The organism is Salmonella bongori NCTC 12419 (assembly GCF_000252995.1).
GTDB classification, from domain to species: Bacteria; Pseudomonadota; Gammaproteobacteria; order Enterobacterales; family Enterobacteriaceae; genus Salmonella; species Salmonella bongori.
Genome location: NC_015761.1, coordinates 1,672,474 through 1,730,144 on the forward strand (window position 1 = coordinate 1,672,474; position 57,671 = coordinate 1,730,144).

The following is a 57,671-nucleotide window of genomic DNA, read 5'->3' on the forward strand; positions in this document are numbered from 1 at the left end:
GGCGTCGTTGGTTCCGGCGGTCACACAGCGTAATGGCTCCGTTTGCGTTATTGTGTCAGCGCGATCCAGGGATAAACAGAGCAAAATTCATCAACAACTGGCGGATGCTGGTGCGCGGTTTATCCCGGTCGACATCGCAGACAGTTCGGTTGAAACGTTAAAAGATCAATTCCACGGTTTTGATACCATCATCAATTGTATGGGGTTTGTCGCCGGTGCAGGAACCCAGATAAAAATCACCCGCGCGGTACTGGAGGCGGGCGTTAAGCGCTATTTCCCCTGGCAGTTTGGCGTGAATTACGATGTGGTCGGCAAAGGCAGTGGCCAGCCGGTGTGGGACGAACAGTATGACGTCAGGACGCTTTTGCGCGAGCAAAACGTCACAGAGTGGGTGATTGTTTCAACCGGTATATTTACCTCTTTTCTCTTCGAACCGGCCTTTGATGTGGTCAACTTAGCCCAAAAAACCATCAATGCCCTCGGCGGATGGGAAATGCAGGTCACTGTCACGTCGCCTGCGGATATTGGTCGCCTGACCACTGAAATTTATCTGCATCAGCCGCGTATCACTAACGAAGTCGTCTTTGTCGCGGGGGAAACGACCTCTTATGCAAAACTGGCGGAAACGGTCGAACGCGTGACGCAGCAAACTTTTACCCGAGGCGTATTGACGCTACCAGACTTACAGGAGCAGCTCCGTTTACATCCGCATGACCCAATGCTGCGCTATCGCGTCGCCTTCGCGCGTGGTGACGGTATGTGGTGGCCGATGAGTGACACCTGGAATGCACAACATCATCTGCCGACGCAGGATATTGCCGCCTGGCTGAAAACACACCGATGAGAACGGCGGCATCAGGCGCTCGCTTAATCCCCATGCCTTCTGCCAGCATCATGCGGCGGACGAGTATCAGCCGCAACTGCTTTTGAAACTGACCGTTAAGAAAGAGAAACTGGCGCTGCAAGCAGCGCCAGTTCTGAGTTTGGCAGTGGTTACCTTGCGTTAACAAAAAATCAGTACGCATCAGTGCTTCAGAATATACATCGTCCGGCTATAGGCTACATCTTCCGGGTTAGTAATGGGGTATCCTTTCACCCAGGGTTTAATTAACCGTCCATTGGTATACTGATAAATAGGAGCAACAGGCGCCTGTTCCGTCAGGATCTTTTCCGCGGTATTATAATCTGCATTACGTGCTTCAACGGTATTCTCCATTGTCGCCTGCATCAGGATTTTGTCATAAGCAGGATTAGTAAAACGTGAAATATTGCCCGTATGTGTGGATGTTAATAAAGACAGGAACGTCGACGGTTCGTTGTAGTCGCCAACCCATGAGGCGCGAATCACGTCAAAATTACCAGTATTGCGGCTGTCGATATACGTTTTCCATTCCTGGTTTTGCAATTTAACATCCACCCCCAGATTTTTCTTCCACATTGACGCCACCGCAATAGCAATCTTCTGATGGTTTTCTGACGTATTATAAAGCAGTGTTAATTTAAGCGGCTTTTGCGGCCCGTAGCCCGCAGCACGAAGTAAGGTTTTGGCCTGGGCATTAAGTTCTTCCTGACTCATTTGTTCAAACGGCGATGGATCGGGCGTAAATCCAGCCGTCACATCCGGCGTAAAATGCCAGGCCGGTTTTTCGCCAGTGCCTAAGACTTTTTCCGCCATGATACGCCGATCAATCGTCATGCTTAGCGCCAGGCGAACGCGAGAATCCGCCGTCGGCCCTTTTTGCGTATTAAAGGCATAATAGTAAGTTCCTAATTGCGGCGGCGTATAAACTTGTCCAGGAATATCTTTTAGCAACTTCTGGTACATATTTTTGGGGAAAGACTCAGTGATATCAATATCACCGGCAAGATAGCGTTTGGTCGCGGCAGATTCTTGGTTGATCGGTAAAAAAGTCACTTTTTGCAGCACCGTCTTCGCATTATCCCAATAATGCGTATTGGGCACGACCACCAGTTTTTCATTTACTATGCGCTCTTTAAGCACATAGGCGCCATTGCCGATCAGTTTCCCCGGCATCGTCCAGTTTTTACCGCTTTCGACATTCGCCTTCTGGACCGGGTAAAAAGCAAAATTGGCGGTCAAACTGGCAAACCAGGGCAATGGTTTATCAAGCTGAACACGCAGAGTGTGCGCATCCACGGCGCTAACGCCAAGTTGATCCGGCGTGGTTTTACCGTCGATAATGGCCTGCGCATTGGTAATGCCAGCCAGTGCAGCAAACCAGGCAAAGGGTGACAGCGTTTTAGGATCGACCAGACGTTGCCAGCTGTAGACAAAATCCTCAGCGGTCACGGGTGTTCCATCAGCCCATTGCGCATTATCCCGCAACGTAAACGTCCAGATACGATTATCGTTGCTCTTCCATTGGGTGGCGACGCCAGGGATGATCTCCCCCTTTTCATTCTGGTTAACCAACCCTTCAAACAGATCGCGTATCACCTGAATTTCAGGCAGCCCAACGGCTTTCGCTGGATCTAACGAGGCTGGCTCATCTTTGATATGACGCACCAGTTCTTGTTTATCTGCCAGTACCGTCCCGCCGGGAACATCCGCAGCATATGCCAGGGAAAAACTGCTAACCAACAGCGCACAACAGGTAACTGAAACAGAATGCCTCATAGAATTTCCTCAAAGATGAGTGTAGTAACAGCGTAATTATTTGTTTCAGCTACAAGAAATGCAATTATCTTCCGGCAGAAAATTGATATAGCGCCATAAGAATTTGTTGAGGGAAACCATTTGATCATCGTCGGCTTTTACACAACACTACGATAATTAGCCTCTCTGGTCTCAGCTTCGGGAAACGCGTATGACTGTCACTCGCCCCCGTGCCGAACGCGGCGCATTTCCGCCTGGCACTGAACATTACGGACGTTCGCTACTTGGCGCGCCGCTTCTCTGGTTTCCGGCGCCTGCCGCCAGCCGCGAAAGTGGCCTGATACTGGCGGGTACTCACGGTGATGAGACATCATCTGTAGTCACGCTTTCCTGTGCGTTACGGACGTTAAATCCGTCTCTTCGCCGCCATCATGTCGTCCTTGCTGTTAACCCCGACGGCTGCCAGCTTGGGTTAAGGGCCAATGCGAATGGCATTGATTTAAACCGTAACTTCCCTGCAGCAAACTGGCAAGCCGGTGAGACAGTTTACCGCTGGAATAGCAGCGCGGAAGAACGCGATGTCGTGCTGTTAACCGGCGAACGCCCTGGCTCAGAACCCGAAACCCAGGCCCTTTGCCAGTTAATACATCAACTTCATCCCGCCTGGGTCGTCTCTTTTCACGACCCCCTGGCCTGTATTGAAGATCCTCGTCGTAGTGAACTCGGCGAATGGCTGGCCCATGCGTTTAATCTGCCGCTGGTGACCAGCGTAGGTTATGAAACGCCAGGTTCATTTGGCAGTTGGTGCGCCGATCTCAACCTGCACTGTATTACCGCCGAGTTCCCCCCTGTTTCCGCCGATGAAGCCAGCGAGAAATACCTGCCGGCCATGTCAGATCTCCTGCGCTGGCATCCTAAAGATGGAGTTGACCAGCTGTAAAACGTAGCACGGGCTCAACATCAACCGCCAGCCATGTGGGGCCATCAAGATCGGCGAACCTAACCTGCGGCATAAGCGGCAGCGCGGCGTTAATCGCCCTTGAGGTGCAGAGCATACAGCCCAGCATCAGGCCGAAGCCTTGTTCTCGCGCTTCCGTTGCCAGCGCCAGCGCCTCAGTCAGGCCACCAGTTTTATCCAGTTTGATATTGATCATATCATAGCGCCCCGCCAGGGCTTTCAGACTACTACGGGTATGGCAGCTTTCATCCGCGCAAATAGGAAGTGGATGAATAAAATTCTCCAGGGCGGCATCGTCCTGAGCGGGTAGCGGTTGTTCCAGCATCGCCACGTTCAGATCCGCCAGTAACTGACAACGCGCCGCCAGTCCCTCCAAACGCCATGACTCATTGGCGTCCACAATAAGCGTCGCCTCTGGTACCGCAGAACGGATCGCCACCATACGCTCGCTAATCAGACGAGCGTCCAGTTTGATTTTTAGCAGCGTCGCCCCTTTTTCCCATAAGGCCGCGGCGCTGGCCGCCATCTGTTCCGGCGTGCCAATCACTACCGTTTGCGCGGTAGTGAAAACAGACTCCAGCGTCACGCCGAGTAAATCGGCAAGACTTTGCTGTTGCTGGCGGGCCTGTAAATCCCATAATGCGCTATCTACCGCGTTGCGCGCCGCGCCTGCCGGCAATAATTTCTGCAAAGCTTCACGGGTGAGCCCATTTTCCAGTTGCGGCACAATACTCATGATTTGCGCCATGACCGAGGCATCACTTTCGCCATAGCGTGGATACGGGGTACATTCTCCTACGCCTTTTACGCCCTTGTCTTCCAGTTCGACAACAACAACGTGCGCTTCGCTTCGGCTGCCACGCGCAATAACAAAAGGCGTATGTAACGGCCAGGTTTCCTCGTATACCTTCACAGATCTCATCTCTTCCCCTCAGATAGCACCAGATGTGGCTCACTGCAAATAGTATTTGCCGTGTTAATGAATAATGTTTTAAACTAGTTTCCGGCGTTAACTATAAGTAAATAGGAACATAATTATGTCACAAATTGTCTATTTCCAGGGTAATCCAGTAACAGTTGCCAACGTTATTCCTCAGACTGGTAACAAAGCCCAGGCTTTTACTCTTGTTGCAAAAGATCTTTCTGACGTTGCACTCAGCCAGTATGCAGGCAAACGCAAAGTGCTGAATATTTTCCCAAGCATTGATACTGGCGTATGCGCAGCATCAGTTCGTAAGTTTAACCAACTGGCCACAGAAGTGGAGAACACGGTTGTGTTGTGCGTTTCTGCTGACCTGCCCTTTGCGCAGTCGCGTTTTTGCGGCGCGGAAGGCCTGAGCAACGTTGTTACGCTTTCCACTCTGCGTAATGCCGATTTTCTGAAAAACTACGGCGTCGAAATTACTGATGGCCCGCTGAAAGGCCTGGCGGCGCGCGCAGTCATCGTGCTTGACGAAAACGACAACGTTATTTTTAGCCAACTGGTAGATGAAATTACTCATGAGCCAGACTACGACGCCGCGCTTAATGTCCTGAAGGCCTAAGCCATAGCCTGGTGGCGCTACGTTTGTCAGCGCTACAGGCGGTGCTCTTTTGTCACAAGAAGGCCTCTATCCGGAGGCCTTCCTTTTCCTACTCTTCGCCTTTCTTCTGGCTCAGGCCATATTCACGCAGTTTATTGGCAATTGCTGTGTGTGATACTCCCAACCGCTTCGCCAGCTTACGCGTACTCGGATAGCTACGATAAAGCTGGGTCAGAACAGAACGTTCAAAACGGCTGGTAATGTCATCCAGCGAACCCTCCATCGCCTCCTCGCCGACGGCCACCGTCGCAGCGTCGTAATCAGGCAGCAAAATATCCTGCGGACGCAGCTCATAACCTTCCAGTTGCGTCAGCGCCCGGTAGATCGCGTTTTTAAGCTGACGTACGTTGCCTGGCCAGCCGTAACGGGTGAGTACAGTACTCAGGTCAGCGGACAGTTTCGGGCGCGGAACGCCCTGTTCATCGGCAAAACGCGCCACGAACAGCTCGGTCAACGGCATAATATCCTGCGGACAATCGCGCAGCGGCGGTAGATTAAGCGTCAATACGTTAAGCCGGTAATAGAGATCTTCGCGGAATAGTCCTTTTTGCACCAGCTCCACCAGATTCTTCTGTGTGGCGCAGATAACGCGCACATCAACATGAATTTCGTGATCTTCACCGACACGACGGAACGTACCGTCGTTAAGAAAACGCAACAGCTTCGCCTGCATCCGCGGCGACATTTCGCCAATTTCGTCCAACAAGACTGAACCGCCATTCGCCTGTTCAAAAAAGCCTTTTTTGCCTTCCGGCGCATGGCCGAACAGCTCACTTTCTACCGCGTCTTCCGGGATAGAGGCGCAGTTCAGCGCCAGGTACGGTTTCGCTGAACGTGGACTTGCCTGATGACACGCATGGGCGAAAAGATCTTTTCCCGTTCCCGTATCGCCGGTAATGAGCAGCGGCGCGCTGAGCATCGCCAGTTTGTGCGCCTGTTCAACAACGTGTTTCATCCTGGGGCTCACGGCAATAATCTGGTTAAATGCGCTCAGATCCTGCGCGGATAAATTCTGCAACTGCCGCCCCATACGAATCGTGGAGCGCAGCATGACTACCGCGCCAGTCAGCACGTATTCGTCATTTTCGTTTTGCAAATGTACCGGCGTAATCTCCATCAGGAAATTTTGTCCGTTGATGACTACATGCTCGTTATGGGAGTTTTGCGGGTTGCCTTCCAGCCAGCGCTGAAAATTAAAGCCATTAATTAATTGCGCAGCGGTATGGTGGCGCATCCGCTCCTGGCTCTGGGCAAAGAGTTGACAACTCGCCGGGTTCGCCATCTCCACTTTGCTTTTCATATCCAGGGAGAGAACCGGTTCTGGCAGCGCCTCGAGCAGTGCACTCAGAGCCAGATGCTCACGTTCGGACGGCATCCAGGGAACAGTACGGACATCCGTTACGCCAGAAATGCGGCGAATCTCGGCCATCAGGCTGCTAAAGTTGGTAAATTCCAGCTCAGCAAAATTAAGGTAAATTCGCCCGATGGGATCAATCTCGATACCGCGTAAATCAATGCTGCGCAACACCAGTAAATCGAGTAATTCGCGGGTAAGACCAAGTCGGTCTTCACAAAAGACTTCCAGACGCATGGGAACCTTCACCTGATTAATGGACCATTAACTAGATGATAAGACACTATTCGGCTGGCAGGAAGGATTCTGTCAAGAAATATTGACAGTATGACGGAAAAATGGGCGCTGCGGTGTAAAGTCAGGCAATCAGCGCCCTTTGAACGGTTATTTCTCAGGCGACGTCTTATTTCTCTGCAACGTCTCTTTAAGCTGACCGATAAGCTGACGCCGGAAATCGCCGAGGCGGGGTTTATCATCGTCAACCCACGGCAATGGGCGGCATAATTCCATCGCTTTTATCCCTAACCGCGCCGTAAGTAGCCCTGCGCCAATCCCCTGCGCCGCGCGCGTAGACAGACGTGCTGCCAGATCCTGCGACATCCAGTCCATACCAACTTCGCGTACCAGCTCACTGGCACCTGCAAATGCAATATTCAGTAATACCAGACGAAACAAACGGAGACGGCTGTAATACCCAAGCTCAATACCATACAACATGGCAATACGGTTAATCAGACGCAAATTACGCCAGGCGATAAACGCCATATCCACTAATGCCAGCGGACTTACGGCAATCATCAGAGTAGATTCCGCCGCAAAACGGCTAATTTCACGCCGCGCCTGGGTATCGAGCACAGGCTGTACCAGATGCGCATACAAACTGACAATTTCCCTGTCGTTTTGCGTTTCGTGAATAGCAGCATACCAGCGTTGTAATGCCGGATGAGATTGATCAATACCCGCCTGCTGCGCCAGTTTTTCGCAAAATGCGCGACCTTTCCCAACGCTATGGCTATGTAACAGTTCACGTGCCTCATCCCGCTCATGCGCCCGCTGGCGCAACCGCCATAATCGTCGCCACTCCGTGACCACCGATCCGACGCCAGCGCCAATGATCAGCGCGCCTGCGGCACAGCCGCCTAAGGCGACCCAGTCCTGGGTTTGCCAGGCATTCATTGTCCACTGTACACCCTGCCCTACCACGCTCGCACCAAACAGCGCCAGCCCTCCCATCACCATTTTACGCCACAGGCTGCGTTTGGGGCGCAGCGCGGCATTGACCGCCGCTTCTGCCACGCCTTCATCTTCCGGGCGCTCATCAATAGCCGCAGGCGCAAATGTGCGCGACTCCGCTTCGCTGAAAGTTTGCTGCGCTTTGAAGGCCGACGTAGGTTCCTCCTTCAGCGGTTCGGCAAAATCAATACGCGGTTTTAACGGTTCGCTCATCGCAGCTTATCTCCTATTAAAAACTCCAGCGCCGCGTCCAGACGAATGTGCGGTAGCGGTTTATCAACATCCATCACCTGCGGACGAAAGGCTTCGAACTGAAAACCCTGGCTATCCCAGAACGCTTGTCCCGGCAAGCGAGAAGGCACCTCACCGGGGTAAACCGTTAGCGGCGCGCCGTCGCTCAAACGATTTCCGCGCAAGGCTGGAATTTTTTCACCATTGACCTCAATTACGCCGCTGGTAGTTGCCTGTACCGAAGCCAGTCCCAGGCAATCCATACTAATGCCTTCAAACGCGGCATTTTGCCAGGCGTCCTGAATGAGCTGCTGGAGCAAGGCCACCATATTGGCATGTTGGTCGAGGGTGACATGGTCGGCTTTCGTCGCGGCGAACAGCAATTTATCAATCACCGGTGAGAATAATCGGCGAAACAGCGTCCGCTGGCCATAGTGAAAACTTTGCATCAACTGCGTCAAGGCGAGACGCATATCATTAAACGCCTGCGGCCCGCTATTGAGCGGTTGCAGACAATCCACCAGCACAATCTGGCGATCAAAGCGTAGAAAATGATTTTTGTAGAACCCTTTAACCACTTTTTCGCAATAGTAGTTAAATCGTTCACGCAGCATTCCGGCATTCGTTTGTTTATCCGCCTGCGCCAGTTTTGACTCGCCGAAGGCGTCCACATCCGGCCACGGGAAAAACTGCAATGCCGGCGCGCCCGCCATATCGCCCGGCAAAACAAATCGACCAGGTTGAATAAAATGTAATCCCTGCGCTTTACACTGATGCAAATATTCCGTCCAGGCGGCAGCTATTTCCGCCAGCCGGTTTTCATCGGCGGGCGCCAGCGGATCGAGCCCCTCGCAAAGCTGTCGCCATTTCGCCGACCACTCCGCCCTTTGCCCTTGCAGTAGGCCATTCATCTGGCGGGACCAGCTTAAATAATCCTGCGCCAGCATGGGCAGATCAAGTAGCCATTCCCCGGGATAATCAACGATCTCCAGATACAATGTCGACGTATCTTTAAAATGACGCAGTAAAGCGTCGTTTGAACGATAGCGCAATGCCAGCCGAATCTCACTGACGCCGCGTGTCGGGGTGGGCCAGGCAGGAGGATTGCCGTAGAGCTGGAGTACCCCTTCATCGTAGGTGAAACGGGGAGTCCCAAAATCACGTTGCGGTACACGCTTTACGCCAAGCAGACGTTCTTCGCGTACTGCGCTGAGCAATGGCAAACGCGCACCCGCGTGAACATTAAGCAACTGGTTAACCATCGCGGTGATAAACGCCGTTTTACCGCTACGGCTCAACCCGGTTACAGCAAGGCGCAAGTGCCTGTCTACCCCACGATTGACCAGGGCGTTGAGTTCAGTTTTAAGTCGCTTCATTGCCATCCTGTTGAGCCTGAAGAGAAGAAAATTATAATGTACGCTTATGGAAATGGGGACAGGTTGTTGATTATCAACCGCCTGTGTTGTCATCCGTGAGTGAACTCCATAAGATGTTCATCATTCGCTCTTCGATGGAGTTTCAGAAATATGTCCCCCACTATTTATGATATCGCGCGTGTTGCGGGTGTTTCAAAATCGACGGTGTCACGCGTGCTCAATAAACAGACGAATATCTCGCCGGAAGCACGCGAAAAAGTTTTGCACGCCATTGATGAATTACAGTATCAGCCAAATAAGCTCGCCCGGGCGCTGACAACTTCCGGTTTTGACGCCATCATGGTTATTTCTACTCGATCTGCTAAAACCACTACGGGCAATCCATTTTTCTCAGAAGTATTACATGCGATTACCGCCAAAGCCGAAGAAGAAGGCTTTGACGTGATTTTACAAACTTCTCGGAGTACTGAGAACGATCTGCAAAAGTGTGAAAGTAAAATAAAACAAAAATTGATTAAAGGCATCATCATGCTTAGCTCACCTGCCGATGAAACTTTTTTCGCGCGGCTGGATAAATATGATGTTCCGGTGGTTGTAATTGGTAAGGTTGAAGGTCAATATAACCATGTTCATTCGGTTGATACCGATAATTTTCGTGACAGCATAGCGTTAACAAACGCCTTAATTAATCATGGTCATCACCGTATTGCCTGCCTACATGCGCCGCTTGATTTCCATGTTTCTATTGATCGCGTCAATGGCTATAAAACCAGTATCAAGACACATAATCTTTCCCTGCATGAAGAATGGATAATTGATGGGGGTTATACACATGAGAGCGCGCTGTTAGCCGCCAGAAAATTATTAAGTCAACAACCGTTACCAGACGCAGTATTTGCTACTGATAGTCTGAAGCTGATGAGCTTATATCGTGTCGCTGCCGAAAAAAATATTGCTATTCCTCAGCAGCTGGCCGTTGTGGGTTACAGTAATGAAATGCTTTCCTTCATGTTGACGCCACCGCCTGGCGGGATTGATGTCCCTACGCAGGCTTTAGGCGAACAAAGCTGTCATTTACTGTTTGACTTGATCGCCGGAAAAAAAGCAGTAAAAAATATCACCGTCAACACACGTATTTCGTTAACAACCTCTCTGGCTTAAAGGCTGGGGCATCAATCTGCCCCAGTTCGATTAAAAAGCGTAATTAATACCTATCCCGGCATAATGGAATTTATCGCTCTCGCCTTCGTCATGATCCTCCCATTCAAAGGCATACTCCAGCGTCATTGATAAGCCGTTCTGAAAGTCATATGCATATAAAAGCCCCAGGCGGTTGAAGTCATGGCCTTCGCGCTCGGGATCATCCTGCCAGTCCCAGTTAGACCAGCGATCTAACCCCAAACGCGTATAGGGCGTCAGTGTGGTATTACCCAGTGAAATGGGCAGATAGGCACGAATCTCCTGTGTTGAAAACTCACCATTATTACGGTTGTCTGCAAGATTAAAGCCCCGCTCCAGGTAATAGTTCACCGTCAAACCAACCGTTTCATTGAAGGTATAGTTCAGGCCAGTTTCGCTTTCTACGCGGCTGTCGGAATAACCCGTAATATTCAAATCATTGACAAACTGATACATTGCCAGCCAGCCGCTGAAGCGTAAATCATCCGTAAGTTTAATATCCCAGTCCGGCTGTACTTTCCAGCGTTGCATATTCGCGGTATCTTTACCGGGTTCATTTACATAATGGTAGCCATAATTACGGAAACCGCCGGTCAGCCCGACGTTGACATCATCGCTTTCCAGAAATTGATAACGAATTTCCAGCTCCGGACGATCAAACCAGGTACCCCGTTTACCTGCGCTATAATCGACAGGGCCTTCCTGGTAATACGCCAGCGAAATTTTCCATGGACCATTTGCTGCATTAAAATAGATGGAGGGTTCGCCAAGTCCATCCATATCTTCTGCCTGGCCTTCGATGTTTTCTATTTCATACATGGCACCGATATTAAAATGCCAGTTATTATTTTCAGCGGCTTGTGCGCAAGCCATTCCTGCGCACATAATCAATGCAGTAGAGGACAGTAAGGTTTTCATTTTTATTCCTTGTTAAAACACTGACAAAAAATGCACCTCATGCAGGGGGAATTCACTCCCCCAGGCTGGAGTTTATTAAATAGCGATTTCAGTTTCAGCATCAAAGAAATGACATTTCGCCATATCAAAATGTATAGTGATATTTTCTCCCGCTGTATAATCATTAATTGCCCCGGCACGAACAACCAGTTCATGCCCCCCAACGGTGGTGTAAAGCATAAACTCCGCCCCCGTTAATTCCGCCACGCTAATTCGTGCTGACACGCTATTATCATTATGATTTTCAGGATAGATATCTTCCGGACGTATACCCATAATCACTGCTTTTCGCTCATACCCCTGAGCAACCAGGGCATCTAACTTATTTTGCGGGATAGTTAACTTTAGCGTTTCAGTGACAAATTTATTGCTATCAATAGAACCGCGAATAAAATTCATTGCCGGAGAGCCAATAAATCCAGCCACAAACATATTTGCCGGATGGTTATAAACGACTTTCGGCGCGCCGACTTGCTGAATAATACCGTCTTTCATAATGACTATACGCGTCGCCATCGTCATGGCTTCGGTTTGGTCATGTGTGACATATATCATGGTGGTATTCAGTTTTTGGTGCAATTTACTGATTTCCGCCCGCATTTGAACGCGTAATTTAGCGTCCAGGTTAGAGAGGGGTTCGTCCATGAGGAACACGCCCGCTTCACGCACTATCGCCCGACCAAGCGCTACGCGCTGACGTTGTCCGCCAGACAGCGCGCCGGGCTTACGTTTCAGATAATCCCGCAGTCCGAGAATCTGCGCCGCCCAGTTAACGCGCTCCTCAATGATCGAGGGCGCGATCTTTTGCATTTTCAGCCCAAAAGCCATGTTGTCGTAAACGCTCATATGCGGATACAGCGCATAATTCTGAAAAACCATCGCAATATTTCGCGCCTTTGCCGGAACATCATTCATCCGCTTCCCGTCAATCAGTAAATCACCTGCGCTAATTTCTTCCAGACCGGCAATCATTCGCAGCGTGGTGGATTTTCCGCAGCCCGATGGACCAACAAATACAATGAACTCTTTATCGGCAATTTCCAGGTTAAAATCCTTAACCACATGAACCTGGTTATCATATATTTTCTGAATACATTGCAGTGAAAGCTGTGCCATATTGATTCCTTTATGCATTTAGCCAGAAAGCCGATAAACACGGCCACGTCAGGTATTCTGTCGAAGGGAGAAGCAGTCCTGCTCCTGTAAGCGACTCACCAATCCCTACGGATCGCATTCCACATGCGTTAATCGCCGTTATCCCCGCCTGCGCGTCTTCAATACCGATACATTTTTCCGGTTCGACGCCCAGCCCTTTACACGCCGCGATAAAAATTTCCGGGTCTGGCTTGGAACGCGTGATTTTCGACGCATCGGCACAAAAATCAAAAAGGTCGGCAATACCAAGCGCCTGTAAAATAGCAGGCGCGTTAAGCGATACAGAGGCGATCGCCGTCGGGATCTGCAACCCGGTCAGCGTATTTAATAATTCCCGGATACCCGGTAAAACGGCACGGGGTGATAACTGGCGCAAGGAGTTGACATAAATTGCATTTTTACGTGCTGCCCAGCGCAGGCATTCACTTTCACTTAAGGTCCCCTCTTTTCCGCCATGCCGTAAAATACGCCGCAGTGACTCAATCCGGCTAATGCCTTTTAAACTGTCATTGAAGGCTTCGTCGATAACAATATCCATCTCATCTGCGATTTGTTTCCACGCTATAAAATGAAGACGCGCGGTATCGGTAATCACACCGTCTAAATCAAAAATGATGGCCTGAGGTTTCATTTACCCTCCCTGGTAGCGGTCCCATTTATGGATGAAAAAAAGGGGCGCCGGGCGAAGAGTTGCTCGCCGTCAATCGCCACCGATTGGCCACAGATCCACATATCGACAGGATGCGTACTGATAACCTTAATGTTTTCCACGCTTATCGTGATAAAGATGTCAACGCCTTTCCACTGTATCGGAAATGACAATTCAGACCACGCTTCAGGCAACGCGGGCTCCAGATGGAGTTCACCACGACAAATACGCAAGCCAGCAAACCCCTGGATTGCCCCCAGCCAAATAGCCCCCGTTGCAGCGGCATGAATTCCCTCATCACAGCTGTGCGGATCGTCACCAAGATCGATTCGCGCACCATCACGCCAGAATTGATATCCCATGAAGGGATCGCCACAGCGGGTTGCCACGATACCGTGGATCGCTTTACTTAAAGAAGAATCATGGATGGTACGCGGCTCATAAAAACGAAGATTCGCCAGCCATGTATGCGGGGTAAATAACGTCGGCTGCATATAAGCCAGCATCACCACATCTGCCTGTTTGAGAATTTGCATCTCGTTGACTTCAGCCCGGGAGTAATCCAGCAAGATAGTTTGCTTACCCGCCTTCGCTTTATATTTTGCTAAATCAATAACCGGCTTACTGAGAAATGTATCATCCTGTGGCAATACGCCATTCGGTTGGATATCCGGTAACCAGAGGTGGCGTAAAAAATGTTCCGCACGATGAATAAATGCTTCATCCGTACATCCCTGTGAACGGGAAAACTCAAGCGCCTGTTCCACATTGTAGTGCGCCATATAATTGGTAAAGGCGTTATTATTGACATGTTCGGTATATTCATCCGGCCCAATAACATCATGAATTTCCAGGCGACCATTTACTTCTGTCGCCCGGCTCATCCAGAATTTAGCCGTTTCCATTAACAGCGCCATGCCCTCGCGGGACATAAAATTGATATCGTGGGTAGCGTGCCAGTAGTGGATAACCGCCCAGGCGATATCGGCAACCAGATGGTGTTCCGCCAGAGCAGAAGCCACTTTTTGCCGTAATCCGGTACGGATATTGATTGCGGCAAATTCTGGCGTTTCTTCCTCGCCGCTACGTGCGCTTTCCCACGGGAACAATGCGCCCTGCCAGCCATTGCGTCTCGCCTTCTCACGCGCGCCAGGCAAATTATGCCAGCGGTAGCGTAACAGCCGCCTGGCAATTTCTGGCGAGGTAAACAGATGGAATGGCAACAAGAACACCTCGGTATCCCAGAAAATGTGGCCTTTATACCCCTCTCCCGTGAGCCCCTTTGCGGCAATACTGCTCCGCTCATCGTGTTCCGGCGTCATGATACGTAAATGATAAAGCGCGAAGTCAAGCATCTGTTGATCATCACTGGCCGTACTGACAACCTGCACACGGTGACGTTTCCACCACGAAGACCAGTTCGCCGTCGTCACTGCCAACAACGCGTCATAGCCCTGCCCGACGCAGTTTTCCAGCAGCCGTAGCGACTGACGCCCCCAGCTTTCGAGCGAATTCCGCCGTTCGGAGGTCCACTCAATCCACGTCAGTTTTTCCAGCACAAGCCGTTCCCCGACGTTTACCTGCGCGCCGTTATGCTGCAGCAAACGGCGATCTTTTGCCGTGAAACAACGTTGCACCTCGCCTTTTACACAGCAATATGAGGTGATGGCAATATCGTTGCGTCCATCCTGCGTTGTATAAATACCCTGCAAGTAATGCTGGCCAAAAACCCTGACCTGCGCTTCGTCCAGATGTTGGCGCCCATGGTTAGTCATCGTGGCGTCGATACCCGTCGACATGGCGATACTGGCATCGGCGTCCAGCGGCGCAATGGTTATCTCCATCGCCAGTAACGGTAACGTCTCCGCGGAAACAAAACGTCGGCTATCAATCGCGAAGCGCATCCCATTCGGTGCCCGCCAAATTAAGGAACGACGCAACTCGCCGCTGGCAAAGTCGATTTCCCGGTGCCAGGATTCAATTGTTCCGCTCAAAAGCGAAAAGATTTCGCCATTCAGGGTGATTTCTGTGCCAATCACATCGGGGAGATTAACCAGCTCATTTATCTCGCCGCGGCCTGCCCGATGATAGAGCCCCGCCAGAAACATGCCGCGAGTTTGCACCGTGTATGCTTCTTCATGACAGGCGCGAACGCCCAGATAACCATTGCCTGACGCCATGAGCGTAGCGTGTTTATTCAGAGTATGCGGGCAAAACCCCGGGTCGGTTAATATTGCAGGCTTCATCATAATTCCACGCACGTTCCTGTTTCAGCGGCGTGATATAACGCGGCCACCAGTTGTTGAATGACGAGCCCCTGCTCAGCGTCTGCTATCATGACGGGTTCCCCCTGTACATGATTAACGAAGGCTTCCATGCTGCGACAGTGGCGATTGTCATCGGCAACATCTCGTCTGAACAGCACATTTAATTCGCCATTCATATCGTTATAGATCTGTGCCGGAAAGAGCGTCGCCCCGGCCATATCACCGCAAAAGTTCACATTCATTACTGATTGTTCCGGAATATTCAAAGCAAAGGCGGTTTCGAGACGTAAGATCCCTCCGTTGTGGAACTCAATCGTGCCAAACAGGGAATCCTCAACGCTATAAGTCAACGGGTCCCACTGACCAAATTGGCCGCAGTTTTTGCGCGTACCAATTTTTTGATAGCTGTGCGCACAGACGCGTTTTACAGCCGGGAATCCCAGGACATACATCGCCGCATCCAGCATATGAATACCGATGTCGATCAATGGTCCGCCGCCCTGCAAGGTTTTGTTGGTAAATACCCCCCATCCCGGAACGCCGCAGCGACGCAACGCCCGGGCATTAGTGACATAAATCTCGCCAAGCGTGCCGGACATCACCTGCTCACGCAGCAGTTGCGTATCTAACGCAAAGCGATGGTGAAAATCATAAGCCAAAACTTTCTGCATTCGCCGCGCCGTAATGCACATCTCCATCGCTTCCTCAGGCGTCATCGCTGGCGGCTTTTCACACATCACATGACAACCCGCTTTTAACGCCATCATGGCGTGTTCATAATGAAAACGATTTGGCGAACAAATGCTGACGATGTCCGGTTGTACATCGCTTAGCATTTTTTCCGGATCATCCCAGACTGAGGCGCTACCGTATTTTTCTGCCAGCGCTTGCGCCTGAGACAGGCGGCTGTCACAGACAGCCACCAGTTCCAGATCGTCGCGGGTGCAGTAGTACGAAGCATGAACCTTATCCGCTACCTGGCCCGCACCAATAATGGCGACCCGCAGCGGAGAGCTTGTGATTGCACTTTTCACGGAGATCCTCTTAGCACGTGCGCAGCCAGGCCAATGATTCACGGTACGCTTCTGACAAATTTTCTGCCCTGACGCGCCCTTCATACACCACATAGCCTTGATAATTGTCCTGACGCAGTTGCTCAAATAGCGCACTAAAATTTAACGTGCCCGTACCCGGTTGATAACGATGGTTATCCGCAATGTGCACGTGACCTAATAGATCGCGGTTATCATGCAGCGCTTTCACCATGTCATCTTCTTCAATATTCATATGGTAAAAATCGCCGATTATCCGCACATGTTTGAGATTGTTTTCGACGATATACCGGCGCGCGTCGGCCAGAGTGTTAATCATGTGATCCTGATAGCGGTTTAGCGGCTCCAGGTATACGGTTGTCCCCGTGCGCTCAGCGACGTTGTCGAGGTAACGTAGCGAATCACTGACCGCTTTACGGTCGCCTTCCAGACTGCGCGGTGACGTCATTGGGGGCAGGCGGAAAGTAAACATTCCCCATGCGGCTGGAACGATAATGCCCTGACCGCCCACTTCGGCTAAGGCTTCAAGAATGCGTTCGATTTGTTTAAGTCCTTTCAGACGGCGTTCTTCAATAAAATCACCGATCCAGCCGTCATAGCCGCCGCAGGCTGTAGTCACCGGTAAGCCCGTTTCCTGAATAGCGGCTTTTACCTCCTCCAGATTGTTAACAAGCAATTTGCCGTCAATTTCAAAACCATCAAATCCCATCGCTTTGATATAACGAAATTTCTCCAGGATATTTTCCGGAAAGAAGGCTTGATTCTGTGTCCCAATTTTCATCTTCTGCATTCCCTTGAATTAAAATGTCACGCCCATTTTGATGCTCTTTTCCGGATGCCTGTCGACATACTCCATATAGCTTTCCGGACTGGAGGCAAACGTTACGACCGGATCAATAATCTCTTCGCAGTCGAGATAACCGTTCATCAGTAGTTCCCAGCAGGTCTCTTCAATACGTTTACGACTCCAGCGCGGGTAGTCCGGATTCGGTTCGCTACAGGCGCGAGCGAAAACAATTTTAGCGTTGTTAAAATGCGCTTCGCGTCCCAGGTTGAAGCCCGCCGCAAACGGTTTAGCGAAGGCGACGTAAGAAATAGTCCCGCCATACGCCAGACCGCGCAGCGCTGACTGCAATGCATCGGCATAACCACTGGTTTCAATGATCACATCCGCGCCCTGCTTACCCGTCAGTTTTTTAATCTCCATGCCAACATCCGTCCCGCCAGGACTGAGGCAAAAGTCGGCGCCATGACGACGGGCGATATCACAACGGTGAGCGATTGGATCGACGCCGATGACCACGGATGCACCGGCTTTTTTCGCCAGCTGAACTGCGATTTGCCCAATCGCGCCCAATCCAACAATGACCACAAAATCTCCCACGCGCACGTTGGCATCCCGTACGCCGCTCATCGCAAACTGAGCCGGGTCATAACAGACCGCATTTTTCCACGAGCCACCTTCCGGCATCTTGCGCAATTTATAATTATTCACAGCATTGATGATTACCGTCTCAGAAAGCGGGCCATAACCACATACCCGGTCGCCCACCGTATAATCGGTGACTTCACTTCCACATTCGGTAATATCCCCGACAACCATATTACCGAGTTGGAATTTACCGAATTCAATACCGCGCGGCGCGCCTTCCGGCCTTGGCATAAACATTTGCCACTCAGGATTAAAGTCCTCATCAATAAACGGGCTGGCGGCGCGGAAATCGACCACCTCAGTTCCATGTTTCGGCGCCCCATATAACACGCGAATTTTTACTTCATTCGCCAGAATCGCACGATCTTCATATTCCACCAGCGCCGCAACACGCGGTTCAGTGGCAATTAACTTTTTCATTTACAACTCCTTAATAAAATGGCCGCTTCAGCCCTTCACGCCGCCAGCGGTCAAACCACTTTTAATAAAACGTTCCGAAAGTGCGTACATCACAACAACAGGCAATGCAGTGACTAACGATGCCGCCATCATGCGGCCCCAGATATAATCAGGCGTACTGAACAGCGTGTTCAGTCCTACAGGGAGAGTGAAATTACTGGCGCTGGAGAGGAAAATCGATGCAAAAAGATAGTCATTCCAGGCTACCATAAAGCAGTAGACAAATACCGAAACCAGGCCAGACATCGCCAGAGGAACGGTGATGCGAAAGATAATTTGCAGACGATTCAAACCATCCATCATCGCCGCCTCTTCAATCTCATCCGGGATGGTGTCAAAGTAGCTTTTCAGCATGAACACCGCGGTGGGTAAGGTCTGGGTGACCATGGTAATAATGAGTGCCATGTCGGTATCGTAGATGCCGAGTGCGGTGATAATTTTGAACAACGGAACTACCAGCAAAATGCCGGAAAACATGTACACGGTATAAAAGCTGGCATTGATGGTCATCTGCCCTTTAAAACGTAAGCGGGATAGCGCATATGCCCCGAGCGTACCTAAAAACACCGCCACAACCGATGACACGACCGAAACCACCATACTGTTGCGGAAGTAGTCGACAAACGGAAAAATTAACGGGTTAAAAATGTCGATATAGTGTTCCAACGTCCAGTGCTGCGGAAAAAGCGTCGGATGTAATGAAATCGCCTCTTTCGCGCTCTTGAATGATGTCATCAGCATCACAAAAAAAGGAAAAAGCGTGATGACAAGGAAAACGACTAATCCGCAATAAAAACCGATCCGCCCAACTTTATATTTATTTGTTGCCATTGAGATTTACCCGTTTTCTGGTCAGCAAGATGACGGCAAAAATGATGATGAAGAGCACGACGGAAATCGCAGCTGCTTTACCTAAGTCATTAAATGCAAATGCTGTTTTATAGAGATATACACCCAGAATATCGACTTTTGTGGTTAGCAGATAAACATCGGCAAACATATAGAACATCCAGATGGTGCGCAGAGTTACGACCGTGGCCAGTACCGGCATAATGGCGGGCAGCGTAACGATGTGGAATCGTTGCCAGGCATTCGCGCCGTCCATTTCTGCAGCTTCGTACAACGACTTATCAATCGTCTGCAAAATTGCCAGGAAGGAAATAAAGGCATACGGGAAGTAACGCCAGATCGCGAATAACACCACTAATACGAAGCTGCTGCCTGGATTATCAAACCACAGCGGCGCGCGGTCATAGAGATGCAGCACATCCAGGCCAAGATAGTTGACGATGCCATAACCGTTGTTGAACATGTATTTCCAGGCAAAAATCAACGAAATAGACGGCGTGACATAGGAGAGGATCACCAGTGAACGCGCCGTTTTACGCAAACGAAACTCGCGGTTGAAGAACATCGCGACGCCCAGTCCCAGCGCTGTACTGCCTACCACCACCAACCCGGTATACCAGACGGTCATCCATAACGAATGCCAGAAGCCAGGATCGGTAAGAATACTGATATAGTTGCTCAACCCGACAAAAGTAGACGCAATCAGCGGGTTCAGCGGCAAACGCAAGAAACTGATTTCAATATTCGATAGCATCGGCCATGCCACTAATCCACCGAGCAACAATAAACTCGGCGCCAGTAGCAACATTGCAAATGGCATATCGGAACGACCGGAAAAAAACCTATTCATAACAACTTTCCACGTCCGTGTTAGCGTTGTTCAACAAGGGCATCCAGTTTTTTCTGGCTTTCCTTGACCGTCGAAGACAAACTGGCCTTACCTACCGTAACGTTATGCACCATTGAGCTCACCACGCCCGATCCGGTGACATCCCCCATACGAGTAAAGTTCTTATTTCCTACTGCACCAAATACCTGGATATTGGGCAGCTCAGCAATCAACTGGTAAGGCAAGTCTCCCAGCGCCTTAATTACCGCGTTTTCCTTCCAGATTGCCGTATTCACCACGGCTTTATTCACAGGCAGCGCTGCACCCGGCGACATCATCACCCAGTCTGCAATGTTGTCCGCCTGCTCCATAAAAGCGATGAACTTTTCGGCAGCCTCCGTCTCTTCATGTTTCTGTCCCGTGGTGATTGTCAGCGACGTCAACATGCCGTAAACGGCGGACGTTTTTTCGGTAGGGACAACGAAGCCTATATTCTGCGGATCGCCCTCTTTAATGACCGCCGGAAGGATATAAGTAGAGTAAACCGCCATCGGTGCGGTACCGTTCATAAAGGCATCTTTGACTTCCATAATGTCGTTCGAGCCGGGCATAGTGTTTTCCGCCAACGAACGGTAATATTCCAGCGCCTGGGACATTTCTGGCGTATCAAGCGTAATTTTTCCTTCTGCGTTAAAAACATTGGCCTGGTTGGATAAAGCAAACTGTGAGAAGGCCTGTTCTGTCAGCACACTTTCTGCTGTGGGTAACGCAATACCGTATTTCTTATTGGCGGGATCATTGAGTTTTTGCGCCACAGTCAATAATTGCTGCCAGTTTTTTGGTTCTTCCAGCCCGGCTTTCGCCAGAATATCTTTGCGATACCAAATGCCGCCAATCCAGGCACTGACCGGGACGCCTGTCCACGCAGCGCCATCTTCAGTACGTACAATACGCAGTACGCCGTCATAAAAGGTATTTTCCCCCAGATGCTGAATAACATTTGCAACGGCGTTACGATCAATCAGTTGTTCTTTATCCATCACTTTGGCGTAATCATGGCTGGTCTCAATCACCTCCGGTAGCGAGCCGCTTCGCGCCAGCGTGATGACTTTTGTGTTATAGGCGTCTTCTTCAACCGGAACTTGTTTGACGGTAATACCAGGGTTTGCTTTTTCAAAGCGGGTAATAAGCTGGCTAATAACAGCCTGACGCTCTTGTTCTACCGAAGAGTGCATAAACTCAATGGAGACATTTGTTTTTTTCTCATCATTACACCCTGAAATCAGGGTGCAGGAAACCAGTGCTGATAACAGCACAATTTTAGTTTTGAGCATAAAATGTTCCTTGTTATTTTTTAATCCACAAAACCTGCCAGGGACGTAGCATTAATATCTCGCCAGAGAGATTCGCCTCACTAATTAAATCAGTACCGTGAAATGGTTCACCATTAACACTATTTATATTATCGCTTACGTTAAATAAAGCGACCACGCATTCCCCTGTCTTTGCTATTCTCTCGATTTGCATAATGCATGGTGATATTTTTTTAATAGAAAACGTGCTTTCCGGATGAAATGCTTTACTGTTTCGACGAATCGTGATAAGTCTGGATAAGGCATAATAGACACGATATCTTAATGTACTGTCATCCATTAATTCGGCTTCAATTTTTTCTCGAAGATATTTTTTTCTGTTAATCGCCCGGTTATATCCTGACTTTTCCACACCATCATAATCATTACGGGAGCCCAGAATACTTTGTATATATATCGCTGGCACGCCTGGAAAAGAGAGTAAAATGGCATGAGCCAGAATAAACCTGGAAAGACGCTGGTCATCAGTACTTTCACGATGACTAAGCGCATCCAGATATGTCACGTTTATTTCATAAGGACTTCGACTACCGTCCGGGTTATTTTTCCAGTTAACTAATGCGCCTTCTTGCTGTAAATGCTCTACCAGGTCCAGTATCTCTTCTTCCGGTAGAAGACCGCGTAATGGATTAAGCCCAATGCCGTCATGAGATGCCAGAAAATTGAACCAGGTCGTATTTTCTGAAGGAAGCTGCAGGGATTGTGCCCAGGAGCACAACGCAGACACATCCTGGCCGTGAACAGCATGTAATACCAGTGGCGGTAGCGAAAATTGATAGACCATATGCGCCTCATCCTCACCATTACCCAGGTACGCAATATTATCTTTATGCGGAACATTGGTCTCAGTGATAATAACCACCCCTGGCGCGACCTCATCAGTAATAGCGCGAAAGAGCTTAACCAGCAGATGCGTTTGGGGAAGATGGATACATGAAGTTCCTGGTGCTTTCCACATAAATCCCACCGCGTCCAGACGAATATAATCAGCTCCCTTCTCTATATAAGTCAGTAGTACATCGACCATCGCCAGTAAAACTTCCGGGCACCGATAATTGAGATCAATCTGGTCCTCACTGAAGGTCGTCCATAGATGACGAACAGAATTATCCTTCAGGGTAAATGGCGTGAGCAATGGCAAGGCACGTGGCCGGGTTACTGCGCTAAGGTCGGTTAATGGGTCTATAGCAATAAAAAAATTTTCAAAGCCCGGCGTCTGTTGTAAATAATTGTCGAACCATTCACTTCTGGCCGACATATGATTACAAACAAAGTCAAACATCAGTTGGTTAGTCTGGCTAAGCGCGTTGAGATCACCCCACTCGCCCGTCTCAGGCGCAACCTGATGATAATCAATAACTGAAAAACCATCATCCGAAGACCACGGATAAAAAGGTAAAAGATGAAGGTGAGAAAAAATAGTCGCCAGCCATCGCCGATGAAATTGATTAAATGTCGGCAATGGTTTTGATGTGTCGCTGTGAAATTGATCGGCGTAAGTAATAAGCACAACATCCCTTTCATCCCAGTGTGCTTTACGTTTTTTTGAAATTAATAAACGCGATTTTTCGATGCGTGAGTTAAGCGCCTTACAATGTTGTGGCGTAAATGTGTTTCCATAGATTTTTGACAGGTATTTCTCGATTTTCTGATTCACTTTCGTTTCTCATGGTAGCGGTCCCACGAAACAAAAGACTACTCCGCGAAAAATAAGCTGTCAATCTGGATAATGCGGCGAAAAGCCGCTATAAAAGAATTTTGGCAGCCCAAAAATCATATTTGTGAGCTGCCGCAAATTAAAAATGGATTTGTGATCTAACTGTTACGTTTAATACCATTTCTGGTAATCAGGTACGATTTCCCTTGTAACGTTTTGCTATTTTAGCGGCGGCCCGATTCAATAACGGCTCCAGTGCCAACGCCAGCAACATTTTTAGCGGACGACGGGCGACGGATTTTACTGCCCATCCTGCCACACCGGCAGGCCCGTAGCGTAGCGCGGTCAACAGAACCAGCTTACCTGCTATTTTGATACCGGGCTTCACCTTCTGCCCGGCGCGTTGCCAGCGAGTATTCATCTTTACCTTCCCGATATGACTTACAGTTGACGGAAACGGCTACGCAATGTGAACGTATCTGACGTAACGTACCGTTCCATTTCTCGCAGACGCTTTTCACCTGCGGCAAGCTCTCTGTCTACGACATCCAGCAATTCGCCGCTTGTCGGCTGCGATTCACCCGTCGCCAGATTATCCGGCATGGGGTCCAGTACAAAAGAAAGAATGATATAGACCACCAGGGTAAAAAATGCCAGGCCAAAGAAAATCGACAACACAACCAGAATGCGAACCAGTTTCACCGGTACATCAAGATAGTCAGCGATCCCGGCGCAAACGCCCCGCACCATACCCTTCTGCGGAATACGCCATAGTTTTTTATTCAGATTGATTCCACCCATTAGCGCTCTCTCCAGTTCGGATGCTCTGCATCAAGAATGTCTTCCAGCGCCTGAATGCGCTCACGCATACGTTGCGCGTCGTCTGTGAGCTGCAGTAAGCGTTGCTGCTCGCTTTGCGACAGTTCTCCCCGACCGCCGCGGTTGCTGTAATGCAGCCACAGCCAAATCGGTAAGACAAACAACACAAAAATAGTTAACGGGATGGCCAGAAATAGCGCGCTCATGCGTTCTCCTTACACCTAAAGCTGATGAGCGGCGGCGCGTACCAGCGCCGCCATTGTCGTTATTGATTATCCTGCTTCATTTTGGCTTTCAACTGGGCCAGTTGCTCACTGATTTCATCATCGGCTTTCAGGTCGGTAAATTGTTGATCCAGCGATTTTTGCTTGCCAAAATGATGGCTTTCCGCTTCCGCTTCCATTTGATCGATACGACGTTCAAAAGATTCAAATCGCGCCATCGCTTCGTCCAGTTTACCGCTGTCAAGCTGACGACGAACATCGCGAGAAGAACTTGCCGCCTGATGACGCAACATCAGCGCCTGCTGGCGGGCACGCGTTTCGCTGAGTTTATTTTCCAGCTCGCCAATCTCCTTCTTCATGCGCACCAGCGTGTCATCCACCAGCGTAACTTCCTGTTCAAGCGTAGCAATTAAATCGGTCAGCTTTTGTTTTTCAATCAATGCGGCGCGCGCCAAATCATCTTTATCTTTGCGCAGAGCCAGCTCTGCTTTTTCCTGCCACTCGGTCTGCTGAGCCGTAGCCTGTTCAATACGACGGGACAACTGTTTCTTTTCTGCCAGCGCACGCGCGGAATTCGAGCGAACCTCAACCAGCGTATCTTCCATCTCCTGAATCATCAGGCGCACCAGCTTCTGCGGATCTTCTGCCTTTTCCAGCAACGCATTGATGTTGGCGTTCACGATGTCGGCAAAACGAGAAAAAATACCCATAATTCATTCCTCACATAATGTTCTGGTATCGGGCGATGCCCTGCCACATGATTAATACAATTTACGTGCCAACTTTTTATATTATTGATAATTAATGAATTGTATCGTTTTACCTTGTGAGTAAAAAAGGATAAAGTGGTGAGAAACACTAACAAGTGGCGTTTTTCATCATGGCTGAATTTAAAGATAACCTGCTCGGCGAGGCAAACCGTTTTCTTGAGGTACTGGAACAAGTCTCCCGGCTTGCGCCGCTGGATAAACCTGTTCTGATTATTGGTGAACGCGGGACGGGGAAAGAGCTTATCGCTAACCGCCTGCACTATCTCTCATCACGCTGGCAGGGGCCACTTATTTCGCTTAACTGCGCGGCGCTAAATGAAAACCTGCTTGACTCCGAGCTGTTTGGACATGAGGCCGGCGCCTTTACCGGGGCGCAAAAACGCCATCCCGGGCGTTTTGAACGCGCTGATGGCGGTACGCTGTTTCTGGACGAACTGGCGACTGCGCCGATGCTGGTACAGGAAAAGCTATTGCGGGTGATTGAATACGGCGAACTGGAGCGTGTCGGCGGCAGCCAGCCGTTACAGGTTAATGTGCGATTGGTATGCGCCACCAATGCCGATCTGCCCGCCATGGTCAAGGCAGGAACATTTCGCGCCGATCTGCTTGACAGACTGGCATTTGATGTCGTGCAGCTGCCGCCGCTACGCGAACGCCAAAGCGATATTATGTTAATGGCCGGGCATTTTGCGATTCAGATGTGCCGTGAGCTGCATCTGCCTTTATTTCCCGGCTTTACCGATCGGGCAAAAGAAACACTGTTGCATTATGCCTGGCCGGGTAATATCCGCGAGCTGAAAAACGTGGTTGAGCGTTCAGTGTATCGCCACAGCAGCAGCGAACATCCTTTGGATGAAATTATTATCGATCCTTTTCAACGCCATCCCGCTGAACCGCCAGTCCCCGTCCCCTCCACGCCAGCCACAACACCTGCTCTACCGCTCAGGCTACGTGAGTTTCAACGGCAACAGGAAAAAGCGCTGCTACAACATAGCTTACAGCAGGCAAAATTTAACCAAAAAAGAGCCGCCGACTTACTGGGATTAACCTACCATCAGTTACGCGCATTGCTTAAAAAACATCAGATCCCGTGATTTCTCCTGCTAATTGACGACATTTACGCCAGTTATCTACCGACATTTTTACGTGGCGGGCCGAAGTGCGATACACTTTACAAATTGAACTTAAAAAACTTAACTATTATGCGCCTGGTTTTATCGTCTCTGATTGTGATGGCTGGTCTACTGAGTCAAGCTACGGCTGCGACTGCGCCTGAACAAACTGCGCGTGCAGATATTCGCGATAGCGGCTTTGTGTATTGTGTTAGCGGGCAGGTCAACACTTTTAATCCGCAAAAAGCGAGCAGCGGCCTGATCGTCGACACCCTTGCCGCCCAGCTCTATGACCGCCTGCTGGATGTTGATCCTTATACTTATCGTTTAGTACCCGAGCTGGCAGAAAGCTGGGAAGTACTGGATAACGGGGCAACGTACCGTTTTCATCTGCGCCACAACGTCGCTTTTCAAAAAACCGCCTGGTTTACGCCGACCCGAAAACTCAATGCAGATGATGTGGTATTTACCTTTCAGCGAATTTTCGATCGTCAGCATCCGTGGCATAACATCAACGGCAGCAGCTTCCCCTACTTTGACAGCCTCCAGTTCGCCGATAATGTAAAAAGCGTGCGCAAGCTGGACGATAACACTGTTGAGTTTCGCCTGACCCAGCCCGACGCCTCCTTTTTATGGCATCTGGCGACGCACTACGCCTCTGTAATGTCTGCCGAGTACGCCGCACAGCTTACCAAAAAAGATCGCCAGGAACTGCTTGATCGCCAACCGGTCGGCACCGGGCCTTTCCAGCTTTCAGAGTACCGCGCCGGGCAGTTTATTCGTCTGCAGCGTCACGATGATTTCTGGCGCGGCAAGCCGCTGATGCCGCAAGTGGTCGTGGATTTGGGCTCCGGCGGTACGGGACGATTATCGAAATTACTGACCGGCGAATGTGACGTCCTGGCCTGGCCCGCCGCCAGCCAACTGACCATTTTACGCGACGATCCGCGTTTGCGTCTAACGCTACGTCCAGGGATGAATATCGCCTATCTGGCCTTTAACACCGATAAACCACCATTAAACAATCCTGCGGTGCGCCATGCGCTGGCATTGTCGATTAATAACCAGCGTCTGATGCAGTCAATTTATTACGGTACGGCAGAAACCGCAGCCTCCATTCTACCGCGCGCGTCCTGGGCGTATGACAACGATGCCAAAATTACGGAGTACAATCCGGCAAAAGCGCGCGAACAGCTAAAAGCGCTGGGCATTGAAGATCTCACACTGCATCTGTGGGTGCCGACCAGTTCTCAGGCCTGGAACCCAAGTCCGCTGAAAACAGCGGAGCTTATTCAGGCGGACATGGCGCAGATAGGCGTAAAAGTGGTCATAGTACCCGTTGAAGGGCGCTTTCAGGAAGCGCGCCTGATGGATATGAATCACGATCTGACCTTATCCGGCTGGGCGACGGACAGTAACGATCCGGATAGTTTTTTCCGGCCGTTGTTAAGTTGTGCGGCCATCAATTCGCAAACCAATTTTGCCCACTGGTGTAACCCTGAATTTGACAGCGTTTTGCGTAAGGCGCTTTCGTCGCAGCAGTTGGCTTCGCGCATTGAAGCCTATGACGAAGCACAGCATATTCTGGCAAAAGAACTGCCGATATTACCGCTGGCGTCATCATTACGCTTACAGGCTTACCGCTACGATATTAAAGGGCTGGTGTTGAGTCCGTTCGGCAATGCATCTTTTGCCGGCGTCTCCCGCGAAAACCACGAAGAGGTGAAAAAACCATGATTATCTTCACCCTGCGCCGATTATTGCTCTTGCTGGTGACGCTATTCTTTCTGACTTTTATTGGCTTTAGCCTGAGTTATTTTACGCCGCACGCACCGCTACAGGGCGCATCACTGTGGAATGCATGGGTTTTCTGGTTTAACGGTCTGTTGCACTGGGACTTTGGCGTGTCCAGCATTAATGGCCAGCTGATTTCCGAACAGCTCAAAGAGGTGTTTCCCGCCACCATGGAGCTGTGCATTCTTGCCTTTGGCTTTGCGTTAATGGTGGGCATTCCTGTCGGAATGCTGGCTGGCGTAACGCGGAGCAAATGGCCGGATCGCTTTATCAGCGCACTGGCGCTATTAGGGTTCTCAATTCCCGTTTTCTGGCTGGCGCTTCTGCTTACCCTGTTCTTTTCACTCACTCTGGGATGGCTGCCAGTATCCGGGCGATTTGACCTGCTTTATGAAGTGAAGCCGATTACCGGTTTCGCCATTATTGATGCCTGGATTTCAGATTCGCCGTGGCGCGATGAAATGGTGATAAGCGCTTTACGACACATGGTATTACCGGTATTGACGCTTTCCGTCGCCCCGACGACGGAAGTGATTCGTCTGATGCGGATCAGCACTATTGAGGTCTACGATCAGAACTATGTTAAAGCGGCAGCCACACGTGGCTTATCGCGTTTTACGATTTTACGCCGTCACGTATTACATAATGCGTTGCCGCCGGTCATTCCCCGTCTTGGTCTGCAATTTTCAACCATGCTGACGCTGGCGATGATCACCGAAATGGTCTTCAGCTGGCCTGGGCTGGGGCGATGGTTAATTAACGCCATTCGTCAGCAGGACTATGCCGCTATTTCCGCCGGCGTGATGGTCATTGGATCGCTGGTTATTGTGATCAACGTGATTTCCGATATTTTGGGTGCTATGGCTAACCCTCTGAAGCATAAGGAATGGTATGCCTTACGATAGCGTATACAGCGAAAAGCGCCCGCCTGGCGCTCTGCGTACCGTCTGGCGCAAATTTTATAGCGATGCGCCTGCGATGGTGGGCCTGTATGGGTGCGCCGGTCTGGCGTTGCTGTGCATTTTTGGCGGCTGGATCGCACCTTATGGTATCGATCAGCAATTTCTCGGCTATCAACTGCTGCCGCCCTCCTGGTCACGCTATGGCGAAGTTTCCTTTTTTCTGGGTACTGACGATCTGGGACGCGATGTGCTGAGCCGCCTGTTAAGCGGCGCAGCGCCCACGGTTGGCGGCGCGTTCATCGTGACGCTGGCGGCGACAGTATGTGGATTAGCCCTCGGTGTAGTGGCAGGCGCAACGCACGGTTTGCGCTCTGCCGTACTCAACCACATTCTGGACACGCTGCTCTCTATCCCCTCGTTATTGCTGGCGATTATCGTCGTGGCATTTGCCGGGCCGCATCTGTCACATGCCATGTTTGCCGTCTGGCTGGCGCTACTGCCGCGGATGGTGCGTTCAGTGTATAGCATGGTGCACGACGAGCTGGAAAAAGAGTATGTCATCGCCGCGCGTCTGGATGGCGCGACAACTTTGAATATTCTGTGGTTCGCCATTTTACCGAATATTACTGCCGGCCTGGTCACCGAAATTACCCGCGCGCTGTCGATGGCGATTCTGGATATTGCCGCGCTGGGATTTTTAGATCTCGGTGCGCAGCTTCCCTCTCCTGAATGGGGTGCCATGCTGGGTGATGCGCTGGAGCTCATCTATGTCGCACCGTGGACCGTTATGCTGCCGGGCGCTGCGATAACGCTGAGTGTCTTGCTGGTGAACCTGCTTGGTGACGGAATTCGTCGCGCGATTATTGCGGGAGTGGAATAATGCCGTTACTTGATATCCGCAATCTCACTATTGAATTTAAAACCAGCGAAGGCTGGGTAAAAGCGGTCGATCGTGTCAGCATGACGTTAAGCGAAGGCGAAATCCGCGGCCTGGTGGGAGAATCGGGTTCCGGGAAGAGCCTGATAGCGAAAGCTATTTGCGGCGTTGCGAAAGACAACTGGCGCGTTACCGCTGACCGCATGCGTTTTGATGATATTGATCTACTACGCCTCTCCTCTCGCGAACGACGTAAGCTGGTCGGACATAACGTGTCGATGATTTTCCAGGAGCCGCAGTCTTGTCTTGATCCTTCCGAACGTGTGGGCCGCCAGTTAATGCAGAATATCCCGGCCTGGACTTATAAAGGTCGCTGGTGGCAACGTTTAGGCTGGCGTAAACGGCGCGCGATTGAGTTATTGCACCGAGTGGGGATTAAAGATCATAAAGATGCGATGCGCAGTTTTCCCTATGAATTGACTGATGGCGAATGTCAGAAAGTCATGATTGCTATCGCGCTGGCGAATCAGCCACGGCTGTTGATTGCTGATGAGCCCACCAACTCAATGGAACCTACGACACAGGCGCAAATTTTTCGCCTGCTGACCCGGCTGAATCAAAACAGCAACACTACCATTCTGTTGATTAGCCACGATCTGCAAATGCTGAGTCAATGGGCTGACAGAATCAACGTATTATACTGCGGCCAGACGGTAGAAACGGCGCCAAGTAAAGATTTGGTGACAACGCCACATCACCCCTATACACAGGCACTTATTCGCGCGATTCCGGATTTTGGCAGCGCGATGCCACATAAAAGTCGTCTGAATACGCTGCCGGGCGCGATCCCACTCCTGGAGCAGTTACCGATAGGGTGTCGTCTGGGGCCCCGCTGCCCTTACGCACAACGAGAATGTATCATCACGCCACGCTTAACCGGCGCGAAAAATCATCTCTATGCCTGTCATTTTCCGTTAAACATGGAGAGAGAGTGACGTGGTAGAAACTCTGCTTGAAGTCCGCAACCTGAGTAAAACCTTTCGCTACCGGACAGGATGGTTTCGTCGCCAGACTGTGGACGCGGTAAAACCCCTGAGCTTTACGCTCCGTGAGCGTCAGACCCTCGCCATTATCGGCGAAAACGGTTCTGGCAAATCCACGCTGGCCAAAATGCTGGCTGGCATGATTGAACCCAGTAGCGGCGAACTTCTTATTGACGATCATCCTCTACATTACGGTGACTATTCGTTTCGAAGCCAGCGTATCCGTATGATTTTTCAGGATCCGTCGACCTCGCTGAACCCACGTCAGCGCATCTCGCAAATCCTTGACTTCCCGCTTCGTCTTAATACCGTTCTGGAACCAGAGCAACGGCGTAAACAGATTATCGAGACGATGCGTATGGTTGGGCTGTTACCTGATCACGTTAGCTATTACCCCCATATGCTGGCCCCAGGACAAAAACAGCGTCTGGGGCTGGCCCGTGCGCTGATTCTGCGTCCTAAGGTTATTATCGCGGATGAAGCGTTAGCGTCGCTTGATATGTCCATGCGTTCGCAACTCATTAACCTGATGCTTGAATTGCAGGAAAAACAAGGCATCTCCTATATCTACGTTACACAGCATATCGGCATGATGAAACATATTAGCGATCAGGTATTAGTGATGCATCAAGGGGAAGTGGTTGAGCGCGGCAGCACCGCAGACGTGCTTGCTTCTCCGCTTCATGAACTAACCCGTCGTTTAATCGCGGGCCATTTTGGCGAGGCGCTTACCGCTGACGCATGGCGAAAAGATCGTTAACCCAGCAAATAGCCCTCAGATCGTCTCTCTGAGAGGATTCACGCGCCTGGCTGTAAACAGCAACGAATCAATCTCTTCTAACACCACTCCAGGAAACAACGTTCCCTGGAGTGCCTGAACTCCTGCCGCTTTTAATTCCGATAAATAACGTGCGTTTTCCACACCGTCCACGACGAGCGTGTCGCAATAATGCCGGATATGTTTGACAAGCAACGGAAACGTCGATTTTTCACTTTGCGAGACGAAAAAGCCGCGATCCAGTTTTACGCCACTAAACCCCCCCCAGACCAGGGAGGCGACGCTTGCTTCCCCCGCACCAAGATTACCCAACCATAACGGGTTAGGTTGTTCATGAAGCGCATATATCAAGGGCTCGATCGAGGCAGTATCATGACATGAAAAGCGTTCAGCGACCTGTAGTCCCACAAACAGCAAGTTATGCAGTAAAGTGCGAATTTCCTTGTCCTGAAGGGCGAATTGCGCCATGTCCCGATCGATATTAATGGTACAAAACAGACCATGGCGTATAAACCAACAACGTTTGCTGGCGATAGCCTGCAGTTGGTCAAGCAGAAAATGGCGTTTCTGTACACTGTCCCAGGACGAGATCACAAAGTCCGGGTGTAGCGGGCGAACAACCGACGATGCAAAACGGGCAATGATTTCGACGCCCAGTAACTCCCCTGCCATTCCCCTTATCGGTTCTGCAATGAAAAAATAGCGCATGTGACCACTCCATTTGATCTTAACTCATTGATAATCCGCTTTTAACGCAAATTAATCAATAAAAACGATCAATATATAAAAAATGATCGATAAAAACAATATACATTAACTAACTGATAACTTGTGCACTTTTTGTTTTAAGAATGTTCTCCTCTTGATACAAACAGAAAAGCAAACTAAAGCATCTTTCCGGAAAAGAAATGCTATGTTTGTGCCGACAATTAATACGGTTTGAGATTGTATGGACAGGAGCGTAAAGCAAGGTGGATTTTACATTTACGCGTACACATTTGCAGCAGGATGGTTCAGGCTCGCTGAGCGAAATGCAGAAAGTCGCTCGGATGACAGATAGCGTGTCGCTTACAGGCTTACAAATTACTTATAATCTATTGAATCCATTATATTTTTTCACAATATCATCTTTATAGTACTCTTCAGGAAAATAAGCACACGCTTTCAGCGATCTCAATAGAGGATAATACAATTTCGGTTAAGCGCTTCGTTTATTGTCCGGGCATATTCTTGCATTTTAACCAGCGGATAAGGACTTTCCTGGAGGGAAATATAAACATGTTTTATATCTCTAAATATACACACTTCGCCATGAATATGTGCTTCGATGTAATTTCCTTCATAGCCTTTCCCATAATTAGGATGCGGAATAACGCTTTCACCGTTGGCCATTTTAACTAAGCTTTTAAAACAATTATAACCAAAAAAATCGCTTTGGCATACGGAGATAAGATTCTCCATATGCCAGTAAGTGGAAAGTTTACGGGAATCCAGACCAAACCTGTGGCCATATATATCAAAGGGAGAAAAGGTGCAGTTTATTTTTACGTTGTCATTTAGCTCAAAAAATGACATACCATAACTACTGGCGCCGCCATTCGGTCCTTTCAGAAAATCAAGTGCAGCATAAACAGGCCGACTTTCCGGGCTGAAATCCCGGTTCGCTGGTTTAAACGAGGGAGTAAAACCGCCTGTATTGCCATACGTCGCATAAGGTGTATCAGTAAGCTTCTCTAATTCAAATGCTTTCGTCTCGATGGCGTCACGCCCAACATTATAAGCAGGTAAATCTCCCGGGCGACTTCCTATTGCATACGTGTTCAAATAGTGTTGGTGTTTTAAAAGAGAGATAAAGTCGACCTTTGAAGCATTAAAATTAATCGTCAGTCGGGCATTTTGCAAAATAGCGACCATATTTTTAAGCAAGGCTACATTATCGCTTCTCACGTCACACTCCCGGGTGACTCGCTGTAGCGCTTTTTCATGAATAGCGGCGGCATTACGCTGACAATTCTCATGAATATGCGCAAGGATTTGTTTGCCAAAAAGCCGGCCGCAGACCTGCTTGCGCTCTTCGTTACTGATCCCACAAAATATAGTGTCGAAAGGACGTTTCGACATCGCGCCGCCAGAAATGCCAGTCGCTGTGCTCTCTTCCGTTACAGTAAGAAGCTCCCTACTGTCATTCCTGGCACGCTGAATATCCGATGATAATGAAGTCTGCGCATGACGAATGTCTTTAGACGAACTGGCGATGTCAGATGGTCTGGTATTATCACTGGTGCTAATGGGTTTGAGCATATCTTTATCTGAAAGCCGGTAAACTAAACGTTAATATAAAATTCCACCAGGCTGAACTGTGCCCCGGAACCGTCATCACACCACGACACCAACAATATTTACTGTATTAATTATCACATTCTCTCCATAGAGATAATTGTCTGGTATTAAAACATGACGCATACATTATCAATAAAAATAATAACTGTTCTCCGTAAAAAAACCTTCAAAAAAAGTCCATATATTGCTTGCTATAAGCAAAAAACTTTACAGCATGTAAATTTAATTTTCTATCTATCGCGAATATTGGCAAAAAGCAACATAACATAACCAGCAGAAATTATGAATCAACAACCACAATAATTCATCCCTTCGTCATGTGTGGGTAAAAATATTTAACTATAACTATGCCGGTGTTCTCCGGATTGTTTTATCGAGGTTATTATGAAAATCAAAGCGCTTATATTAATTGGATTCGTGCTCTCTGCTTCCCCAGCCTCAGCTTGTTTTCATCAAGGATATACATGTTTCGAGCGTTGCAGTTATTTCCCGTGGTGGGAAGCACTTTTGTGTGAAATGGGGTCTGTACCGGCCTTACCGCACATCATGGCGCCTCAGATTGTATAAGGCGAACCTTACACCAGTTGGTATACTGTAACGTTACATACCTCCTGTTTTGGGTGACGTCATGCTCTGGTTTAGAGTGCGCTTTACAGGAAACAGTGGAAAAATAGCGTGACACAAAGGGCCGGGAGTGGGATATAATTTCACGCTAATTGCGAATAATATTGAAGCGTTGCTTTTAATCGTTGATTTTAAAAGCAAAAAATAAGTAATGACTATAAGGATTAAAGCTATGGGTTTTCTTTCCGGTAAGCGCATTCTGGTCACTGGCGTGGCCAGCAAACTGTCCATCGCCTACGGTATCGCACAGGCGATGCACCGCGAAGGAGCTGAGCTGGCATTTACCTACCAGAACGACAAACTGAAAGGCCGCGTGGAAGAATTTGCTGCCCAACTGGGCTCCAGCATCGTTTTACAGTGTGACGTCGCTGAAGATTCCAGCATTGACGCCATGTTTGCTGAACTGGGTAACGTCTGGCCGAAATTCGACGGTTTTGTACACTCGATTGGTTTCGCGCCTGGCGACCAGTTGGACGGCGATTATGTTAATGCGGTGACCCGTGAAGGCTTTAAAATCGCTCATGATATTAGTTCTTACAGCTTTGTTGCTATGGCAAAAGCCTGCCGCACCATGCTGAATCCGGGCTCTGCGTTGTTGACATTGTCTTACCTGGGGGCGGAACGCGCCATCCCGAACTACAACGTTATGGGCCTGGCAAAAGCCTCTCTGGAAGCTAACGTGCGTTATATGGCGAATGCAATGGGACCGGAAGGCGTTCGCGTCAATGCCATTTCTGCGGGCCCCATCCGTACGCTGGCAGCATCCGGTATTAAAGATTTCCGTAAGATGCTGGCGCATTGTGAAGCGGTTACGCCAATTCGCCGTACCGTTACCATTGAAGATGTGGGTAATTCAGCAGCATTCCTTTGTTCCGATCTTTCTGCGGGGATTTCTGGCGAAGTCGTTCACGTTGACGGCGGGTTCAGCATTGCCGCAATGAATGAACTGGAACTGAAATAAGCATATAAACTTTCCTGGCGGGCGGCACGACTACTGTGCCGCCCCCTTTCTCTGCCTCATCTTCTCCTCGCCCCGCTTATATAGCGTTATGCTATTTGTTATCACGTAACAATCTTTCATCACTTTCCCGCATACGCCAGGATAATGCAGCATAAACGATACACGCCTGACGATTATCGATTGACATCTCACCTTCGGGAAAGCCTATGGAACAACGCCAACAAGCGGGAAAGAGCCACTGGTATCATGAAACACAATCCAGTCTGTCGTCACAAACCGTTTCTCCACTGATACCGGAAGCCGCGTCTGTTAACGACCGTTTTTTACTGGATTTAGCCGTATCTGAAATCGCATTGTCCCCTTTCCAGTCATGGTTACTTCCGGCACGCCAGCTGGCGGATATTTTATTTCCTCACGCGGTTATCAACGATCGGCTTCATACGTTTAGTGTCTATGAACGTATGAGTACAGCGCTGACCGCCGCGCAGGTTTTTGGGGTGCAGCGTCTATGCCGATACTATGCCGCCCGCCTGGCACCACTGCCTGGCCCTGATGCCTCAAGAGAGAGTAATCAACGACTGGCGCAAATTACGCAATATGCCCGTCAACTTGCCGGCTCCCCATTCGTTATTACTACGCAAGCCCGTGAACAACTTGAAGAGGTAGGATTAACTGCCAGGGATATCATTCTCATCAATCAGATTATTGGTTTTATCGGTTTTCAGGCGCGGATAGCGGCGATTTTCCAGGCTTTTTGCCGTCAGCCCGTGCGGCGGATGCCCGGTCAGGAGGCGCAGCCCCTTGCCGGAGCGGCGCTATTTCAAAATCCGCAGGCGGCGTGGCGGCCCGCCGCCAGCCTGTTTACGCCCCCTTCCCCGGATGCCGAAAACAGGCAACACTATTCACATCCGCAAATTCAAATGCTGGCGCCGGTACTCATACACGATCCCTCCTCGCTGGCGTTGCTCGAACGCATACTCACAGGCATATTACGCACGCTTTCTTCCCCCTCCCGGCTGTTGCTTATCACGCTGCTCACATCACGTATTAACGGTAGCGTCGCCTGTTTTAATGAACAGGCTCACCAGTCTGCAACATGGAGTGCCGCCTTACGCCAGGAAGCGAGTGAAGCGCAGCAACATTCAGTTGAGCCCGTGTTGACGCAGGCGATACAATGGCTCACCAGGGCGCCCGACCGTTTTAGCGCCGCACACGTTTCCCCGCTACTCGATATGGGAACCTCATCGGAGCAGGCTATTACGATGTTAGGCTGGTGCGGTATGTGCGGATGGTTAAATCGTTTAAAAATCGCGTTGGGCGAAACACATTAACCGCGTCATGACTGAAAGAGCGCTTGCCGCGCCAGGCAGAATCGCGTAAAACTGTCAGCCGCTCTTTTGGCTACGAAAATAGACGAATATGTTTCAGGACAACCCGCTGCTAGCGCAGCTTAAACAGCAACTGCATTCCCAGACGCCGCGCGCGGAAGGGGTCGTAAAAGCCACAGAAAAAGGCTTTGGCTTCCTGGAGGTTGATGCGCAAAAAAGCTATTTCATTCCTCCGCCGCAGATGAAAAAAGTGATGCATGGCGATCGTATCGTCGCGGTGATCCACACGGAAAAAGAACGTGAGTCAGCCGAACCGGAAGCACTGATCGAACCGTTTCTGACCCGTTTTGTGGGAAAAGTTCAGGGTAAAAATGATCGTCTGTCCATTGTGCCGGATCATCCGTTGCTGAAAGACGCGATTCCCTGCCGCGCCGCGCGCGGCGTTCAGCATGAATTCAAAGAAGGTGACTGGGCAGTTGCCGAAATGCGTCGTCATCCGCTTAAAGGCGACCGCTCATTCTACGCCGATTTAACGCAGTTCATCACCTTTGCCGACGATCATTTTGTGCCCTGGTGGGTTACGCTTGCACGGCATAATCTGGAAAAAGAAGCGCCAAACGGCGTAGCGACTGAGATACTTGACGAAGGGCTGGAGCGTCAGGATTTAACTGCGCTAAATTTCGTGACTATCGATAGCGCCAGCACCGAAGATATGGATGATGCGCTTTATGCCGAGGAGTTAGCGGATGGCAGGCTCCAGCTTACGGTAGCTATCGCCGATCCTACCGCATGGATTGCCGAGGGCAGTAAACTGGATAATGCTGCGAAAATTCGCGCTTTCACCAACTACTTGCCGGGCTTTAACATTCCTATGCTGCCGCGCGAGTTATCTGACGATTTGTGCTCACTGCGCGCCAATGAATCGCGTCCGGCGCTCGCCTGCCGCATGATCATCGCCGCGGACGGCTCCATCGACGATGACATCACCTTTTTTGCAGCGACGATCGAATCGAAAGCCAAACTGGCATATGACAATGTCTCTGACTGGCTGGAAAATAGTGGAACCTGGCAGCCGGATAATGAAGGCATTGCCCAGCAAATCCGTCTGTTGTACCGGATTTGCCTGAGCCGCGGTGAGTGGCGCCATCATCATGCGCTGGTATTCAAAGACCGTCCGGATTACCGCTTTGTGTTGGGTGAAAAAGGCGAAGTCCTGGATATTGTGGCGGAACCGCGACGTATCGCCAACCGTATCGTAGAAGAGTCAATGATCGCGGCCAACCTTTGTGCTGCGCGCGTGCTGCGCGATAAGCTCGGTTTCGGTATTTATAACGTGCATACTGGCTTTGATCCTGCCAATGCCGACGCTCTGGCAGCACTGTTGAAGACCCACGGTTTGCATGTCGATGCCGAAGAAGTACTGACGCTGGAAGGTTTCTGTAAGCTGCGTCGCGAACTGGATGCACAACCTTCCGGTTTCCTGGATAGCCGTATTCGCCGCTTCCAGTCTTTTGCGGAAATCAGTACCGAGCCAGGGCCGCATTTCGGCCTCGGCCTCGAAGCTTACGCTACCTGGACCTCTCCTATCCGTAAGTATGGCGATATGATTAACCATCGTCTGCTGAAAGCAGTCATCAAGGGTGAGACTATTGCTCGTCCACAGGAAGACATTACCGTACAGATGACGGAACGCCGCCGCCTGAACCGTATGGCGGAGCGTGATGTCGGCGACTGGTTATATGCGCGTTTCCTTAACGATAAAGCAGGTACGGACACGCGTTTTGCAGCAGAAATTATTGATGTCAGCCGTGGCGGTATGCGCGTGCGACTGGTCGATAATGGTGCTATCGCTTTTATCCCTGCCCCATTCTTACATGCCGTTCGCGATGAGCTGGTATGTAGCCAGGAAAACGGTACGGTACAGATTAAAGGCGAAACGGTTTATAAAGTGACAGATGTTATTGATGTCACCATTGCGGAAGTCCGCATGGAAACACGCAGTATTATTGCCCGACCAGTAGCGTAACAACACCTGACGACCCCAATGGCCTTTGCCTTTTCAGCGAAGGCCTTTTTTCCTCTCCCTTCCATTACGATCTGCGTTTAATCTTATACAGACGCTCCATGTGTTGTTATTTTTCGCTGGCGACTATGCTTTTTCCAGAATCTGGATTACATATGAATATGTAAATAAAACAATACGTTCAGCCATCATTAACCTTGTAAATAACGTGGCTAACCTTTCTTAGCAGGCAACAGGCGCTTCAATGGGATGGTATTCATGATGAAAGATGTTCAGGAACAAACGGCGCTAAATCCCCTTCATACCTACTGGCGTCTGTCAGCTGAATGCAATGTATTGCATCTGTCCCTGACTGGAGAAAAGAACGCAGAACAAACCATTCATTTATCCCCGGAACAAGCCGAACGCATCCGGGAAATGACGGCGATGACCTCCAGCCTGCTGCTGACCTTGCCGCCAGAAAAACAGGCTATCTCACTGCATCTGGTAGGCCGCAGAATTAACAAACGAGAATGGGCCGGCAGCCTCTCAGCCTGGGCTGATACGCCCGCAGTCCCACTAACGCAGGTACAAGAACTCTCTTTTGCCGAACAAATTGTTTCAGAGGCCAGTTCGCTCATTGTGATACTGAATAACCGGGGAAAAATTTGCCGGTTTAATCGGTTATGTGAGGAGTATACCGGCTTAAAAGAGCAGGATGTGATCGGCCAAAGTGTCTTTACATTATTTATGAGTCGACGAGAAGCTGCCGCCTCACGGCGTTACCACAATGATTTTTTTCACAATGGCAACGCCTATGAAATCGAGCGCTGGATTAAAACCCGCAAAGGCCAACGCTTGTTTTTATTTCGCAATAAATTCGTTCATAGCGGTAGTGGGAAAAATGAAATTTTCTTGATCTGTGCAGGTACGGATATCACCGAAGAGAGACGAACTCAGGAACGGTTACGTATATTGGCCAATACGGATACCGTCACCGGCCTTCCCAATCGCAATGCCATCCATGAATTTATTAATAATGCTATTGCCTCGGCGGGTGAATCACAAGTCGGTATCGTTTATCTTGACCTGGATAACTTCAAAAAAATCAATGATGCGTATGGCCATATGTTTGGCGATCAGCTCTTACAAGCCGTTTCGCTGGCGCTTCTAAGCTGTCTGGAAGAGGATCAACTGCTGGCCAGACTGGGCGGCGATGAATTTATTGTACTCGCCACGCAAACGTCTCAGGGTTCGCTGGAAGCAGTTGCTTCACGAATTCTTACCCGCCTGCGGCAACCATTTCGTATAGGGCTTATTGAAGTTTATACGGGGTGCACCATTGGCATCTCGCTGGCCCCCCAGCATGGACAGGATAGCGATAGCATTATTCGTAATGCCGATACCGCGATGTACAACGCGAAAGAAGGCGGTCGCGGCCAATTCTGCGTTTTTTCACCAGAAATGAATCAGCGTGTATTTGACTACCACTGGCTGGACACGCACCTGCGCGAAGCGCTGGAAAATGACCATTTACTGATCCATTACCAGCCGAAAATTACCTGGCGTGGTGAAGTGCGAAGTCTGGAGGCGCTGGTACGCTGGCAATCGCCGGAGCGCGGACTCATCCCGCCTCGGGAGTTTATCTCATACGCCGAAGAGTCAGGATTAATCGTTCCACTGGGCCGTTGGGTAATACTGGATGTTGTCCGCCAGATCGCGAAATGGCGCAATAAAGGAATTAATCTACGGGTAGCCGTTAACTTTTCGGCAAGACAACTTGCTGACCAGACGCTTTTTACCGACCTCAAACAGGTTTTGCACGATCTGAATTTTGAGTATTGCCCGATCGATGTCGAGTTAACGGAAAGCTGCCTGATTGAAAACGACGCGCTGGCGCTGACGGTTATACAGCAATTCAGCCAGCTCGGCGCCCAGATTCATTTGGATGATTTCGGCACCGGCTATTCTTCGCTTTCCCAACTTGCCCGCTTCCCTATTGATGCCGTTAAACTTGATCAAGCCTTCGTCAGAGATATTCATAAACAGTCGCTATCGCAATCGCTGGTTCGTGCGATTGTCGCGGTAGCACAGGCGCTAAATTTACAAGTGATCGCTGAAGGGGTAGAGAATGCTAAAGAAGATGCTTTCCTGACGAAAAATGGCATCAATGAACGACAGGGTTTTTTGTTTGCTAAACCCATGCCTGCCGCTTCTTTCGAACGCTGGTACAAACGTTATCAGACAAAAAAAATGCGTCAATGAAGACGCTGACACAGAGAGTAGCCCATGCGGACCAGCGGCGAGCAGAGCGATGCTCTTATTTGCGTCCGAACTGACATAACCTTATTTTTCCCCTTCTCTTTTCAGAGTAATTTCTGCATCATGAATTTAAACCTTTTCTGACATAAGGATGACAAACATGTCTGATATCGAGGCACAACGTATTGCCGAACGCATTGATACCGTGCTGGATATCCTTGTTGCTGGCGATTACCACTCCGCCATCGCTAACCTTGAAATATTGAAATCCGAGCTGCTAGATCAGGTTAAAGACGCTGTCCAGCCGTCACCCAAAAAACCTGGAACACTCTGGGAAATCTAAGCGCGAGTATTTGCTCCGGGATAGACGTTAGCCTTTTCCGGTTCGCTGAATGTCTGTTTACTTCTTTTAACGTATAAAATTAATACTATGAACTCCCGACAACAATCAATTTTGCAAATGGTGGTTGATAAAGGCCAGATGAGCGTCGTTGAACTGGCGAAAATTACTGGCGTATCTGAAGTGACAATCCGCCAGGATTTGAATACCCTGGAAAAGCAGAGCTATTTACGCCGTGCCCACGGTTTCGCCGTTTCGCTTGAGAGCGATGACGTAGAGACCCGTATGATGACCAACTACACGTTAAAACGTCAACTGGCGGAATTCGCCGCCTCGCTGGTCAGCCCCGGAGAATCCGTTTTTATTGAAAATGGCAGCAGTAATGCGCTACTGGCCCGCACGCTGGCAGAACAAAAAAATGTCACGATCATCACTGTGAGCAGCTATATTGCGCATCTACTGAAAGAAACCCCATGTGAAGTGATTCTTCTCGGTGGGATATACCAGAAAAAAAGTGAAAGCATGGTGGGACCGCTGACGCGTCAGTTTATTCAGCAGGTACATTTCAGCAAAGCATTTATCGGTATTGATGGCTGGCAGGCCGATACCGGCTTTACCGGACGCGATATGATGCGTTCCGATGTGGTAAACGCGGTACTGGAAAAAGGTTCAGAAGCCATTGTCCTTACCGACAGCTCTAAATTTGGTTGTGTTCATCCCTACCCGCTGGGTCCACTTTCTCGTTTCCACCGCGTCATTACGGACTCCAGAATCTCCGCCAGCGACCAAATGCAGCTGGAACATGCCGGACTGGTCGTCAATATCATTAACTCACCAGGCTAACTATTTCTGATGATTTGCCTTATGGCAAATCATCTTCTCTCTGAGAGTTTTCCGAAGTCTTAATTAAGACTATTTACCTGTTTTAACTAGCGTAACGACGTAAAATTATTATTAGCGAAATAACAGGAAGTGACTATCACCTGCGTGATATACCCCTGCGCAATCAGGTTTTACGGAAAGCACCTTAACAGGTTTATTTTTAACTATAGTTAAAGGGAGCTTAATTCCGTGAATCGTTAATTCAGGAGAAAGTATTATGTTTATGACGAGCAAAAAAATGGCCGCTGCTGTGCTGGCAATCACCGTAGCAATGTCACTGAGCGCCTGCTCTAACTGGTCTAAGCGCGATCGCAACACGGCTATTGGCGCTGGTGCAGGGGCATTAGGCGGCGCAGTGTTAACTGACGGTAGCGCGTTGGGTACTCTGGGCGGTGCAGCGGTCGGCGGCGTTATCGGTCACCAGGTCGGGAAATAATCCAGACGCTTACAGATCGAACAGCTCAAATAATACGATTATTCATTTCAGGTCTGCATTACAAAAATAGACAAAATTGACTTTCACGCCACGGTAATTTACAACCGTGGCGTTTTCATTAGCCGCCAGCTAATTTTACTTTCATTCCTTTAGCCTCCAGCAGCGATTTTATCAAGTCACGTTTATCGCCCTGAATTTCAATAATGCCTTCTTTTACTGATCCACCGCAACCGCACTTTTTTTTCAGCTCAGCCGCCAGTGTAGTTAATTCCGCATCATTCATATCAAGCCCGGTAATCAAACAAACGCCTTTGCCTTTACGGCCACTGGTTTGACGTTGAATACGAACAATGCCGTCCCCTTTTGGACGAACCGGCGCCGTTTTAGGTTCTTCAATACGCCCGGTCTCGGTTGAATAAACCAGACGGCTATTCGAATCGCTCATTCTGCCTCCCGTTGCAGCGACGCGTTGATATTCTTCAGCGTTTGCGCCGGATTCTGCGATTGCGTAACCGGACGACCAATTACCATATAATCAACGCCCGCGGATAATGCCTGCTCAGGCGTCATGATGCGTCGCTGGTCGCCTGCCTCGCTACCTGCAGGCCGGATCCCGGGCGTTACCAGCTTAAATGCCGTGCCAAAAACCTGTTTAAATCTCACTGCCTCCCGGGCAGAACAGACCACGCCATCCAGCCCGCATTGCTGCGTCAAACGCGCCAGCCGCTCCGCATGCTCTGCCGGTGACAACGTCACGCCCAGATCGCGCAGATCGCTGGTTTCCATACTGGTCAACACGGTCACTGCAATGAGCAGTGGCGCCTCTTTACCAAATGGTGCCAGTGCTTCGCGTGCGGCGGTCATCATTCTTGCCCCGCCAGACGCATGAACATTTACCATCCAGACCCCCAGGTCTGCCGCTGCAGCGACCGCTCTGGCTGTTGTGTTGGGAATATCATGGAATTTTAGATCAAGAAAGACATCAAACCCACGTTGCTGAAGATCCAGGACAAACTGCGGACCAAACAACGTGAACATCTCTTTGCCCACCTTTAAGCGACAATCGCAAGGATCGATTTTGTCGATAAACGCCAGGGCTTTATCGCGTTCATGATAATCCAACGCCACAACGACAGGCGAATCAGTAATAGCGTGGGAAGAAGATGAAGCAGTAAACGTCATGACCAGACCTTCTTGATGATGGGCACCGGAAGTGGCGCAGATTGGGTAAACGGCGTGCATTCTACCTGCGAGGCAGGAAAATTAACAGTTTCGATTAGCACCTGCTAAGCCCAGGTCGCTGGCGCTCACGTTGTTTCGGCTATTTCTTCACTAAGTATGTTGTAACTAAATACAGTCTTTTTTTCAATATTATTGCCCGTCCAGTCCGCGAATAGGTTTAATCGTCGACCATGCCCGGCAGGAAGGACAGTGCCAGTACAGCGTGTAGGCGGTAAAACCGCATTTCTGACAACGATACCGCGGCTTACTGCGCACCTGCTCGCCAACCATGTCGCGCAGGACCATCAGACTCTCTTTCGCTCGCCCTTCTTCCGCTTCATTGAGATGGTAATCCATTAACTTATGGAAGACCCGCATGGTGGGATGCCGCTGTAACTGACGAGTAATATAGATTTGGGCGGCGTCACTACCTTCGCGCGCTTCCAGAATATCGGCCAACATTAACTCAGCGCCGGCACCAGTATTCTCCTCAACGGCGCGGCGTAAAAATTCCGCCCACTCGGCATTTTTACCGAGCTGTTGATAGCAGGTTTGCAACATCTCCAGCGTTTCGCTGACCAACTCTTTATCCTGGACGATAACACGCTGCAGGCTTTCGACCGCTTTGGCGTAATCCCCTTTTGCCATATAGACGCGTCCCATCATGATCGATACCCGGGCGCTATTTTTATCTGCAGCGGCGCCTTTTTTCAGTAACGTCATCGCGCGATCCATATCGTCGTTTCCCATCTGCTGTAAAGCGAGTTCACAGTAGAAATGGGCGATTTCGATACGTTGCTTATCTTTTCCCAACTTCACCAATCGTTCTGCCACTTCAATCGCTTTTTGCCAGTCGCTGGTAAGCTGATAGATTTGCAAAAGTTGTTGCAATGCACCTACGCGAAACTCCGTTTCGTCGGTAAGCTGGTTAAACATATCTTCTGCGCGATCATATAAACCGGCGGCCATATAGTCGCGTCCCAGTTGCTGAACGGCCAGCAACCGCTGTTCGTAGGTCAACGAGGCGCTTTCCATCAACGTTTGATGAATACGAATGGCGCGATCGACTTCTCCGCGAGAGCGGAACAAATTGCCGAGGGTAAGATGAGCCTCAACGGTGCCAGTATCCTCTTTGAGCATATCAAGGAACAGATCCACCGCTTTATCTTGTTGGTTACTCAGCAGGAAATTAACCCCTGCGACATAATCGCGCGACAGGCGGTTAGCTTCATCCTGTTTTGTTTGTTGCGCACTTCTGCGACCCATATACCACCCATAGGCAGCGGCTACAGGCAACAGCAGAAATAACAACTCCAACATATATAATTATTCCTTTACAACCGACGAATCGGTAGTGACCGCAACGTCGGTTACTGGCGAGAGCTTGTTTTCCAGTCGTTTAATTTTACGTTCGGCGCGGGCAAGGGAAACGCGGACCCGAAGCCAGAACAGCCCGCAAATCAGCCAGCCAATCGCAAAACCGGCGGCGAACAGCACAGCAAGTAACGTGGAGATACGATACTCCCCTTGCGCCAGCAGGTAGTTAAACGTCACCTGTTGATCATTTTGCGCGCCCAGTGTCACTGAAATAACAAAAATCGCCAATACCAGTAAGAAAATGAGTAGATATTTCACATTACTTCCCGTTATGTGGTTTGCGCGAATAAATCGTGTCCAACTTACCGCATCCAGCCTTCTAAATTACCATTTTCACGCCTCGCGCGAAATGAAAAAGCGCCCGCCATCAGATGATTTAAGGGCAACTGGCAGAAAATCAACCATTGTCAGCCTTCCTGCTCCCGCTCAGCAATTTCTTGCGTTTCCTCACGAGGCGGCGTAAGCGGACCGCAAATTCGCTGCGCCAGCCAGGTCGCCAGGGTGACTAATAGCCAGGAGATAAGCGTCGCGACAACTAAATCTCGCGGCCAGTGCATTCCCAGAAGCAAGCGGCTCCCCATTACGCCAGTCGCCCAGACTAACAAAAACGCGATAGTGAAAGTACGTCTGCGCGGCCATAACAGCCCCACGGCCAAAAGCGCCCAGCTTGCTGCAAACATGGTGTGTCCGGAGGGAAATGCAAAGCCCGTCTCTTTTTGCCAGTGCTGGCGCAGAAAAACGGGAATATCCTGTTGCCCGGACAGTTGCTCTTTCACTAAATGCCCGCGTTCTGTACGCTTTAAAGTGTAGAACTCATCGACGGGAATATGGTGCGTTTTTTCAAGCCAGACGACAAATGGCCGCGGCTCCTGTACCCGTTCTTTTACCCATGACTTCACGCCTTGCCCAACGATAATTGCCCCGCCGAGAATCGCAAAAAGCATCATGGCGGCGCGCAAACGAAATCGCAGACACCATAAGAACCATCCACAAAGGATCACATGCGTGATAACGCCCCAGGGTCGGGTTACGGTTTCTGTTATCCAGAATAACGTTTTCAGCCACCAGACCTGATATCCGGGTTGCCACTGCCAGCCTGATATCCATACGGCGAGTGGCATGATTAGCAACAGAGCGGCGCCTGCCGCGGTGCGCCTGGCAATTGAAAGCATGGATTCTCCTTTTATGAGTAAGTACCACAATCATAACTGAAAATTCTCGCCGGGCTGGAAAATTGACAAATTTGTGCCATTCCTGAGCAATTACGTAGTAGTGATTAGGTGATGTCCGCCGCCTTATGGCAAAATAGCGTGATACAGGCCAACAGGCGATGACACCGCAGGCGTCAGCATAATCTGGAGAAATACATGCAGCTTAAACGTGTGGCAGAAGCCAAACTGCCAACCCCATTGGGTGACTTTCTGATGGTGGGATTTGAAGAATTGGCAACCGGACACGACCATGCCGCGCTGGTTTTTGGCGACATTTCAGGTAAAACGCCGGTACTGGCTCGCGTTCATTCCGAATGTCTTACCGGAGACGCGCTTTTTAGTCTGCGCTGTGATTGCGGTTTTCAACTGGAAGCCGCGCTGACGCATATTGCGGAGGAAGGACGCGGTATCCTGATTTATCACCGCCAGGAAGGCCGCAATATCGGTCTGCTTAATAAAATTCGCGCCTATGCATTACAGGATCAAGGCTATGACACTGTGGAAGCCAATCATCAGCTCGGTTTTGCCGCGGATGAACGTGATTTCACCTTGTGCGCGGATATGTTCAAGTTACTTGGCGTAGATGAAGTCCGCCTGCTGACCAATAACCCGAAAAAAGTCGAAATTCTGACCGAAGCGGGAATTAATATTGTCGAACGCGTTCCACTTATTGTTGGCCGTAATCCTAATAATGAGCATTATCTGGATACTAAAGCCGCCAAAATGGGCCACTTACTCAGCAAGTAAACGTCCGTTCATTAGCGCGGGCCTGCCGATAACCAGCTGGCCCGCTAACCAATACGCCATCGATTCTTAGTTCAGCATATTTCTTATGACATAGTGCAATATGCCGTCATTTCGGTAATAAGTCAGCTCGGTTGCGGTATCAATACGGCAGTGGCACACCACTGTTTCTTTACTGCCGTCCGGTCTCGTCAACGTCACCGGGATAGTCGCGCCAGGGCTCAGATTTTGCAAATCTGCAATATCAATGACCTCTTCTCCAGTCAGTCCCAACGTTTTACGCGTTACGCCCTGAGGGAATTCCAGCGGCAGAATCCCCATTCCGATCAGGTTTGAGCGATGGATACGTTCGAACGACTCGGCGATCACGACGCGGATACCTAACAGCCTCGGCCCTTTTGCCGCCCAGTCACGGCTCGATCCCGACCCATACTCTTTCCCTGCAATCACTGCCAGCGGCGTTTTTTCTTGCTGGTAAAGCATTGCGGCATCATAAATCGACATCGCTTCCGTGCCCGGCAAATGTCGCGTCATTCCACCTTCGACGCCAGGCAGCATTTCGTTGCGGATACGGATATTGGCAAACGTACCGCGCATCATCACTTCATGGTTGCCGCGCCGTGAACCATAGGAGTTAAAATCCTTCCGCTCAACGCCATGGTTTTGCAGATAACGCCCGGCGGGACTGTCCGGCTTAATACTACCAGCCGGAGAAATATGGTCGGTCGTCACCGAATCCCCCAGCATCGCCAGGATACGCGCACCATGGATATCTTTAACGGGCGCAGGCTGGGCCTGCATCTCATCAAAGAAAGGCGACAGGCGAATATAGGTTGAATCCGACTGCCAGCCGTAGGTATCGGACGACTCAACCTGAATGGATTTCCACTCCTCCGTGCCCTCAAACACTTCCGCATACTCTTTGCGGAACATATCCGAAGATACCAGTTCAACGGCGCGGGCAATTTCCTGCGCTGAAGGCCAGATATCCTTCAGGTATACCGGTTCGCCTTTACGATCGTACCCCAACGGGTCTGTCGCGAGGTTAATATTCATGTTTCCGGCCAGCGCATACGCGACAACCAGCGGCGGCGACGCCAGCCAGTTCGTTTTCACCAGCGGATGGATACGGCCTTCAAAATTCCGGTTGCCGGAAAGCACGGCCCCGACTGTCAGATCGCCTTTTTTAATCGCGGTCTCAATAGGCTCGGGCAGCGGACCGGAGTTACCGATACAGGTTGTACAGCCATAGCCGACAAGATTAAAACCAAGTTCGTCCAGATAAGGCGTAAGTTTGGCCTGCGCCAGGTAGTCAGAAACCACTTTTGAACCCGGCGCCAGGGAAGCCTTAACCCATGGCTGACGCTTCAACCCCAGCGTTACCGCCTTTTTAGCCAGCAAGCCCGCCGCCATCAGCACGCTGGGATTCGAGGTATTGGTACAGGAGGTGATCGCGGCAATCACCACGGCGCCATCGGGGAGCTGATAGGGCTGCCCGTTCATCGTATAGTCCACTGGCTGGCGATCTTTCTGCGCAATATTCAACTCCAGCTCAGCGCTGGCGGCAAAAGCTTTTGGTACATCGCCCAACGCCACGCGGTCCTGTGGGCGTTTCGGACCGGCCAGACTGGCTTCAACGTCGCCCATATCCAGTTCCAGCGTACTGGTAAACACCGGTTCGTCACCGGGATTGCGCCACATCCCCTGGGCTTTTGCATAAGTTTCGACCAGCTCGACCAAATCGTCACTGCGTCCGCTTAAACGCATATATTCCAGAGTAATGGCGTCGATGGGGAAGAATCCACAGGTTGCGCCATATTCCGGCGACATATTGGCAATAGTCGCGCGGTCCGCCAGCGGCAGAGAATCCAGACCATCGCCATAAAATTCAACAAATTTACCCACGACGCCATGCTTACGCAGCATTTGCGTGACGGTCAGCACCAGGTCAGTGGCGGTGATCCCCTCCCGGAGTTTACCGGTTAATTTAAAGCCAACGACATCCGGAATAAGCATCGATACGGGCTGACCGAGCATCGCCGCCTCCGCCTCGATACCGCCCACGCCCCATCCCAATACGCCAAGGCCATTAATCATGGTCGTATGCGAATCAGTACCTACCAAAGAGTCCGGGTAGGCAACCCATTCTCCATCCTGCAATTCACTCCAGACAGCTTTGCCCAGGTATTCCAGGTTAACCTGATGGCAAATACCGGTTCCGGGCGGCACAACGCTAAAACGACTGAAGGCTTGCTGCCCCCATTTCAGGAACATGTAACGCTCATGGTTACGCTCCATTTCCAGCCGCACGTTTTCTTCAAACGCATCGTCATCGCCAAAGTGATCGACTGTGACGGAATGGTCAATAACCAAATCGACCGGCGACAAGGGGTTCACTTTCGCCGTATCGCCGCCGAGACGTTTAACGGCTTCACGCATCGCCGCCAAATCGACAACGGCAGGCACGCCGGTAAAGTCCTGCATCAGAACACGGGCGGGCCGCCAGGCGATTTCCCGATCAGCATGGGCATTTTCAAGCCAGCCGGCCAGCGCCTGAATATCTTCATGCGTCACGGACTCGCCATCCTGCCAGCGCAACAGGTTTTCCAGTAACACTTTAAGTGATTTGGGCAAACGGGTGATATCGCCCAGGGATTTGGCAGCCAGTGGCAGACTGTAGTAATGATACGTTTTATCTTTGGCCTGCAATGTATCCTTACTGGCTTCTCGTAGGGTTGACGACATAGCTCCTCCTTAAATGACAGGGTTGCGTTACCCTGATTCTCCACAGGGTTGTATTAAAGATAACACAAACAAAATGTAACGTTTTGATAACAACCCAAATTGCTAAAAGAGGAGAAACCTGACAAACGAGGACATGGTTCGAAAAAGCCCGATAAATGACGCTTTATCGGGCCAGGATAAGGTTAGACAGTAATCCAGATAACTTCGGCCCAAAACAGCAGCGACAATACAAACGCTCCGGTCCATGACCAATATTTTATATTTGACGTTAACATAGGCGACACCAACTGTGTTTAATCCATACTGAGGGGCGCTCAGTACACGGTTGCTGCGGTGTAATAAGAACGCGTTAATAAGAAAAATGTAACGCGAATAAAAAGACGAATATTATTTTTGTGATTCGTCGTCAGCGAGGGCATCAATAAACGCCCGTTGCGACGGCGTAAGCTTCCAGTTTTGCGGAACGGTCCGGAATACCTTCGTATCAGAGTCTTTCTCAACATCGCGAGGTTGAGTCCGGGCCGTCACGACGTGTTCTTGCTCTGACATAATAATCACTAACGCCACCAGTGCCAGATAACAAGCGCAACCATTACCCAGAACAGCGCAGAACCCACAAAAACCGCCAGCCAGGCTTTACGTTTAAGTTCAGGGTCGCGGCGCGGTTCCTGGTTTTCAGAAGGCATTACTAACCTCATGCTATCGGTATCACTTATCATTTCAGCACCAAACAATCGGTACAATTAATCATCAGATGAGACAAATCCTAAATAAACTTTAGTCAAAAATCCAGTCAATTTACGAATCGTTTCCAGTGAATAAATCAATCTTTTGACTCAATATCACTATTTGGAAAAAGAAATTTGCGGGACGGGTAATTCAACACTATTTTGCTGATAGTTACCCGCACTCATTTGGAGGGCATTGAAGACAGCGTCTTTTCATCTGACGTACAAATACAACACAAACCCGTCATATTACTTTTCAGGAAGCTTTATATCCTGAAACATCGCCTCAATCTCTTCATTAGAACGTAACGCCACTGCCGTATCCACCACATCACGTGTCAAATGTGGCGCAAAACGCTGTATAAAGTCATACATATAGCTGCGTAAAAAGGTGCTACGGCGAAAACCAATTTTCGTGGTGCTGTGGCTAAAAATATCGTGCGCGTCAACCCGCACCAGATCGGGATCGGACACCGGATCGACCGCCATGCTGGCAATAACCCCAACGCCCAGCCCCAACCTGACATACGTTTTAATCACGTCAGCATCGGTCGCGGTAAAAACAATCTTTGGCGTTAATCCTGCGCGGTTAAAAGCGGTATCCAGTTCAGAACGGCCGGTAAAGCCGAAGGTATAGGTTACCAGCGGATACTGCGCCAACTCTTCAATGGTGACGGAAGGTTTTGCCGCCAACGGATGCTCAGGCGTTACCACTATCGAACGGTTCCAGTGATAGCATGGCAACATCACCAGATCGTCATACAAATGCAACGCTTCCGTGGCTATCGCAAAATCGGCATTCCCTTTCGAGACCGCTTCCGCGATCTGGGTTGGCGACCCCTGGTGCATATGCAGCGAAACGCGCGGATAACGCTCAATAAAGCCTTTGATCACACCCGGCAAGGCGTAGCGCGCCTGAGTATGGGTAGTCGCAATATAGAGCGACCCTTTGTCCGGCCAGGTATGTTCACCCGCCACCGACTTAATGGCGTCTACTTTGGAAAGGACTTCACGCGCAATGCGGATAATCTCCTGGCCTGCGGGCGTCACCTGGGTCAGATGTTTACCGCTACGAGCGAAAATCTGGATGCCTAGCTCATCTTCCAGCATCCGAACCTGCTTACTAATCCCTGGTTGGGAAGTATACAGCCCCTCAGCGGTAGAGGAGACGTTAAGGTTATGATTAACCACTTCAACAATGTAGCGAAGCTGCTGCAATTTCATAAATACATCACCCAGATTAGCGCCAGTAGGTCATCGTTTATTGGCATACTCCGCAGAGCGGCTAATACGATTTAATAATAAAAAAGATGTTAACTATAACCACTATATCATTTATATCTGAACTGTATAGCAGGCGCGATAAAATAATAAGGCTGCTATAAAAAAGGCCGCTTACGCGGCCTTTTTTACGAATGTAGCGACAGATAGTGGTTATTTTTTGCCTTCAACCCACTTACCGTCAACGAAGAACGCTGACCATCCCGTCGCTTTCCCCTCTTTTTCCGCCGCGACATACTGTTGCTTAGTTTTACGGCTGAAGCGAATAACCGTTTTATTCCCTTCCGGATCCTGTTGCGGTGCATCCGCCAGGTAACGTAATTTCTCCGGCAGGCGATCGCGGAACCGGTAGAGCTCCTCAACTAACGGCGCACGCGTTTCGCGAGATTTCGGAAAGGTGTTGGCTGCCAGGAATATTCCGGCGGCGCCGTCGCGCAACACAAAGTATGCGTCCGATTTTTCACACGGCAGTTCCGGCAGTGGAACGGGATCTTCTTTCGGCGGCGCAACTTCGCCGTTACGCAGGATCTTACGGGTATTCTTACACTCGTCGTTAGTACAGGCCATGTACTTACCAAAACGCCCCATTTTCAGATGCATTTCGGAACCACATTTCTCACACTCAACGATCGGGCCATCATACCCTTTGATGCGGAACTCGCCTTCTTCAATCTCGTAGCCGTCACAGGTTGGGTTATTACCGCAGACATGCAACTTACGCTTTGGATCAATCAGATAGCTATCCATCGCCGTACCACACTTCTGACAACGACGCTTCGCACGTAGCGCGTTGGTTTCAGCGTCGTCGCCCTCCAGTACGTTCAGGACTTCATTTTCCGGCACCAGGTTAATCGTGGTTTTACAACGCTCTTTTGGCGAAAGCGCATAACCTGAACAACCGAGAAAAACCCCCGTACTGGCGGTACGAATCCCCATTTTACGGCCACAGGTAGGGCAGTCGATACTGGTCAACACCATCTGGTTAGGGCGCATCCCTCCTTCTTCCGGATCTTTCTCGGCTTTATCAAGCTGCTGAGTAAAATCGCTGAAGAAGTTATCCAGTACCGCTTTCCACTCGGCCTGATGATTCGCAACCTGATCCAGGCTATCTTCCATCTGCGCGGTAAAATCGTAGTTCATCAATTCGCGGAAATTTTCTTCCAGCCGATCGGTAACGATTTCACCCATTTTTTCCGCATAGAAGCGACGATTCTCAACGCGAACATAGCCGCGATCCTGAATGGTAGAAATGATCGACGCATAGGTAGACGGACGGCCAATACCACGCTTTTCAAGTTCTTTAACCAACGACGCTTCGCTAAAACGGGCTGGCGGTTTGGTAAAGTGCTGCGCGGGCGTCAGTTCAAGTAGCGTCAGCGCATCGCCTTTATTCACAGCCGGCAAGGTGCGATCTTCATCGCTCTTACGCAGCGCTGGCATCACTTTTGTCCAGCCGTCAAAACGCAGAATACGGCCACGCGCTTTCAGGCGGAACTCGCCCGCCCCAACGGTAAGCGTCGTGGAGTCGTATTGGGCAGATGTCATCTGGCAGGCAACAAACTGCCGCCAAATCAGCTGATACAGCTTCTGCGCATCAGCCTCCATGTCTTTCAGCGATTCCGCCATAACAGACACATCAGAAGGACGGATCGCTTCGTGCGCCTCCTGTGAATTCTCTTTACTGGCGTACTGATTCGGATTATCAGGCAGGTATTTCTTGCCGAAATTATCGCTGATGTAGCCACGCACCATGTTAACCGCATCCTGACTCAGATTTGTGGAGTCAGTACGCATGTAGGTGATGTAACCCGCTTCATACAAGCGCTGCGCCATCATCATGGTTTTCTTCACGCCAAAACCCAACCGGGTGCTGGCCGCCTGTTGTAGCGTGGAGGTGATAAACGGTGCCCCCGGTTTGCTGCTGGTCGGTTTATCTTCACGCTCCAGTACGCTATAGCGCGCTTTTTCCAGCAGACTAATGGCGGCAAGCGTCTGCTCGCGGCTCACTGGTCGGAACGGCTTGTCGTTCTGATGTGTCACTTGCAGAGGTAACGCATCGCCAGAAGGCGTAGTCGTATTGGCGTCGATTTCCCAGAACTCTTCCGGAACAAACGCTTTAATTTCACGTTCGCGCTCGACGACCAGACGGACCGCGACAGACTGTACGCGACCTGCCGACAGGCCACGGGCGATCTTTTTCCACAGCAACGGCGAGACCATATAGCCCACCACGCGATCCATAAACCGACGAGCCTGCTGCGCATTGACGCGATCAATATTTAACTCGCCGGGCTTGTCAAACGCCTGGCGAATCGCATTTTTAGTAATTTCATTAAAGACTACGCGGCTGTAGCGCGCGTCATCGCCGCCAATCACTTCCCGCAGATGCCATGCAATGGCTTCCCCTTCGCGGTCAAGGTCGGTTGCGAGATAGATATGGTCGGCTTTTTCCGCCAACTGTTTCAGTTCAGAGACGACCTTCTCTTTACCGGGGAGCACTTCATAGTGCGCATCCCAGTTGTGCCACGGGTCAACCCCCATACGGTTGACGAGAGCGCCACGTTCATCCTTTTTGGGCTTTTTAGCCGTTTTGGTGGAGGTAGAGTCGGCGCTCTTTTTAGCTGCTGAGCCACTGGTCGGCAAATCACGGATATGACCGACGCTGGATTTCACCACGTAGTCATTACCCAGATACTTGTTGATCGTTTTGGCTTTTGCCGGGGACTCAACGATGACAAGAGCTTTACCCATATTCACCTTTACCTAAGTTGATTCTTCCAGGAATGCGTCGCACGTTGATTCACCTTCCACTGGCGACGAGACATCGATATATGGTCTCTGCGTCTGCGGATATCAACCCCTTATACTGGCTTTGTGTACGAAATGTAATACTCAGGTGACTGAGTTAACAGGAATTTTTGCACACAAGCGCTATAGCACGACGGAATTTTGGTCGAATGTCAAGCAATTCTGTTGCCAGATTGACGAAAGCGTCACACTGTACCTGATAAAATTCGATACGCAACTTTATTAGCATGCAAAAACAAATCTTGCCAGTGAATGCAACATGACAAATCCACCAATTTTCTGCGAGAATATTTGCCCATCAGAAGTGCTCAGCGTAGACTAATCTCCTTGTTTAAGGAGTAAAAAATGCATAAAGAGACGCAACCTATCGATCGCGAAACCCTGTTGCTTGAAGCCAACAAAATTATTCGGGAACACGAAGACACGATGGCAGGTATTGTCGCCACCGGCGTGACGCAGCGAAATGGCGTGCTGGTTTTCAGTGGCGATTACTTTTTAGACGAACAAGGGTTGCCGACACCGAAAAGTACCGCAGTGTTTAATATGTTTAAGCACCTGGCGCATGTACTCTCTGAGAAGTATCACCTGATTGATTAACTCGTACCAGATGGCGTGGCTTTATCCGGCGCAGAATGTCTGATGGCGCTACGCTTATCAGGTCTGCGAACCAGGTATTTTCCTGGCGGGATAGGCTTTCCAGGCCGGATAAGATACTTCAGTATCGCCATCCGGCAATGGCAGTTTACATTAACGGCTTTTGTCCTCGCTGCCACCAGCGTAGCAACAGACGATCCGCGCTTTCCGCCGCACTGCCGGTAACACGATCGATCAGTTTCTTGCGCTGCATGTAGCGCACATTCAGCACTTCTCGCCCTTCCATCAGACCGAGAATCACGTCATCACTGGTATTGATCTCATCGACAAGTCCTTTTTCCAGCGCCTGCTGACCGTACCAGTGTTCACCCGTGGCCACCTGTTCAATATCCAGAGTCGGACGCATCCGCTGAACAAAATCTTTGAACAGATGGTGCGTTTCGTTAAGATCTTCACGGAATTTCTGCCGTCCCTCTTCTGTATTCTCGCCTAACAACGTCAGAGTACGTTTATACTGTCCTGCGGTATGCAGCTCAATATCAATGTCTTTGCTTTTGAGAAAACGGTTAAAGTTCGGAATTTGCGCGACAACACCGATCGACCCCACGATAGCGAACGGCGCCGCAATAATTTTCTCCGCCACGCAGGCCATCATGTAACCTCCGCTTGCCGCGACTTTATCCACCGTTACGGTCAGAGGAATATTTTTATCGCGCAGACGTTGCAGTTGCGATGCCGCCAGGCCATAGCCGTGAACCACACCACCAGGGCTTTCCAGACGTACCACAGCCCGATCGCCCGGTTTCGCCACCGCCAGTACCGCGGTGACTTCTTCGCGCAGAGCATTGACTTCGTGAGCGTCCATACTGCCTTTAAAGTCTATCACCCAGACGCGCGGTTTATCCGGTGTCGCGATGTCCCCCTGCTTTGCTTTTGCTTTAGCGGCTTTCGCCTCCTGCTTATGCTTTTTTTTCTGCGCCTTATGCCACATTTTTTGCTGATGACTCTCCAGCAGCGCCGCAGCAAGATCATCTTTCATCTCCTGATACTGCTCGCTCAAATTGATCACACGCAACTCACCGCGCTGACGTTTGCGTTGCGCCGCATTCACCATCAGCAGCACAATGACCGCAATTGCCACCACAACGGTGACGATTTTTGCCAAAAATAACCCATATTCAGACAACAATTCCACGAGTCCCACCTTGATTAAATAACGCGACTTGCGCTCAGTGTACAACAGGCATCGAACTCCGTCTCTCTTCATCCATATGCCTGTTAAAGAAGAAAAGTATGACAAGGCGTTCATTTTACGGCCTTATCGACCCTGGCTGATTGAAATAAGAGACACTTTCAGGCATAAACCCAAAAAGTTAACGCGAAGATAAAATAAACTGGCAGGACGGTTCACCACACCGTTGAGGAGTAGCCATGCATTACCAACCGAAACAAGATTTACTGCAAAACCGCATTATCTTAGTCACTGGTGCCAGCGACGGTATCGGGCGGGAAGCCGCGCTCACCTATGCTCGTTATGGCGCAACGGTGATTCTCCTGGGACGCAACGAAGAGAAATTACGCCGCGTAGCGCAACACATTGCTGATGAGCAACATGTTTTACCACAATGGTTTACGCTCGATCTGCTGACCTGCACCGCCGAGGAGTGCCGGCAACTGGCTGACCACATCGCCGTACATACCCCACGTCTGGATGGCGTCCTGCACAATGCCGGGTTACTGGGTGAAATCTGCCCTATGAGCGAACAAGATCCGCAGATATGGCAGGATGTCATGCAGGTCAATGTTAACGCCACCTTTATGCTCACTCAGGCGCTATTGCCGCTACTACTGAAATCCGATGCTGGCTCACTGGTCTTTACATCGTCAAGCGTTGGCCGTCAGGGGCGCGCTAACTGGGGCGCCTATGCCACCTCGAAATTTGCCACAGAAGGCATGATGCAGGTACTGGCGGACGAATATCAGAACCGTTCTCTGCGCGTTAACTGCATTAACCCAGGCGGCACGCGCACCAGTATGCGTGCCAGCGCTTTCCCCACGGAAGATCCGCAAAAATTAAAAACCCCTGCCGATATTATGCCGCTCTACCTGTGGCTCATGGGTGACGACAGTCGCCGTAAGACCGGTATGACGTTTGACGCCCAACCGGGCCGTAAACCAGGAATCGCCCAATGAGTGATGAACGTTATCAGCAACGCCAGCAGAAGGTAAAAGAGCGGGTTGACGCCCGTGTGGCCCAG

The 57,671-nt window shown here is 50.1% G+C and carries 54 protein-coding genes and 1 pseudogene (2 of these 55 only partly in view); 21 read left to right on the forward strand and 34 right to left on the reverse strand.

Features of this window, described 5'->3' with window-relative positions:
• Nucleotides 1-844 carry the 3' portion of an aromatic alcohol reductase gene (locus SBG_RS07855; protein ID WP_000812960.1) on the forward strand. It extends 74 nt beyond the left edge of the window, so the window shows 844 of its 918 coding nt (coding positions 75-918); its start codon lies beyond the left edge, outside the window; its stop codon occupies nucleotides 842-844.
• A 180-nt stretch (nucleotides 845-1,024) separates the two neighbouring features.
• Here the strand turns inward: SBG_RS07855 and SBG_RS07860 are convergent, their stop codons facing one another.
• On the reverse strand, nucleotides 1,025-2,638 hold the full coding sequence (locus SBG_RS07860; protein ID WP_001216547.1) for a peptide ABC transporter substrate-binding protein: 1,614 nt from the start codon (nucleotides 2,636-2,638) through the stop codon (nucleotides 1,025-1,027).
• A 190-nt stretch (nucleotides 2,639-2,828) separates the two neighbouring features.
• On the opposite strand from SBG_RS07860, the gene mpaA reads away from it, so the two are divergent.
• On the forward strand, nucleotides 2,829-3,557 hold the full coding sequence (gene mpaA, locus SBG_RS07865; RefSeq protein ID WP_000219128.1) for a murein tripeptide amidase MpaA: 729 nt from the start codon (nucleotides 2,829-2,831) through the stop codon (nucleotides 3,555-3,557).
• On the opposite strand, the gene ycjG is transcribed toward mpaA, so the two are convergent.
• Complete coding sequence (gene ycjG, locus SBG_RS07870; protein ID WP_001258060.1) at nucleotides 3,532-4,497, reverse strand: L-Ala-D/L-Glu epimerase; 966 nt, start codon at nucleotides 4,495-4,497, stop codon at nucleotides 3,532-3,534. The genes mpaA and ycjG overlap by 26 nt on opposite strands.
• Nucleotides 4,498-4,612: 115 nt before the next feature.
• Between ycjG and tpx the strand changes: the two genes are divergently transcribed.
• On the forward strand, nucleotides 4,613-5,119 hold the full coding sequence (tpx, locus tag SBG_RS07875; RefSeq protein ID WP_000078467.1) for a thiol peroxidase: 507 nt from the start codon (nucleotides 4,613-4,615) through the stop codon (nucleotides 5,117-5,119).
• 88 nt (nucleotides 5,120-5,207) lie between these two features.
• Here the strand turns inward: tpx and tyrR are convergent, their stop codons facing one another.
• From tyrR to SBG_RS07890, 3 genes are all read right to left on the reverse strand, one after another.
• On the reverse strand, nucleotides 5,208-6,749 hold the full coding sequence (gene tyrR, locus SBG_RS07880) for a transcriptional regulator TyrR (RefSeq protein WP_001235498.1): 1,542 nt from the start codon (nucleotides 6,747-6,749) through the stop codon (nucleotides 5,208-5,210).
• A 147-nt stretch (nucleotides 6,750-6,896) separates the two neighbouring features.
• The gene (locus SBG_RS07885) at nucleotides 6,897-7,958 is read right to left on the reverse strand and encodes a YcjF family protein (protein ID WP_001294476.1); all 1,062 of its coding nucleotides are present in this window, start codon (nucleotides 7,956-7,958) and stop codon (nucleotides 6,897-6,899) included.
• Nucleotides 7,955-9,352 carry a YcjX family GTP-binding protein gene (locus SBG_RS07890; RefSeq protein ID WP_000825866.1) on the reverse strand — a complete coding sequence of 466 codons (1,398 nt, stop codon included), beginning with the start codon at nucleotides 9,350-9,352 and terminating at the stop codon, nucleotides 7,955-7,957. The genes SBG_RS07885 and SBG_RS07890 overlap by 4 nt, the downstream gene beginning before the upstream one ends.
• Nucleotides 9,353-9,502: 150 nt before the next feature.
• Between SBG_RS07890 and SBG_RS07895 the strand changes: the two genes are divergently transcribed.
• On the forward strand, nucleotides 9,503-10,513 hold the full coding sequence (locus SBG_RS07895; protein ID WP_000075348.1) for a LacI family DNA-binding transcriptional regulator: 1,011 nt from the start codon (nucleotides 9,503-9,505) through the stop codon (nucleotides 10,511-10,513).
• A 30-nt stretch (nucleotides 10,514-10,543) separates the two neighbouring features.
• On the opposite strand, the gene SBG_RS07900 is transcribed toward SBG_RS07895, so the two are convergent.
• The 15 genes from SBG_RS07900 to pspA all read right to left on the reverse strand — a co-directional run bounded on the left by SBG_RS07900 (nucleotide 10,544) and on the right by pspA (nucleotide 24,963).
• Nucleotides 10,544-11,449, reverse strand: a complete 906-nt coding sequence (locus tag SBG_RS07900; protein ID WP_000854573.1) for an OmpG family monomeric porin — start codon at nucleotides 11,447-11,449, stop codon at nucleotides 10,544-10,546.
• A gap of 75 nt (nucleotides 11,450-11,524) precedes the next feature.
• On the reverse strand, nucleotides 11,525-12,604 hold the full coding sequence (locus SBG_RS07905) for an ABC transporter ATP-binding protein (RefSeq protein WP_000057948.1): 1,080 nt from the start codon (nucleotides 12,602-12,604) through the stop codon (nucleotides 11,525-11,527).
• Between the two features lie 10 nt (nucleotides 12,605-12,614).
• Nucleotides 12,615-13,274, reverse strand: a complete 660-nt coding sequence (gene pgmB, locus SBG_RS07910) for a beta-phosphoglucomutase (RefSeq protein WP_000804180.1) — start codon at nucleotides 13,272-13,274, stop codon at nucleotides 12,615-12,617.
• The gene (locus tag SBG_RS07915; protein ID WP_000977433.1) at nucleotides 13,271-15,541 is read right to left on the reverse strand and encodes a glycoside hydrolase family 65 protein; all 2,271 of its coding nucleotides are present in this window, start codon (nucleotides 15,539-15,541) and stop codon (nucleotides 13,271-13,273) included. The genes pgmB and SBG_RS07915 overlap by 4 nt, the downstream gene beginning before the upstream one ends.
• Nucleotides 15,538-16,593, reverse strand: a complete 1,056-nt coding sequence (locus SBG_RS07920) for a Gfo/Idh/MocA family protein (protein WP_000833504.1) — start codon at nucleotides 16,591-16,593, stop codon at nucleotides 15,538-15,540. The genes SBG_RS07915 and SBG_RS07920 overlap by 4 nt, the downstream gene beginning before the upstream one ends.
• Before the next feature lie 10 nt (nucleotides 16,594-16,603).
• Nucleotides 16,604-17,392 carry a sugar phosphate isomerase/epimerase family protein gene (locus SBG_RS07925; protein WP_000690224.1) on the reverse strand — a complete coding sequence of 263 codons (789 nt, stop codon included), beginning with the start codon at nucleotides 17,390-17,392 and terminating at the stop codon, nucleotides 16,604-16,606.
• A gap of 18 nt (nucleotides 17,393-17,410) precedes the next feature.
• Nucleotides 17,411-18,463, reverse strand: coding sequence for a zinc-dependent alcohol dehydrogenase (locus tag SBG_RS07930; protein ID WP_000733195.1), 1,053 nt, complete (start codon nucleotides 18,461-18,463; stop codon nucleotides 17,411-17,413).
• Between the two features lie 27 nt (nucleotides 18,464-18,490).
• Nucleotides 18,491-19,333 (reverse strand): carbohydrate ABC transporter permease, encoded by an 843-nt coding sequence (locus SBG_RS07935; RefSeq protein ID WP_000224691.1) that lies wholly within the window; start codon nucleotides 19,331-19,333, stop codon nucleotides 18,491-18,493.
• Nucleotides 19,320-20,201 carry a carbohydrate ABC transporter permease gene (locus SBG_RS07940; protein WP_001078751.1) on the reverse strand — a complete coding sequence of 294 codons (882 nt, stop codon included), beginning with the start codon at nucleotides 20,199-20,201 and terminating at the stop codon, nucleotides 19,320-19,322. The genes SBG_RS07935 and SBG_RS07940 overlap by 14 nt, the downstream gene beginning before the upstream one ends.
• A gap of 20 nt (nucleotides 20,202-20,221) precedes the next feature.
• On the reverse strand, nucleotides 20,222-21,514 hold the full coding sequence (locus SBG_RS07945; RefSeq protein WP_000920904.1) for an ABC transporter substrate-binding protein: 1,293 nt from the start codon (nucleotides 21,512-21,514) through the stop codon (nucleotides 20,222-20,224).
• Between the two features lie 13 nt (nucleotides 21,515-21,527).
• Nucleotides 21,528-23,210 (reverse strand): sugar phosphorylase, encoded by a 1,683-nt coding sequence (locus SBG_RS07950; RefSeq protein WP_001072136.1) that lies wholly within the window; start codon nucleotides 23,208-23,210, stop codon nucleotides 21,528-21,530.
• Between the two features lie 190 nt (nucleotides 23,211-23,400).
• Nucleotides 23,401-23,631, reverse strand: coding sequence for a phage shock protein PspD (gene pspD, locus SBG_RS07955; protein ID WP_001097609.1), 231 nt, complete (start codon nucleotides 23,629-23,631; stop codon nucleotides 23,401-23,403).
• A 20-nt stretch (nucleotides 23,632-23,651) separates the two neighbouring features.
• Nucleotides 23,652-24,011: an envelope stress response membrane protein PspC gene (gene pspC, locus SBG_RS07960; protein ID WP_000508935.1), complete on the reverse strand. Its 360-nt coding sequence runs from the start codon at nucleotides 24,009-24,011 to the stop codon at nucleotides 23,652-23,654.
• Nucleotides 24,011-24,235 carry an envelope stress response membrane protein PspB gene (gene pspB, locus SBG_RS07965; RefSeq protein ID WP_001274954.1) on the reverse strand — a complete coding sequence of 75 codons (225 nt, stop codon included), beginning with the start codon at nucleotides 24,233-24,235 and terminating at the stop codon, nucleotides 24,011-24,013. The genes pspC and pspB overlap by 1 nt, the downstream gene beginning before the upstream one ends.
• Before the next feature lie 59 nt (nucleotides 24,236-24,294).
• The gene (pspA, locus tag SBG_RS07970; protein WP_000511002.1) at nucleotides 24,295-24,963 is read right to left on the reverse strand and encodes a phage shock protein PspA; all 669 of its coding nucleotides are present in this window, start codon (nucleotides 24,961-24,963) and stop codon (nucleotides 24,295-24,297) included.
• Between the two features lie 170 nt (nucleotides 24,964-25,133).
• Here pspA and pspF point away from each other — a divergent pair, with 170 nt between their 5' ends.
• The 6 genes from pspF to sapF all read left to right on the forward strand — a co-directional run bounded on the left by pspF (nucleotide 25,134) and on the right by sapF (nucleotide 31,511).
• Nucleotides 25,134-26,117 (forward strand): phage shock protein operon transcriptional activator, encoded by a 984-nt coding sequence (gene pspF / locus SBG_RS07975; RefSeq protein WP_015702897.1) that lies wholly within the window; start codon nucleotides 25,134-25,136, stop codon nucleotides 26,115-26,117.
• Nucleotides 26,118-26,225: 108 nt separating this feature from the next.
• Nucleotides 26,226-27,872 carry a peptide ABC transporter substrate-binding protein SapA gene (sapA, locus tag SBG_RS07980; protein ID WP_001241633.1) on the forward strand — a complete coding sequence of 549 codons (1,647 nt, stop codon included), beginning with the start codon at nucleotides 26,226-26,228 and terminating at the stop codon, nucleotides 27,870-27,872.
• Entirely contained in the window at nucleotides 27,869-28,834 is a 966-nt protein-coding gene (gene sapB / locus SBG_RS07985) for a peptide ABC transporter permease SapB (RefSeq protein WP_000583295.1), read from the forward strand. Before sapA ends, sapB begins: the two co-directional genes overlap by 4 nt.
• Nucleotides 28,821-29,711 carry a peptide ABC transporter permease SapC gene (gene sapC / locus SBG_RS07990; RefSeq protein WP_001146140.1) on the forward strand — a complete coding sequence of 297 codons (891 nt, stop codon included), beginning with the start codon at nucleotides 28,821-28,823 and terminating at the stop codon, nucleotides 29,709-29,711. Before sapB ends, sapC begins: the two co-directional genes overlap by 14 nt.
• Nucleotides 29,711-30,703, forward strand: coding sequence for a peptide ABC transporter ATP-binding protein SapD (gene sapD / locus SBG_RS07995; RefSeq protein WP_001128870.1), 993 nt, complete (start codon nucleotides 29,711-29,713; stop codon nucleotides 30,701-30,703). Before sapC ends, sapD begins: the two co-directional genes overlap by 1 nt.
• A gap of 1 nt (nucleotide 30,704) precedes the next feature.
• Nucleotides 30,705-31,511 carry a peptide ABC transporter ATP-binding protein SapF gene (sapF, locus tag SBG_RS08000; RefSeq protein WP_000230458.1) on the forward strand — a complete coding sequence of 269 codons (807 nt, stop codon included), beginning with the start codon at nucleotides 30,705-30,707 and terminating at the stop codon, nucleotides 31,509-31,511.
• 15 nt (nucleotides 31,512-31,526) lie between these two features.
• Here the strand turns inward: sapF and SBG_RS08005 are convergent, their stop codons facing one another.
• Both SBG_RS08005 and SBG_RS08010 read right to left on the reverse strand, forming a co-directional pair.
• A complete protein-coding gene (locus tag SBG_RS08005) occupies nucleotides 31,527-32,237 on the reverse strand; it encodes an EAL domain-containing protein (RefSeq protein WP_001268391.1) in 711 nt (236 codons plus the stop codon).
• A 465-nt stretch (nucleotides 32,238-32,702) separates the two neighbouring features.
• Nucleotides 32,703-33,830 carry a DUF3626 domain-containing protein gene (locus SBG_RS08010; protein ID WP_015702898.1) on the reverse strand — a complete coding sequence of 376 codons (1,128 nt, stop codon included), beginning with the start codon at nucleotides 33,828-33,830 and terminating at the stop codon, nucleotides 32,703-32,705.
• Between the two features lie 835 nt (nucleotides 33,831-34,665).
• On the opposite strand from SBG_RS08010, the gene fabI reads away from it, so the two are divergent.
• The 7 genes and pseudogenes from fabI (at nucleotide 34,666) to osmB (ending at nucleotide 42,704) form a co-directional block, all read left to right on the forward strand.
• Nucleotides 34,666-35,454, forward strand: a complete 789-nt coding sequence (gene fabI, locus SBG_RS08015; protein WP_000506508.1) for an enoyl-ACP reductase FabI — start codon at nucleotides 34,666-34,668, stop codon at nucleotides 35,452-35,454.
• Between the two features lie 206 nt (nucleotides 35,455-35,660).
• Nucleotides 35,661-36,629 (forward strand): annotated as a pseudogene (locus SBG_RS08020) (carboxymuconolactone decarboxylase family protein); the annotation flags it as partial.
• A gap of 244 nt (nucleotides 36,630-36,873) precedes the next feature.
• Nucleotides 36,874-38,808 (forward strand): exoribonuclease II, encoded by a 1,935-nt coding sequence (locus SBG_RS08025; RefSeq protein WP_000485035.1) that lies wholly within the window; start codon nucleotides 36,874-36,876, stop codon nucleotides 38,806-38,808.
• A 255-nt stretch (nucleotides 38,809-39,063) separates the two neighbouring features.
• Nucleotides 39,064-41,049, forward strand: a complete 1,986-nt coding sequence (pdeR, locus tag SBG_RS08030; RefSeq protein ID WP_015702899.1) for a cyclic di-GMP phosphodiesterase — start codon at nucleotides 39,064-39,066, stop codon at nucleotides 41,047-41,049.
• 157 nt (nucleotides 41,050-41,206) lie between these two features.
• Nucleotides 41,207-41,389 carry a YciZ family protein gene (locus tag SBG_RS08035; RefSeq protein WP_001279857.1) on the forward strand — a complete coding sequence of 61 codons (183 nt, stop codon included), beginning with the start codon at nucleotides 41,207-41,209 and terminating at the stop codon, nucleotides 41,387-41,389.
• 87 nt (nucleotides 41,390-41,476) lie between these two features.
• Nucleotides 41,477-42,229 (forward strand): DNA-binding transcriptional regulator YciT, encoded by a 753-nt coding sequence (yciT, locus tag SBG_RS08040; protein ID WP_001088598.1) that lies wholly within the window; start codon nucleotides 41,477-41,479, stop codon nucleotides 42,227-42,229.
• Nucleotides 42,230-42,485: 256 nt separating this feature from the next.
• Nucleotides 42,486-42,704 carry an osmotically-inducible lipoprotein OsmB gene (gene osmB / locus SBG_RS08045; protein WP_000481165.1) on the forward strand — a complete coding sequence of 73 codons (219 nt, stop codon included), beginning with the start codon at nucleotides 42,486-42,488 and terminating at the stop codon, nucleotides 42,702-42,704.
• 118 nt (nucleotides 42,705-42,822) lie between these two features.
• Here the strand turns inward: osmB and yciH are convergent, their stop codons facing one another.
• The 5 genes from yciH to pgpB form a co-directional block, all read right to left on the reverse strand.
• Nucleotides 42,823-43,149, reverse strand: coding sequence for a stress response translation initiation inhibitor YciH (yciH, locus tag SBG_RS08050; protein ID WP_001285197.1), 327 nt, complete (start codon nucleotides 43,147-43,149; stop codon nucleotides 42,823-42,825).
• Nucleotides 43,146-43,886: an orotidine-5'-phosphate decarboxylase gene (gene pyrF, locus SBG_RS08055; protein ID WP_015702901.1), complete on the reverse strand. Its 741-nt coding sequence runs from the start codon at nucleotides 43,884-43,886 to the stop codon at nucleotides 43,146-43,148. Before pyrF ends, yciH begins: the two co-directional genes overlap by 4 nt.
• 189 nt (nucleotides 43,887-44,075) lie before the next feature.
• The gene (lapB, locus tag SBG_RS08060; protein ID WP_000891384.1) at nucleotides 44,076-45,245 is read right to left on the reverse strand and encodes a lipopolysaccharide assembly protein LapB; all 1,170 of its coding nucleotides are present in this window, start codon (nucleotides 45,243-45,245) and stop codon (nucleotides 44,076-44,078) included.
• Nucleotides 45,246-45,251: 6 nt separating this feature from the next.
• On the reverse strand, nucleotides 45,252-45,560 hold the full coding sequence (locus SBG_RS08065; protein WP_000876282.1) for a LapA family protein: 309 nt from the start codon (nucleotides 45,558-45,560) through the stop codon (nucleotides 45,252-45,254).
• A gap of 149 nt (nucleotides 45,561-45,709) precedes the next feature.
• On the reverse strand, nucleotides 45,710-46,474 hold the full coding sequence (gene pgpB, locus SBG_RS08070) for a phosphatidylglycerophosphatase B (RefSeq protein WP_000948650.1): 765 nt from the start codon (nucleotides 46,472-46,474) through the stop codon (nucleotides 45,710-45,712).
• A gap of 195 nt (nucleotides 46,475-46,669) precedes the next feature.
• Here pgpB and ribA point away from each other — a divergent pair, with 195 nt between their 5' ends.
• Nucleotides 46,670-47,260, forward strand: coding sequence for a GTP cyclohydrolase II (gene ribA, locus SBG_RS08075; RefSeq protein ID WP_001176284.1), 591 nt, complete (start codon nucleotides 46,670-46,672; stop codon nucleotides 47,258-47,260).
• Between the two features lie 66 nt (nucleotides 47,261-47,326).
• Here the strand turns inward: ribA and acnA are convergent, their stop codons facing one another.
• The 6 genes from acnA to topA form a co-directional block, all read right to left on the reverse strand.
• Nucleotides 47,327-50,002 carry an aconitate hydratase AcnA gene (gene acnA / locus SBG_RS08080; RefSeq protein WP_000099485.1) on the reverse strand — a complete coding sequence of 892 codons (2,676 nt, stop codon included), beginning with the start codon at nucleotides 50,000-50,002 and terminating at the stop codon, nucleotides 47,327-47,329.
• 182 nt (nucleotides 50,003-50,184) lie between these two features.
• Nucleotides 50,185-50,277: a small membrane protein YmiC gene (gene ymiC, locus SBG_RS23120; RefSeq protein ID WP_231845623.1), complete on the reverse strand. Its 93-nt coding sequence runs from the start codon at nucleotides 50,275-50,277 to the stop codon at nucleotides 50,185-50,187.
• Between the two features lie 112 nt (nucleotides 50,278-50,389).
• Entirely contained in the window at nucleotides 50,390-50,560 is a 171-nt protein-coding gene (locus tag SBG_RS22815; RefSeq protein WP_086935868.1) for a hypothetical protein, read from the reverse strand.
• The gene (locus SBG_RS08085; protein ID WP_213084008.1) at nucleotides 50,560-50,700 is read right to left on the reverse strand and encodes a YmiA family putative membrane protein; all 141 of its coding nucleotides are present in this window, start codon (nucleotides 50,698-50,700) and stop codon (nucleotides 50,560-50,562) included. The genes SBG_RS22815 and SBG_RS08085 overlap by 1 nt, the downstream gene beginning before the upstream one ends.
• Nucleotides 50,701-50,979: 279 nt before the next feature.
• Nucleotides 50,980-51,954, reverse strand: coding sequence for an HTH-type transcriptional regulator CysB (cysB, locus tag SBG_RS08090; protein ID WP_000776236.1), 975 nt, complete (start codon nucleotides 51,952-51,954; stop codon nucleotides 50,980-50,982).
• Between the two features lie 210 nt (nucleotides 51,955-52,164).
• Nucleotides 52,165-54,762, reverse strand: coding sequence for a type I DNA topoisomerase (gene topA / locus SBG_RS08095; protein ID WP_000513582.1), 2,598 nt, complete (start codon nucleotides 54,760-54,762; stop codon nucleotides 52,165-52,167).
• Nucleotides 54,763-55,164: 402 nt separating this feature from the next.
• Between topA and SBG_RS08100 the strand changes: the two genes are divergently transcribed.
• Nucleotides 55,165-55,416, forward strand: coding sequence for a YciN family protein (locus tag SBG_RS08100; protein WP_000548615.1), 252 nt, complete (start codon nucleotides 55,165-55,167; stop codon nucleotides 55,414-55,416).
• 145 nt (nucleotides 55,417-55,561) lie between these two features.
• Here SBG_RS08100 and sohB read toward each other — a convergent pair whose 3' ends face one another.
• On the reverse strand, nucleotides 55,562-56,608 hold the full coding sequence (gene sohB / locus SBG_RS08105) for a protease SohB (RefSeq protein WP_000422088.1): 1,047 nt from the start codon (nucleotides 56,606-56,608) through the stop codon (nucleotides 55,562-55,564).
• A 236-nt stretch (nucleotides 56,609-56,844) separates the two neighbouring features.
• Here sohB and SBG_RS08110 point away from each other — a divergent pair, with 236 nt between their 5' ends.
• Both SBG_RS08110 and cobO read left to right on the forward strand, forming a co-directional pair.
• On the forward strand, nucleotides 56,845-57,606 hold the full coding sequence (locus tag SBG_RS08110) for a YciK family oxidoreductase (protein ID WP_000559305.1): 762 nt from the start codon (nucleotides 56,845-56,847) through the stop codon (nucleotides 57,604-57,606).
• A protein-coding gene (gene cobO, locus SBG_RS08115) for a cob(I)yrinic acid a,c-diamide adenosyltransferase (RefSeq protein ID WP_001278871.1) crosses the window boundary here: on the forward strand, nucleotides 57,603-57,671 show its 5' end (the start). It continues 522 nt past the right edge of the window; 69 of the gene's 591 nt are visible here — the first part of the coding sequence; its start codon is at nucleotides 57,603-57,605; its stop codon lies beyond the right edge, outside the window. The genes SBG_RS08110 and cobO overlap by 4 nt, the downstream gene beginning before the upstream one ends.

Excerpts from the sequence above, each read along its gene's own strand:
- ribA (WP_001176284.1), top strand. The coding sequence starts at position 46,670 with ATGCAGCTTAAACGTGTGGCAGAAGCCAAACTGCCAACCCCATTGGGT.
- ymiC (WP_231845623.1), bottom strand. The coding sequence starts at position 50,277 with ATGTTAACGTCAAATATAAAATATTGGTCATGGACCGGAGCGTTTGTA.
- SBG_RS07905 (WP_000057948.1), bottom strand. The coding sequence starts at position 12,604 with ATGGCACAGCTTTCACTGCAATGTATTCAGAAAATATATGATAACCAG.
- yciT (WP_001088598.1), top strand. The coding sequence starts at position 41,477 with ATGAACTCCCGACAACAATCAATTTTGCAAATGGTGGTTGATAAAGGC.
- sapD (WP_001128870.1), top strand. The coding sequence starts at position 29,711 with ATGCCGTTACTTGATATCCGCAATCTCACTATTGAATTTAAAACCAGC.
- pspD (WP_001097609.1), bottom strand. The coding sequence starts at position 23,631 with ATGAATACTCGCTGGCAACGCGCCGGGCAGAAGGTGAAGCCCGGTATC.
- SBG_RS08035 (WP_001279857.1), top strand. The coding sequence starts at position 41,207 with ATGTCTGATATCGAGGCACAACGTATTGCCGAACGCATTGATACCGTG.
- SBG_RS08005 (WP_001268391.1), bottom strand. The coding sequence starts at position 32,237 with ATGCGCTATTTTTTCATTGCAGAACCGATAAGGGGAATGGCAGGGGAG.
- SBG_RS07945 (WP_000920904.1), bottom strand. The coding sequence starts at position 21,514 with ATGCTCAAAACTAAAATTGTGCTGTTATCAGCACTGGTTTCCTGCACC.
- SBG_RS07890 (WP_000825866.1), bottom strand. The coding sequence starts at position 9,352 with ATGAAGCGACTTAAAACTGAACTCAACGCCCTGGTCAATCGTGGGGTA.
- tpx (WP_000078467.1), top strand. The coding sequence starts at position 4,613 with ATGTCACAAATTGTCTATTTCCAGGGTAATCCAGTAACAGTTGCCAAC.
- pspB (WP_001274954.1), bottom strand. The coding sequence starts at position 24,235 with ATGAGCGCGCTATTTCTGGCCATCCCGTTAACTATTTTTGTGTTGTTT.
- SBG_RS07895 (WP_000075348.1), top strand. The coding sequence starts at position 9,503 with ATGTCCCCCACTATTTATGATATCGCGCGTGTTGCGGGTGTTTCAAAA.
- fabI (WP_000506508.1), top strand. The coding sequence starts at position 34,666 with ATGGGTTTTCTTTCCGGTAAGCGCATTCTGGTCACTGGCGTGGCCAGC.
- SBG_RS07930 (WP_000733195.1), bottom strand. The coding sequence starts at position 18,463 with ATGAAAAAGTTAATTGCCACTGAACCGCGTGTTGCGGCGCTGGTGGAA.
- sapA (WP_001241633.1), top strand. The coding sequence starts at position 26,226 with ATGCGCCTGGTTTTATCGTCTCTGATTGTGATGGCTGGTCTACTGAGT.
- SBG_RS08085 (WP_213084008.1), bottom strand. The coding sequence starts at position 50,700 with ATGAGGTTAGTAATGCCTTCTGAAAACCAGGAACCGCGCCGCGACCCT.
- pspF (WP_015702897.1), top strand. The coding sequence starts at position 25,134 with ATGGCTGAATTTAAAGATAACCTGCTCGGCGAGGCAAACCGTTTTCTT.
- SBG_RS08010 (WP_015702898.1), bottom strand. The coding sequence starts at position 33,830 with ATGCTCAAACCCATTAGCACCAGTGATAATACCAGACCATCTGACATC.
- SBG_RS07935 (WP_000224691.1), bottom strand. The coding sequence starts at position 19,333 with ATGGCAACAAATAAATATAAAGTTGGGCGGATCGGTTTTTATTGCGGA.
- SBG_RS07885 (WP_001294476.1), bottom strand. The coding sequence starts at position 7,958 with ATGAGCGAACCGTTAAAACCGCGTATTGATTTTGCCGAACCGCTGAAG.
- SBG_RS08110 (WP_000559305.1), top strand. The coding sequence starts at position 56,845 with ATGCATTACCAACCGAAACAAGATTTACTGCAAAACCGCATTATCTTA.
- SBG_RS08025 (WP_000485035.1), top strand. The coding sequence starts at position 36,874 with ATGTTTCAGGACAACCCGCTGCTAGCGCAGCTTAAACAGCAACTGCAT.
- ycjG (WP_001258060.1), bottom strand. The coding sequence starts at position 4,497 with ATGAGATCTGTGAAGGTATACGAGGAAACCTGGCCGTTACATACGCCT.
- SBG_RS07940 (WP_001078751.1), bottom strand. The coding sequence starts at position 20,201 with ATGAATAGGTTTTTTTCCGGTCGTTCCGATATGCCATTTGCAATGTTG.
- SBG_RS07925 (WP_000690224.1), bottom strand. The coding sequence starts at position 17,392 with ATGAAAATTGGGACACAGAATCAAGCCTTCTTTCCGGAAAATATCCTG.
- SBG_RS07915 (WP_000977433.1), bottom strand. The coding sequence starts at position 15,541 with ATGATGAAGCCTGCAATATTAACCGACCCGGGGTTTTGCCCGCATACT.
- pspA (WP_000511002.1), bottom strand. The coding sequence starts at position 24,963 with ATGGGTATTTTTTCTCGTTTTGCCGACATCGTGAACGCCAACATCAAT.
- yciH (WP_001285197.1), bottom strand. The coding sequence starts at position 43,149 with ATGAGCGATTCGAATAGCCGTCTGGTTTATTCAACCGAGACCGGGCGT.
- pgpB (WP_000948650.1), bottom strand. The coding sequence starts at position 46,474 with ATGCTTTCAATTGCCAGGCGCACCGCGGCAGGCGCCGCTCTGTTGCTA.
- lapB (WP_000891384.1), bottom strand. The coding sequence starts at position 45,245 with ATGTTGGAGTTGTTATTTCTGCTGTTGCCTGTAGCCGCTGCCTATGGG.
- pgmB (WP_000804180.1), bottom strand. The coding sequence starts at position 13,274 with ATGAAACCTCAGGCCATCATTTTTGATTTAGACGGTGTGATTACCGAT.
- pspC (WP_000508935.1), bottom strand. The coding sequence starts at position 24,011 with ATGGGTGGAATCAATCTGAATAAAAAACTATGGCGTATTCCGCAGAAG.
- cysB (WP_000776236.1), bottom strand. The coding sequence starts at position 51,954 with ATGAAATTGCAGCAGCTTCGCTACATTGTTGAAGTGGTTAATCATAAC.
- topA (WP_000513582.1), bottom strand. The coding sequence starts at position 54,762 with ATGGGTAAAGCTCTTGTCATCGTTGAGTCCCCGGCAAAAGCCAAAACG.
- sapC (WP_001146140.1), top strand. The coding sequence starts at position 28,821 with ATGCCTTACGATAGCGTATACAGCGAAAAGCGCCCGCCTGGCGCTCTG.
- SBG_RS07860 (WP_001216547.1), bottom strand. The coding sequence starts at position 2,638 with ATGAGGCATTCTGTTTCAGTTACCTGTTGTGCGCTGTTGGTTAGCAGT.
- sapB (WP_000583295.1), top strand. The coding sequence starts at position 27,869 with ATGATTATCTTCACCCTGCGCCGATTATTGCTCTTGCTGGTGACGCTA.
- tyrR (WP_001235498.1), bottom strand. The coding sequence starts at position 6,749 with ATGCGTCTGGAAGTCTTTTGTGAAGACCGACTTGGTCTTACCCGCGAA.
- acnA (WP_000099485.1), bottom strand. The coding sequence starts at position 50,002 with ATGTCGTCAACCCTACGAGAAGCCAGTAAGGATACATTGCAGGCCAAA.
- SBG_RS07900 (WP_000854573.1), bottom strand. The coding sequence starts at position 11,449 with ATGAAAACCTTACTGTCCTCTACTGCATTGATTATGTGCGCAGGAATG.
- mpaA (WP_000219128.1), top strand. The coding sequence starts at position 2,829 with ATGACTGTCACTCGCCCCCGTGCCGAACGCGGCGCATTTCCGCCTGGC.
- osmB (WP_000481165.1), top strand. The coding sequence starts at position 42,486 with ATGTTTATGACGAGCAAAAAAATGGCCGCTGCTGTGCTGGCAATCACC.
- pyrF (WP_015702901.1), bottom strand. The coding sequence starts at position 43,886 with ATGACGTTTACTGCTTCATCTTCTTCCCACGCTATTACTGATTCGCCT.
- SBG_RS08100 (WP_000548615.1), top strand. The coding sequence starts at position 55,165 with ATGCATAAAGAGACGCAACCTATCGATCGCGAAACCCTGTTGCTTGAA.
- pdeR (WP_015702899.1), top strand. The coding sequence starts at position 39,064 with ATGATGAAAGATGTTCAGGAACAAACGGCGCTAAATCCCCTTCATACC.